Annotated in this window: 54 protein-coding genes and 7 tRNA genes (1 of these 61 only partly in view); 45 read left to right on the plus strand and 16 right to left on the minus strand. The window is 71.1% G+C overall.

The window, feature by feature from the left end:
• Window positions 1-327: 327 nt before the first annotated feature.
• From ACFY1U_RS27060 to ACFY1U_RS27070, 3 genes are all read left to right on the plus strand, one after another.
• Window positions 328-1491, plus strand: a complete 1164-nt coding sequence (locus tag ACFY1U_RS27060) for a glycerophosphodiester phosphodiesterase (RefSeq protein WP_390696717.1) — start codon at window positions 328-330, stop codon at window positions 1489-1491.
• A 74-nt stretch (window positions 1492-1565) separates the two neighbouring features.
• On the plus strand, window positions 1566-2072 hold the full coding sequence (locus ACFY1U_RS27065; RefSeq protein ID WP_390696718.1) for a sigma-70 family RNA polymerase sigma factor: 507 nt from the start codon (window positions 1566-1568) through the stop codon (window positions 2070-2072).
• Window positions 2073-2118: 46 nt separating this feature from the next.
• On the plus strand, window positions 2119-2616 hold the full coding sequence (locus tag ACFY1U_RS27070) for a GNAT family N-acetyltransferase (RefSeq protein WP_390696719.1): 498 nt from the start codon (window positions 2119-2121) through the stop codon (window positions 2614-2616).
• Here the strand turns inward: ACFY1U_RS27070 and ACFY1U_RS27075 are convergent.
• On the minus strand, window positions 2606-3028 hold the full coding sequence (locus ACFY1U_RS27075) for a hypothetical protein (RefSeq protein WP_390696720.1): 423 nt from the start codon (window positions 3026-3028) through the stop codon (window positions 2606-2608). The two genes, ACFY1U_RS27070 and ACFY1U_RS27075, sit on opposite strands and share 11 nt — an antisense overlap.
• A 1-nt stretch (window position 3029) precedes the next feature.
• Window positions 3030-3389, minus strand: coding sequence for a hypothetical protein (locus ACFY1U_RS27080; RefSeq protein ID WP_115909284.1), 360 nt, complete (start codon window positions 3387-3389; stop codon window positions 3030-3032).
• Window positions 3390-3768: 379 nt separating this feature from the next.
• On the opposite strand from ACFY1U_RS27080, the gene ACFY1U_RS27085 reads away from it, so the two are divergent.
• From ACFY1U_RS27085 to ACFY1U_RS27125, 9 genes are all read left to right on the plus strand, one after another.
• The gene (locus ACFY1U_RS27085; protein WP_390696721.1) at window positions 3769-4806 is read left to right on the plus strand and encodes a methionine ABC transporter ATP-binding protein; all 1038 of its coding nucleotides are present in this window, start codon (window positions 3769-3771) and stop codon (window positions 4804-4806) included.
• Entirely contained in the window at window positions 4803-5540 is a 738-nt protein-coding gene (locus ACFY1U_RS27090; RefSeq protein WP_390696722.1) for a methionine ABC transporter permease, read from the plus strand. Before ACFY1U_RS27085 ends, ACFY1U_RS27090 begins: the two co-directional genes overlap by 4 nt.
• Window positions 5541-5605: 65 nt before the next feature.
• Window positions 5606-6442 (plus strand): MetQ/NlpA family ABC transporter substrate-binding protein, encoded by an 837-nt coding sequence (locus tag ACFY1U_RS27095; RefSeq protein WP_390696723.1) that lies wholly within the window; start codon window positions 5606-5608, stop codon window positions 6440-6442.
• A gap of 154 nt (window positions 6443-6596) precedes the next feature.
• Complete coding sequence (locus tag ACFY1U_RS27100; RefSeq protein WP_390696724.1) at window positions 6597-7235, plus strand: GNAT family N-acetyltransferase; 639 nt, start codon at window positions 6597-6599, stop codon at window positions 7233-7235.
• Window positions 7236-7319: 84 nt separating this feature from the next.
• Window positions 7320-8540: a precorrin-6y C5,15-methyltransferase (decarboxylating) subunit CbiE gene (gene cbiE / locus ACFY1U_RS27105; protein ID WP_390696725.1), complete on the plus strand. Its 1221-nt coding sequence runs from the start codon at window positions 7320-7322 to the stop codon at window positions 8538-8540.
• Window positions 8541-8931: 391 nt separating this feature from the next.
• On the plus strand, window positions 8932-13056 hold the full coding sequence (cobT, locus tag ACFY1U_RS27110) for a nicotinate-nucleotide--dimethylbenzimidazole phosphoribosyltransferase (protein WP_390696726.1): 4125 nt from the start codon (window positions 8932-8934) through the stop codon (window positions 13054-13056).
• A gap of 252 nt (window positions 13057-13308) precedes the next feature.
• Window positions 13309-14541 carry a uroporphyrinogen-III C-methyltransferase gene (gene cobA, locus ACFY1U_RS27115; RefSeq protein ID WP_390696727.1) on the plus strand — a complete coding sequence of 411 codons (1233 nt, stop codon included), beginning with the start codon at window positions 13309-13311 and terminating at the stop codon, window positions 14539-14541.
• A 64-nt stretch (window positions 14542-14605) separates the two neighbouring features.
• Window positions 14606-15424: a TrmH family RNA methyltransferase gene (locus tag ACFY1U_RS27120; protein WP_390696728.1), complete on the plus strand. Its 819-nt coding sequence runs from the start codon at window positions 14606-14608 to the stop codon at window positions 15422-15424.
• 4 nt (window positions 15425-15428) lie between these two features.
• Window positions 15429-15821: an NUDIX domain-containing protein gene (locus ACFY1U_RS27125; protein WP_390696729.1), complete on the plus strand. Its 393-nt coding sequence runs from the start codon at window positions 15429-15431 to the stop codon at window positions 15819-15821.
• Between the two features lie 4 nt (window positions 15822-15825).
• Here ACFY1U_RS27125 and ACFY1U_RS27130 read toward each other — a convergent pair whose 3' ends face one another.
• On the minus strand, window positions 15826-17196 hold the full coding sequence (locus ACFY1U_RS27130; protein WP_390696869.1) for a protein kinase: 1371 nt from the start codon (window positions 17194-17196) through the stop codon (window positions 15826-15828).
• Between the two features lie 196 nt (window positions 17197-17392).
• On the opposite strand from ACFY1U_RS27130, the gene ACFY1U_RS27135 reads away from it, so the two are divergent.
• The 4 genes from ACFY1U_RS27135 to ACFY1U_RS27150 all read left to right on the plus strand — a co-directional run bounded on the left by ACFY1U_RS27135 (window position 17393) and on the right by ACFY1U_RS27150 (window position 19821).
• The gene (locus ACFY1U_RS27135) at window positions 17393-17668 is read left to right on the plus strand and encodes a hypothetical protein (protein ID WP_344405710.1); all 276 of its coding nucleotides are present in this window, start codon (window positions 17393-17395) and stop codon (window positions 17666-17668) included.
• A 198-nt stretch (window positions 17669-17866) separates the two neighbouring features.
• A complete protein-coding gene (locus ACFY1U_RS27140; protein ID WP_351466481.1) occupies window positions 17867-18061 on the plus strand; it encodes a hypothetical protein in 195 nt (64 codons plus the stop codon).
• 444 nt (window positions 18062-18505) lie between these two features.
• The gene (locus ACFY1U_RS27145; RefSeq protein ID WP_390696730.1) at window positions 18506-19441 is read left to right on the plus strand and encodes a phosphotransferase; all 936 of its coding nucleotides are present in this window, start codon (window positions 18506-18508) and stop codon (window positions 19439-19441) included.
• A gap of 80 nt (window positions 19442-19521) precedes the next feature.
• Complete coding sequence (locus ACFY1U_RS27150) at window positions 19522-19821, plus strand: zf-TFIIB domain-containing protein (RefSeq protein WP_390696731.1); 300 nt, start codon at window positions 19522-19524, stop codon at window positions 19819-19821.
• 47 nt (window positions 19822-19868) lie between these two features.
• Here ACFY1U_RS27150 and ACFY1U_RS27155 read toward each other — a convergent pair.
• The 5 genes from ACFY1U_RS27155 to ACFY1U_RS27175 form a co-directional block, all read right to left on the minus strand.
• A tRNA-Val gene (locus ACFY1U_RS27155) sits at window positions 19869-19943 on the minus strand.
• Window positions 19944-19972: 29 nt separating this feature from the next.
• Window positions 19973-20044, minus strand: a tRNA-Val gene (locus tag ACFY1U_RS27160).
• A 36-nt stretch (window positions 20045-20080) separates the two neighbouring features.
• A tRNA-Val gene (locus ACFY1U_RS27165) sits at window positions 20081-20152 on the minus strand.
• Between the two features lies 1 nt (window position 20153).
• Window positions 20154-20227, minus strand: a tRNA-Cys gene (locus ACFY1U_RS27170).
• Between the two features lie 39 nt (window positions 20228-20266).
• Window positions 20267-20339, minus strand: a tRNA-Gly gene (locus tag ACFY1U_RS27175).
• Window positions 20340-20517: 178 nt separating this feature from the next.
• Between ACFY1U_RS27175 and ACFY1U_RS27180 the strand changes: the two genes are divergently transcribed.
• Genes ACFY1U_RS27180 through ACFY1U_RS27190 form a run of 3 tightly spaced genes read left to right on the plus strand, consistent with a single transcriptional unit; the run spans window position 20518 to window position 23261 of the window.
• Window positions 20518-21564, plus strand: a complete 1047-nt coding sequence (locus ACFY1U_RS27180) for a chorismate-binding protein (RefSeq protein ID WP_390696732.1) — start codon at window positions 20518-20520, stop codon at window positions 21562-21564.
• Window positions 21561-22382 (plus strand): aminotransferase class IV, encoded by an 822-nt coding sequence (locus ACFY1U_RS27185; protein ID WP_390696733.1) that lies wholly within the window; start codon window positions 21561-21563, stop codon window positions 22380-22382. The genes ACFY1U_RS27180 and ACFY1U_RS27185 overlap by 4 nt, the downstream gene beginning before the upstream one ends.
• A 54-nt stretch (window positions 22383-22436) precedes the next feature.
• On the plus strand, window positions 22437-23261 hold the full coding sequence (locus ACFY1U_RS27190; protein WP_390696734.1) for a GNAT family N-acetyltransferase: 825 nt from the start codon (window positions 22437-22439) through the stop codon (window positions 23259-23261).
• Between the two features lie 164 nt (window positions 23262-23425).
• On the opposite strand, the gene ACFY1U_RS27195 is transcribed toward ACFY1U_RS27190, so the two are convergent.
• Window positions 23426-23950 (minus strand): DsbA family protein, encoded by a 525-nt coding sequence (locus ACFY1U_RS27195; RefSeq protein ID WP_390696735.1) that lies wholly within the window; start codon window positions 23948-23950, stop codon window positions 23426-23428.
• 233 nt (window positions 23951-24183) lie between these two features.
• Between ACFY1U_RS27195 and ACFY1U_RS27200 the strand changes: the two genes are divergently transcribed.
• Together ACFY1U_RS27200 and ACFY1U_RS27205 are read left to right on the plus strand one after the other, a co-directional pair.
• On the plus strand, window positions 24184-24627 hold the full coding sequence (locus tag ACFY1U_RS27200) for a hypothetical protein (RefSeq protein ID WP_390696736.1): 444 nt from the start codon (window positions 24184-24186) through the stop codon (window positions 24625-24627).
• 154 nt (window positions 24628-24781) lie between these two features.
• On the plus strand, window positions 24782-24934 hold the full coding sequence (locus ACFY1U_RS27205) for a hypothetical protein (protein WP_180292031.1): 153 nt from the start codon (window positions 24782-24784) through the stop codon (window positions 24932-24934).
• A gap of 69 nt (window positions 24935-25003) precedes the next feature.
• Here ACFY1U_RS27205 and ACFY1U_RS27210 read toward each other — a convergent pair whose 3' ends face one another.
• Window positions 25004-25564 (minus strand): CGNR zinc finger domain-containing protein, encoded by a 561-nt coding sequence (locus tag ACFY1U_RS27210; RefSeq protein ID WP_115909304.1) that lies wholly within the window; start codon window positions 25562-25564, stop codon window positions 25004-25006.
• Between the two features lie 242 nt (window positions 25565-25806).
• On the minus strand, window positions 25807-26220 hold the full coding sequence (locus ACFY1U_RS27215) for an SsgA family sporulation/cell division regulator (protein ID WP_004002642.1): 414 nt from the start codon (window positions 26218-26220) through the stop codon (window positions 25807-25809).
• 201 nt (window positions 26221-26421) lie between these two features.
• Between ACFY1U_RS27215 and ACFY1U_RS27220 the strand changes: the two genes are divergently transcribed.
• From ACFY1U_RS27220 to ACFY1U_RS27250, 7 genes are all read left to right on the plus strand, one after another.
• A complete protein-coding gene (locus tag ACFY1U_RS27220; RefSeq protein WP_390696737.1) occupies window positions 26422-26886 on the plus strand; it encodes a TIGR02611 family protein in 465 nt (154 codons plus the stop codon).
• Between the two features lie 88 nt (window positions 26887-26974).
• Window positions 26975-27046 (plus strand) — tRNA-Val (locus ACFY1U_RS27225).
• Window positions 27047-27373: 327 nt separating this feature from the next.
• The gene (locus ACFY1U_RS27230) at window positions 27374-28663 is read left to right on the plus strand and encodes an ABC transporter substrate-binding protein (protein ID WP_390696738.1); all 1290 of its coding nucleotides are present in this window, start codon (window positions 27374-27376) and stop codon (window positions 28661-28663) included.
• A 170-nt stretch (window positions 28664-28833) separates the two neighbouring features.
• Window positions 28834-29799, plus strand: coding sequence for a carbohydrate ABC transporter permease (locus ACFY1U_RS27235; RefSeq protein ID WP_390696739.1), 966 nt, complete (start codon window positions 28834-28836; stop codon window positions 29797-29799).
• Window positions 29796-30680 carry a carbohydrate ABC transporter permease gene (locus ACFY1U_RS27240; RefSeq protein WP_390696740.1) on the plus strand — a complete coding sequence of 295 codons (885 nt, stop codon included), beginning with the start codon at window positions 29796-29798 and terminating at the stop codon, window positions 30678-30680. Before ACFY1U_RS27235 ends, ACFY1U_RS27240 begins: the two co-directional genes overlap by 4 nt.
• A gap of 10 nt (window positions 30681-30690) precedes the next feature.
• Window positions 30691-31281: a hypothetical protein gene (locus ACFY1U_RS27245; RefSeq protein WP_390696741.1), complete on the plus strand. Its 591-nt coding sequence runs from the start codon at window positions 30691-30693 to the stop codon at window positions 31279-31281.
• A gap of 109 nt (window positions 31282-31390) precedes the next feature.
• The gene (locus tag ACFY1U_RS27250; protein WP_390696742.1) at window positions 31391-34126 is read left to right on the plus strand and encodes a Tat pathway signal sequence domain protein; all 2736 of its coding nucleotides are present in this window, start codon (window positions 31391-31393) and stop codon (window positions 34124-34126) included.
• Between the two features lie 118 nt (window positions 34127-34244).
• Here ACFY1U_RS27250 and ACFY1U_RS27255 read toward each other — a convergent pair whose 3' ends face one another.
• Window positions 34245-36641 carry an SCO7613 C-terminal domain-containing membrane protein gene (locus tag ACFY1U_RS27255; protein WP_390696743.1) on the minus strand — a complete coding sequence of 799 codons (2397 nt, stop codon included), beginning with the start codon at window positions 36639-36641 and terminating at the stop codon, window positions 34245-34247.
• Between the two features lie 88 nt (window positions 36642-36729).
• On the opposite strand from ACFY1U_RS27255, the gene ACFY1U_RS27260 reads away from it, so the two are divergent.
• Both ACFY1U_RS27260 and ACFY1U_RS27265 read left to right on the plus strand, forming a co-directional pair.
• The gene (locus tag ACFY1U_RS27260) at window positions 36730-37176 is read left to right on the plus strand and encodes an SRPBCC family protein (protein WP_390696744.1); all 447 of its coding nucleotides are present in this window, start codon (window positions 36730-36732) and stop codon (window positions 37174-37176) included.
• Window positions 37177-37215: 39 nt separating this feature from the next.
• Window positions 37216-37287: transfer RNA gene (locus ACFY1U_RS27265), tRNA-Val, on the plus strand.
• 53 nt (window positions 37288-37340) lie between these two features.
• Here the strand turns inward: ACFY1U_RS27265 and ACFY1U_RS27270 are convergent.
• The gene (locus tag ACFY1U_RS27270) at window positions 37341-38066 is read right to left on the minus strand and encodes a 3'-5' exonuclease (RefSeq protein WP_266953552.1); all 726 of its coding nucleotides are present in this window, start codon (window positions 38064-38066) and stop codon (window positions 37341-37343) included.
• A 168-nt stretch (window positions 38067-38234) separates the two neighbouring features.
• On the opposite strand from ACFY1U_RS27270, the gene ACFY1U_RS27275 reads away from it, so the two are divergent.
• The 3 genes from ACFY1U_RS27275 to thrS all read left to right on the plus strand — a co-directional run bounded on the left by ACFY1U_RS27275 (window position 38235) and on the right by thrS (window position 42121).
• Complete coding sequence (locus ACFY1U_RS27275) at window positions 38235-38801, plus strand: DUF4365 domain-containing protein (protein WP_266953551.1); 567 nt, start codon at window positions 38235-38237, stop codon at window positions 38799-38801.
• On the plus strand, window positions 38798-40024 hold the full coding sequence (locus ACFY1U_RS27280; protein ID WP_390696745.1) for a hypothetical protein: 1227 nt from the start codon (window positions 38798-38800) through the stop codon (window positions 40022-40024). Before ACFY1U_RS27275 ends, ACFY1U_RS27280 begins: the two co-directional genes overlap by 4 nt.
• Window positions 40025-40144: 120 nt before the next feature.
• Window positions 40145-42121, plus strand: a complete 1977-nt coding sequence (gene thrS, locus ACFY1U_RS27285) for a threonine--tRNA ligase (protein WP_390696746.1) — start codon at window positions 40145-40147, stop codon at window positions 42119-42121.
• Between the two features lie 52 nt (window positions 42122-42173).
• Here the strand turns inward: thrS and ACFY1U_RS27290 are convergent, their stop codons facing one another.
• The gene (locus ACFY1U_RS27290; protein WP_390696747.1) at window positions 42174-42830 is read right to left on the minus strand and encodes a potassium channel family protein; all 657 of its coding nucleotides are present in this window, start codon (window positions 42828-42830) and stop codon (window positions 42174-42176) included.
• 67 nt (window positions 42831-42897) lie between these two features.
• Between ACFY1U_RS27290 and ACFY1U_RS27295 the strand changes: the two genes are divergently transcribed.
• Window positions 42898-43458: an HIT family protein gene (locus ACFY1U_RS27295; RefSeq protein WP_390696748.1), complete on the plus strand. Its 561-nt coding sequence runs from the start codon at window positions 42898-42900 to the stop codon at window positions 43456-43458.
• A 39-nt stretch (window positions 43459-43497) separates the two neighbouring features.
• Here ACFY1U_RS27295 and ACFY1U_RS27300 read toward each other — a convergent pair whose 3' ends face one another.
• Together ACFY1U_RS27300 and ACFY1U_RS27305 are read right to left on the minus strand one after the other, a co-directional pair.
• Window positions 43498-45159: a hypothetical protein gene (locus ACFY1U_RS27300; protein WP_390696749.1), complete on the minus strand. Its 1662-nt coding sequence runs from the start codon at window positions 45157-45159 to the stop codon at window positions 43498-43500.
• A 214-nt stretch (window positions 45160-45373) separates the two neighbouring features.
• Window positions 45374-47572: an elongation factor G-like protein EF-G2 gene (locus ACFY1U_RS27305; RefSeq protein ID WP_390696750.1), complete on the minus strand. Its 2199-nt coding sequence runs from the start codon at window positions 47570-47572 to the stop codon at window positions 45374-45376.
• Between the two features lie 282 nt (window positions 47573-47854).
• On the opposite strand from ACFY1U_RS27305, the gene pgsA reads away from it, so the two are divergent.
• The 11 genes from pgsA to ruvB form a co-directional block, all read left to right on the plus strand.
• On the plus strand, window positions 47855-48535 hold the full coding sequence (pgsA, locus tag ACFY1U_RS27310; protein ID WP_390696751.1) for a phosphatidylinositol phosphate synthase: 681 nt from the start codon (window positions 47855-47857) through the stop codon (window positions 48533-48535).
• Window positions 48532-49461: a phosphatidylinositol mannoside acyltransferase gene (locus ACFY1U_RS27315; RefSeq protein WP_390696752.1), complete on the plus strand. Its 930-nt coding sequence runs from the start codon at window positions 48532-48534 to the stop codon at window positions 49459-49461. Before pgsA ends, ACFY1U_RS27315 begins: the two co-directional genes overlap by 4 nt.
• Complete coding sequence (locus ACFY1U_RS27320; RefSeq protein ID WP_390696753.1) at window positions 49458-50627, plus strand: glycosyltransferase family 4 protein; 1170 nt, start codon at window positions 49458-49460, stop codon at window positions 50625-50627. Before ACFY1U_RS27315 ends, ACFY1U_RS27320 begins: the two co-directional genes overlap by 4 nt.
• Before the next feature lie 303 nt (window positions 50628-50930).
• A complete protein-coding gene (locus tag ACFY1U_RS27325) occupies window positions 50931-51473 on the plus strand; it encodes a hypothetical protein (protein WP_390696754.1) in 543 nt (180 codons plus the stop codon).
• Window positions 51474-51484: 11 nt separating this feature from the next.
• Window positions 51485-51913 carry a DUF6210 family protein gene (locus ACFY1U_RS27330; RefSeq protein WP_390696755.1) on the plus strand — a complete coding sequence of 143 codons (429 nt, stop codon included), beginning with the start codon at window positions 51485-51487 and terminating at the stop codon, window positions 51911-51913.
• Between the two features lie 129 nt (window positions 51914-52042).
• Entirely contained in the window at window positions 52043-52954 is a 912-nt protein-coding gene (gene pdxS, locus ACFY1U_RS27335; RefSeq protein WP_030949436.1) for a pyridoxal 5'-phosphate synthase lyase subunit PdxS, read from the plus strand.
• Window positions 52955-52967: 13 nt separating this feature from the next.
• Window positions 52968-53567 (plus strand): pyridoxal 5'-phosphate synthase glutaminase subunit PdxT, encoded by a 600-nt coding sequence (gene pdxT, locus ACFY1U_RS27340; protein WP_344405748.1) that lies wholly within the window; start codon window positions 52968-52970, stop codon window positions 53565-53567.
• Window positions 53568-53632: 65 nt separating this feature from the next.
• Window positions 53633-54385, plus strand: coding sequence for a YebC/PmpR family DNA-binding transcriptional regulator (locus ACFY1U_RS27345; protein WP_390696756.1), 753 nt, complete (start codon window positions 53633-53635; stop codon window positions 54383-54385).
• A 123-nt stretch (window positions 54386-54508) separates the two neighbouring features.
• Complete coding sequence (gene ruvC, locus ACFY1U_RS27350) at window positions 54509-55048, plus strand: crossover junction endodeoxyribonuclease RuvC (protein WP_099927474.1); 540 nt, start codon at window positions 54509-54511, stop codon at window positions 55046-55048.
• The gene (ruvA, locus tag ACFY1U_RS27355) at window positions 55045-55650 is read left to right on the plus strand and encodes a Holliday junction branch migration protein RuvA (protein ID WP_115909326.1); all 606 of its coding nucleotides are present in this window, start codon (window positions 55045-55047) and stop codon (window positions 55648-55650) included. Before ruvC ends, ruvA begins: the two co-directional genes overlap by 4 nt.
• A gap of 34 nt (window positions 55651-55684) precedes the next feature.
• On the plus strand, window positions 55685-55837 hold the start of the coding sequence (gene ruvB, locus ACFY1U_RS27360; RefSeq protein ID WP_390696757.1) for a Holliday junction branch migration DNA helicase RuvB. It continues 918 nt past the right edge of the window; 153 of the gene's 1071 nt are visible here — the first part of the coding sequence; its start codon is at window positions 55685-55687; its stop codon lies off the right edge, out of view.

The raw sequence follows: 55837 nt of genomic DNA on the forward strand, positions 1-55837 counted from the left end.
TGTGCAGGTGAGGACGATACTCGCGGTCACCGGGGTCTTGCACATCGGGTTCACCGAGGTCTTACGCAGTGTTGACGCGGGTTTACCTGGGGTGACGCGGCGTTGCCTGCCGGTAACGGGCCGGAACGATGTGACGGACGACTCGCCGCCGAACGGGCGAGCCACGCCCGCCTCTTCACCGCTCGTCGGATCCCGTCACCCGTACGACCCCATACGACATCCCGAGTCACCCGCATGTTCCGGCCAACGCCTCTCTCGCGTCATGTCCACGCCCCTACGATCGGCGCGCTGACAGAACAGATCGAGCCGACGTCAGGGGAGGCGCTCATGGGAACGCAGGAGAACGGGCAGACAGGCGGCACCGGACGACGGGCACTCCTCGGGGCGGCGGTACTCGGCGCGGGCGGAGCCGTCCTCGGCCTGTCGGGCACGGCGAGAGCCGCGGACGCCGGCCACGGGAACGGCGGGCTGAAGAGCCTGCCCAAGCCGACGATCATCGGCCACCGCGGAGCCAGCGGCTACCGGCCCGAGCACACCTTCGGCTCGTACAACCTGGCCCTCGACCTGGGCGCCGACGTCGTCGAGGCCGGCGACCTCGTCCCCACCAAGGACGGCCATCTCGTCTGCCGCCACGAGCCGGAGATCGGCGGGACGACCAACGTCGCCGACCATCCCGAGTTCGCCGACCGCAAGACCACCAAGGTCCTCGACGGCGTCTCCACCACCGGCTGGTTCACCGAGGACTTCACCCTTGCGGAGCTGAAGACGCTGCGCGCGATCGAGCGGATTCCGGCCAACCGCCCGCACAACACCCTCTACAACGGCCGCTGGGAGATCCCCACCTTCGAAGAGGTCCTGAAGTGGCAGGACGAGCAGACCCGCAAGCGCGGCAAGCAGGTGTGGATCTACCCCGAGACCAAGCATCCCACCTACTTCCGCAAGCTGGGCCTCGGCCTGGAGGAGCGGGTCGCCAAGCTGCTGCACAAGTACGGCAAGGACCGGCGGAACTCGCCCGTCATCCTGCAGTCCTTCGAGCCGAGCAGCATCCAGCGTCTGAACAAGCTGGTCGACAACCCGCTGGTGGTGCTCCTGTCCGGCGCGAGCAGCCGCCCCTGGGACTTCGTCGAGGCGGGCGACCCGCGCACCGTCGCCGACCTGATCACCCCGAAGGGCCTCAGGGAGATAGCCGGTTACGCGCAGGGACTCGGCCCGACCCTCGACCTGATCATCACCAAGAAGGCGGACGGCAGCCTCGACAAGCCGACCACCCTCGTCTCCGACGCGCACAAGGTCGGCCTGATCCTGCACCCGTACACCATGCGCAACGAGAACCCGTTCCTGCCGGCGGAGTACCGCAAGGGCACCGCCGCGGACGCGTACGGCGACCCCTTCGGCGCCTTCAAGACCTACTTCGCCACCGGCATCGACGGCGTCTTCACGGACAACGCGGACACCGGCGTGCTGGCCCGCGAGGACTTCGTCAACGGCTGAGCCTCCTACCCCGGTTGGGGTGAACCGTCGGCCGTCCGGGCAACTGGGCCCCGGGCGGCCGCGTCGAACCGCATATGACGCACGACCTGGTTGCCGCTCTGCGCCCGCTGCTCACCGCCGAGGCCTCGGCCGAGGCGCATGCCTCCGGAGCCGAGCCGGGCGACCTGGAACAGGCGGTCTGGCTCCGCCTCCTGGAACATCTCGAAGTGGACGGCCCGCCGTCCGATCCCGAGCGCTGGCTGCGCAGCGCCGTCCGCTCCGAGGTGCGCCGCACCCGCCGTACGACCCGACACGAACGGCCGTACGACATCGAGCCGGCCGACGACGTCGACCGCGACCCCGAACAGCTGGCCCTCGCGGCGGCCCGCGGCCGGGCCCTGCGGGACGCCGTCCGCCGTCTGCCCGGCCGCTGCCCCGGCCTGATGGAGGCCCTGCTGTCCCCGAAGGACCTGACATACCGGGAAATCGCGGGGGAGTTGGGTATCTCACAGGGCAGTCTCGGCCCGGAACGTTCCAGATGCCTGGGTTGTCTCCGGCGTTTGCTCTCGCCGGAGGTTGCGGCCCGCGAACCGCGGGGATAGGAGTGAGGGACAACGTGGCGATCAGGTGAGCGGGAGGCGTGCGCACATGGGCATGAGCGTGACCATCTCGGTGGCGACCGAGCAGGATGCAGAGCAGATCTTCAGGCTCCAGTACCTGTGCTTCCAGAGCGAGGCGGCGCTGTACGGCAACTACCGCATCGACCCGCTCGTCCAGAGCCTGGACTCGGTCCGCCAGGAGGTGGCCGCCGACTGCGTCTACGTGGCCCGGCTCGGCGAGGAGGTCGTCGGCTCAGTCCGCGGCCGCGTCACCGAGGACGGCTCCGCCTCCATCGGCAAGCTCTGCGTCCACCCCCGCCTGCAGGGCCACGGCATCGGCGCGCGGCTGCTGCGCGCGGCCGAGTCGGCGCTGGCGGAGGAGCGCGGCGCCAAGGTGTTCCGCCTGTACACCGGCCACCGCAGCGAGGGCAACCTGCGGCTGTACCGCCGGGTGGGCTACCAGGCCGTGGGCACCTCCCAGGGCAACGACGGGGTGCCGATGATCGTGCTGGAGAAGCCGGCCGAGGCGTACGTGGCTACTGCGTGACGGCGCGGTTCCTGCGCAGCCAGTACAGCGCGGACAGCGGCAGCAGTACGGGGATGAAGACGTACCCCATGCCGTAGTCCGACCACACCGTCGCGTCCGGGAAGGCCGACTTGTCGACCAGAGTCCAGGTACCGACGATCAGCACGCCCGCGAGTTCGGCGGCGCAGCACACCTGTGCCGCCTTGCGGGCCGTTTCGCCGCCGCGGACCAGCGAGTACGTGATGAAGCCGTAGACGACACCCGCCACGGCGGACAGCGAGTACGCGAGGGGCGCCCGGTCGAACTCGGTCGCGATCTGGAACGCGGACCGTGACACGGCCCCGACGACCATCACGCCGTAGAACCAGACCAGCAGCATCCCCGGCCCGCTGATCAGCCGCGTCCTCGTGGGCTTCTCCTGCACCGAGGTCACCTCAGCCTCCCCAGATGTCGTAGAGCCGCACTTCGAGAACGGCCAGGACGATACCGCCGGCGGCCACCGTCACCGAACCCCAACGGGTGCGCTCCGCCAGGGACATGAACCCCGCCGCCGGCACGCACGCGAACGCGCCCAGCAGATACGCCACGAAGATCGTCGTGCCCTGCTCCGGCTTCTCGCCCCGCGCCAGCAGCACGATCCCGATCACCAGCTGCACCACGGCGAGCAGCGACACCACGGCCATGCCGATGAAGTGCCAGTCCTTCGTCGGCTGGTCTCGATAGGCGGCCCACCCGCACCAGGCGGCGAGCAGCAGCGCGGCGACGCCGGTCACCAGCGTCAGGGCATCAAGCATGGAGCGACCTTATTACGGCCCAAAAGGCCTGCCGCGCCCGGCCCGTCCGCGGCCGGTACCCGTCCACGACTGTCCACCATGTGGACAGCGGGTTCTTGGTCGCTCCGATACGTCTGCTTTACTGATCGCATGACCACGACGAGCTGCCGCACCCTTGCGACCGAGGCGACCATGACGCCCGGTGCTCGTTGTATGTGTCGAATGCGCGCCTTCTAGAGGGCCCCTGCACCACCCCTGAGCCTCGCGCCCCGAAGCGAGAGCCGCTGCGGCATGTCCGTACGCCATGAACGCCGTACGTGAACCGAGCCGCCCGCGCATGACTTTCCCTTCCGTACCAGGGCACACCCACGCCCGCGTACTCGACAGTGACGGAACCCCAGTGATCACGACTTCAGGCCTGACCAAGGTCTACCGCTCACGCGGCCGTGAGGTCACCGCCCTGGACGGCGTCGACCTGCACGTCCGCGAAGGCGAGGTGTACGGCGTCATCGGCCAGTCCGGCGCCGGCAAGTCCTCCCTCATCCGCTGCGTCAACCTGCTGGAGAGGCCCACCGCCGGGACGGTGACCGTCGCCGGGCAGGACCTCACCGCCCTCGCGGGGCGCGGCCCCCGCGCCGGCAAGGAGCTCCGCCGGGCGCGCAGCCGTATCGGCATGGTCTTCCAGCACTTCAACCTGCTGTCCACGCGGACGGTCCAGGACAATGTCGAGCTGCCGCTGGAGATCCTCGGCAGGTCCGGCAAGGAGCGCTCCCGCAAGGCACTCGAACTGCTCGACCTGGTCGGCCTCGCGGACAAGGCGAAGGCATATCCCGCCCAGCTCTCCGGTGGCCAGAAGCAGCGCGTCGGCATCGCCCGCGCCCTGGCCGGCGACCCGAAGGTGCTGCTCTCCGACGAGGCGACCAGCGCCCTCGACCCGGAGACCACCCGCTCCATCCTCCAGCTGCTGCGCGACCTGAACCGGCAGCTGGGCCTGACCGTCCTGCTCATCACCCACGAGATGGACGTCGTGAAGTCGATCTGCGACTCGGCCGCCCTGATGGACAAGGGCCGCATCGTCGAGTCCGGAACGGTGAGCGAGCTGCTCGCCACACCAGGCTCCGAGCTGGCCTCCGCCCTCTTCCCGGTGGACGGCGAGGCCACCGGCGAGGACCGCACCGTCGTCGACGTCACCTTCCAGGGCGAGGCCGCCACCCAGCCCGTCATCTCGCAGCTCTCACGCACCTACAACATCGACATCTCGATCCTGGGCGCCGCCATCGACACCGTCGGCGGACTCCAGGTCGGCCGGATGCGCATCGAACTGCCCGGCCGCTACGAGGACAACGTCGTGCCGATCGGCTTCCTGCGCGAACAGGGCCTGCAGATCGAGGTGTTGGGCCAGGAGCCCGTACTGCTGAAGGAAGGTGCCCAGCTGTGACCTGGTCCGAGATGCAGCCGCTGCTGTCGCAGGCGTGTTGGGACACCTTCTACATGGTCGGCTGGTCCACGCTGATCGCCGTCGTCGGCGGACTCCCGCTCGGCATTCTGCTCGTCCTCACGGACCGGGGCGGACTGCTGCAGAACGTCCTCGCCCACAAGGTCATCGGGCAGATCGTGAACGTCGCCCGCTCGATGCCCTTCATCATCCTCATGGTCGCCCTGATGACCTTCACCCGCTGGATCACCGGCACGACCATCGGCCGCGAGGCAGCCATCGTGCCGCTCGCCATCGGGGCGATCCCGTTCTTCGCGCGCCTCGTCGAGACGGCTGTCCGCGAAGTGGACGGCGGGCTGGTCGAGGCCGTGCAGTCGATGGGCGGCAACACCTGGACCGTCGTCCGCAAGGTCCTCGTCCCCGAGTCGCTGCCCTCGCTGATCGCCGGCACGACCACCACGGTCGTCGCCCTCATCGGCTACTCCGCGATGGCCGGCACGGTCGGCGCCGGCGGCCTCGGCGACATCGCCATCCGCTACGGCTACCAGCGCTTCGAGACCGAACTCATGTGGATCACCGTGGCGATCCTGGCCGTCGTGATCTCGGTCATCCAGTTCGCCGGCGACTACGCGGCCCGCTCCCTGCACCGGCGCGGCGGGCACTCCGGAGCGGCACCCAGGCTCCGCCTGCTGCGGCCCAAGGAGCCCGCGACGGCCGACGTCGGCAAGGTCGCATAACCCCCTCACAGACTCCCCGCACACCCATCGCGGGGTCGCTGCACCCATCAGGAAAGGCACTTTTCGTGCGTAACACCGCAAAGCTCACCACCGCTGTCCTCGCCGCCGGAGCCCTCACCTTCGGGCTCACCGCCTGCGGCTCGGGCACCGACTCCACCTCCAGCTCCTCCGACTACAGCGGACCGCTGATCGTCGCCGCGAGCCCGACCCCGCACGCCGAGATCCTGGACTTCGTCAAGAAGAACCTGGCGAAGAAGGCCGGACTCGACCTGCAGGTCAAGGAGTTCCAGGACTACATCGTCCCGAACACCGCGACCGAGGACGGCTCGGTGGACGCCAACTACTTCCAGAACCAGCCGTACCTCGACGACTTCAACAAGAAGCGCGGCACCCACATCGTGCCCGTCGTCACCGTGCATCTGGAGCCGCTCGGCCTCTACTCCCACAAGGTCAAGAAGGCCGACGCGCTCAAGAGCGGCGCCACCGTCGCCGTCCCGAACGACGCCGTGAACGAGGCCCGCGCCCTCAAGCTGCTCGCCGCGAACGGCCTCATCACGCTCAAGGCCGGCGCCGGCAGCGAAGCGACCCCGCAGGACATCGCCAAGAACCCGAAGAACCTCAAGTTCAAGGAGGTCGAGGCGGCCCAGACCGCGCGCTCCCTGGACGACGTGGACGCCGCGGTCGTCAACGGCAACTACGCCATCTCCGCGGGCATCAAGCCCGCCAAGGAGGCCCTCGTCCTGGAGTCCGCGAAGAACAGCCCCTACGGCAACTTCCTCGCGGTGAAGAAGGGCAACGAGAAGGACCCGCGGGTGAAGAAGCTCGCCAAGCTGCTCACCTCGCCCGAGGTGAAGAAGTTCATCGAGGACAAGTACCAGGGCTCGGTCATCCCGTCCTTCTGAACCTTCTCCTGACGGCACGTATACGGCGTATCGCCACGCACGGGGTCCACTCGCTCACCTGGTGTGGGCCCCGTGGTGCGGTTCCGTGCCGACATGCTGCATGCTGGGCAGTTCAGCAGCCCCTGAAGGTTTTCCGAAGGTTACGGAGCGGCGCATGACTAGCACCTTCCCCAACATCTCCATCAGCACGGAGCGGTTGGTGCTGCGGCCCCTCGACGAGGACGACGTGAACGGGCTTGCCGAGATGATGAACGACGAGCAGGTCGGCGCCTGGACCGACGTCCCGCAGCCCTTCACCGAGGACCAGGCTCGCACCTGGATCACCGAGTACGCGCCGACCGAGCGGGCCGCGGGCCGCGGACTCGATCTCGCCGTCACCGAGTTCCTCACCCAGCGTCTGGTCGGCATCGTCCAGCTCGCCAAGACCAACTGGCATGTGCGGTCCACCGAGCTGTCGTACATCGTCGCCCCGTGGGCGCGCGGCGAGGGCTACGCCTCGGAGGCCGCCCTCGCCACCGCCCAATGGCTCTTCAGCGACCAGAAGTTGGAGCGCATCGAGCTGCGTACCGCCGCCGACAACACCGCCTCCCAGCAGGTCGCCCAGAAGATCGGCTGTATCAGCGAGGGCGTCCTGCGCAACGCCTGCATAGCCCACGTCCGCGCCGAGGACGGCACCTGGAGCGATGTACGCACCGACTTCATCGTGTGGAGCCTGCTGCCGGAGGACCTCGACGGCGCGGGCGAGGAACTGGCCGACACCGGCGGTTTCACGACCTTCACCGACTGGAACTGAACCGTGGGGGCTCGAGAGCCCACACCTGACACCAGGTACCCTCACGGAGCCCGACCTGCGTAAAACCCCTGGAGACCGACGACGATGGCCGACCGTGTCACGGTGATCGGCTGGGACGGCTCGCCCCTGACCGCCGCGGCCCGCTCCGCCCTGGGCGCCGCCACGCTGGTGGCCGGTGCCGCCCACCACCTGGCACTCCCCGAAGTGCCGCCCACCGCCGAGCGCATCCGCCTCGGCAGCGTCTCCCTCGCCGCCCGCCGCATCGCCGGCCACCGCGGCACCGCTGTCGTACTGGCCGACGGCGACCCCGGATTCTTCGGCGTCGTACGAACCCTGCGTGCACCCGAGTTCGGCCTCGAGGTCGAGGTCGTCCCCGCCGTCTCCTCGGTGGCCGCGGCCTTCGCCCGCGCCGGTATGCCCTGGGACGACGCCCAAGTGGTCGTCGCACACCGCCGCACGCTGCGACGCGCAGTGAATGTGTGCCGCGCCCACACCAAGGTCGCCGTCCTCACCTCACCCGGTGCGGGCCCCGCCGAACTCGGCCTCCTCCTCGAAGGCGTCCACCGCACCTTCGTCATCTGCGAGGAACTCGGCACCGAACGCGAACAGGTCACCGTGGTCACCTCCGACAAGGCCCCCGACCACACCTGGCGCGACCCGAACGTCGTCATCGTCATCGGCGGACCCGCCGGACCGGGCGTCCCCGGTGAGGGCGGTGGCTGGCTCGCCGGACGCGACCCGGGAGCCGGTCCGCGCGGCTGGACCCAGCCCGCCGAGGCCTACGACGGCCCGCTCGGCGAGGGCGAGACGGATCTGCTGCGCGCCGCCCAACTCGCCCGGCTCGGCCCGCGCGTAGGGGACCTCGTCTGGGACATCGGCTGCGGCAGCGGCGCCTTCGCCACCGAGGCCGCACGCGCCGGAGCCGCCGTCATCGCCGTCGACCGTGCGCTGGACGCCTGCGCCCGCACCGACGCCGCCGCCCGGCACTTCGGCGTCCAGCTGCAGATCGTGCAGGGAACGGCCCCGCACGTCCTGGAGAACCTCCCCGAGCCGGACGTCGTCCGCGTCGGCGGCGGGGGAGCGGCCGTGGTCTCCGCGGTCGCCGACCGCCGCCCGCAGCGCATCGTCACCCACGCCGCCACCCGCGACGCGGCCGAACTCGTCGGCCGGGACCTCACCGAGCACGGCTACCAGGTCGAGTGCGCCCTGATCCAGTCCGTCGAACTCGACACCAGGGCCTGGACGGAGACGGAGCGGAGCGTCGCGTTCCTGCTCAGCGGAGTACTCCCGGGGCGCGCATCGTGACTCTGGCGCCGTCCCAGTGATCCTGGTTTCTGCCGTCCCGGTGATCCTGTAGTCGTACCGCTCGCGGTAGGCTGGCCGACCGTTGTACCGCACCAGGTGGCCCGGCGCTTCGTTCGTCAATGTCCGGAAAACGCACCCCTTTTGGGGTGGGTGCGGTACGCCGGAACCGGAGGACGCGCAACGTGGCGCAGTCCACAGCGGGTCGTCACGGATCAACCTGTCGTGACGGAGGAACGGCCGGGACAATGCCACTGAATGGCTTTGTCGCCTTTTACGGGCGGGTCGTTCGTGCCGCTGGGCAGGCACGCTCGTTCTTCACTGCGGGGGCGGTCGGTGCGCCGCTCCCGGTGGGCTGTACGTGGAAGCACTAACCGATGGGCGAGGGGTACGCATGACCGACACCGGCCAGGTCCCGGGCGAGGGGCTGCCGGAGAGCGCAGGCATGGTGGAACAGCCGGGCGTCCACGCGCACGGTGCGTACACCTACCTCTCCGAGACCACCGCCGAGGACGAAGACCTGTTGCTGCTGCCGGGGGCCCAGAGCCCGTGGGGCAACGAGGTCGCCCCGCCCGCGCCCGAGCCGGTCGTCGAGGCCGTCCACGAGCCGGGCCCGCACGAGACGGCGGGCCGCGACAGCGGCTCGGTCGACCTCGGCGGCGTCCGTCTCCCCAACCCTCCCGCCCCGGCGCCGGTGGCGCCGCGTCGCCCGCTGCACCTCGGCCCGCCGATCCCGGACACCTCGGCGAGCCCGGTCCGCTCCCTCGCCGACCGCGGCCCCGCGGGCGCACCGGTACGCCAGCCCGCCACGCCGGCCACCGGCCCCGAGTACTTCGAAGCCCCCCAGCTGCACGAGATGCCCCCGCAGGGCGCGGTCCCGTGGGGCGCCCAGGCGCAGGCCGCGGTGCAGGCGGGGGCACCGGTGAACGCCGAGGCACCGGCTGCGGAAACGGTTGTTCCGGCGGCCGAACCGAGCCCGGAGCCGGTGGGTGCCGCGCAGCCCGTCATGGCCCACATCGCCACGGAGACCGCTCCGGCGGCGCGGAACGGTGACGTCGGCGTGGCCCACGTCCCGGAAGGCGGGCACGTTCCCGTGGGGGTGTCCGCCGTGGAGGGCGGGCACGCCGCCGGGGCCGCTGCGGGCGCGCCGGTGGCTGCCGGTGGACCGGTTGCCGGGGACGGGCATGCCGTTCCCGGCGGGTTCGCCGCCTCGGAGAGCGGGCACGGGGTTCCGGGCGAGTTCGCCACGGACGGCGTGCAGGCGGCTCCTGCGGAAGCCACGGAAGACGTGGAGCCGGGCGCGGTTCCCCCGGTGGCTTCGGGCGCCGGGCAGCAGGAACCGGTCGGTTCCGCACCGGAGGCCGCGCGGACGCCCGGCGCCGGAGTCGCCCCCGAAGGCGGGCACCCCGATGCAGCCGTGCCTGGTGGGGAGGCCGTACCCGCTTCCGGTCCTGCGCCCGAGGCCGTGCCGACGCCCGGAGCGGCGCATGCTCCGGAGGCCGGCCAGGTCCCGGAGGCGACCCACGCGCCGGAAGGGGCGCCGATGGTCGAAGGTGCACCCGATGGCGTTACGCCTGGGGCTGGTCCGCTCGCCGAAGGGCCTGCGTCAGCCGGCGCACCGATCATCGACCCGGTTGCGTCACCGGTCGCCGAGGCTCTGACGCCGGGGGGCGCAGGCGTCACCGAGGCCGCCGCGGCCGGCAGCGAGCAGCCCGCCACGGCCGTGGCGCCCGAAGCACCGCAGGTCACGCAGGCGGTCGCCCCCGAGGGCGAGCAGGCGGTCGCGGCAGGGGCCGGGCAGTTCGCCGAGGCGGTCGCCCACGAGGCCGCGCCGTTCCCGGAGGCAGTGGCCGCCGAGGCCGGTCAGCTCCCCGAGACGATCGCACCGGAAGCCGCACAACACCCTGAGACGGCCGCACCGCACACCGAACAGGCGCCTGAGGCAGTCGCCCCCGAGGCCGCACAGGCACCCGAGACCGTGGCGCCGGATGCCGGCCACGCCGCCCACACCGCCGACCCGGCGGCGCCCCGGCCCATCGTCCTCGAACCGGCTCAGGCCGTCGCCGCCGAACCCGCCCGGGCCATCGCCGTCGAGCCCGCGCAGACCGCCGAGGCGCCCGCGCCCGGGGCCGCGGAGGGCGCCGTAGCCACCTCCTTCCCGGCAGCCCCGGACGCGGCGCACCCCGCGCAGCCCGTGGCACCGGGCGGAGACGCGACCCCCGCCCCCGCCGAGCCCTCACCCCACCTCGTGGCGGCGGAGCACCAGAGCAGTCCCGCCCAGGCGGCGCCGCACGCTCCGACGCCCGCGCCGGAGGCCGAAGTGCGGCCCGAGGCCGCTGCCATCGCCGAACCGGCCGACGCGGGTTCCCCGACGGACCAGGCACACCCCGCGGAGCCCCTCGCGCCCGAGCCGGCCGTGGTCTCCGCCGAGGCCCCACCCGCACTCCCGGCCGACGAGGCTGCGGACCCGGCCGGTCCGGGCCCCGCCACGGACACCCCCCAGCCGCTCGCCGCGGAGCCCGCGGACCCGCAACCGGACGCGTCCCTCGGCCAGTTCGTCCTCGTGGACGGCTCCGTGCCGACCACCCCGCATCTCGCGCCGACCCCGCCGCACGCACTCACCCTCCCGCCGGAGGCAGCGCAGGCGCCGGAGCCGATCGTCAAGGTCCCCGCCCCGCGGGAGGCCGACCCCGACCTCGTACAGCACGCGGAGGACCTGGACACCAGGGCCGCCGACCAGGAAGAAGAGAGCACGGCCGCAGTGGAAGAAGTACGACAGTCCACCGGCCCGGCCGCGCCCGCGTACGACGACGCGGAGCGCGAGGCGGTCATGAAGGTCATGCGCGACCGCCGCGACATCCGCAACGGCTTCCGCAGCGACCCCATCCCGCACGAGGTGCTGCTCCGCGTCCTGGAGGCCGCGCACACGGCCCCGTCCGTCGGCCACTCGCAGCCGTGGGACTTCGTCGTCATCCGCTCCGCCGACACCCGGCGCAGCATGCACGAACTGGCCATGCGCCAGCGCGACGCGTACGCGAAGTCGCTGCCCAAGGGCCGGGCGAAGCAGTTCAAGGAACTGAAGATCGAGGCCATCCTCGACACCCCGGTGAACATCGTCGTCACCGCCGACCCGACCCGCGGCGGCCGTCACACGCTCGGCCGCCACACGCAGCCCCAGATGGCGCCGTACTCCGCCGCGCTCGCTGTCGAGAACCTCTGGCTCGCCGCCCGCGCCGAGGGCCTCGGTGTCGGCTGGGTCAGCTTCTTCGACGAGCGCGAGATGGTCCGCGCCCTCGGCCTGCCCGAGCACCTCGAAGTCATCGCCTACCTGTGCGTCGGGTACGTCGACGAGTTCCCGGACGAGCCCGAGCTGGTGCAGGCCGGCTGGTCCAAGCGCCGCCCGCTGTCGTGGGTCGTGCACGAGGAGACGTACGGCCGTCGCGCGCTGCCCGGCGAGGAGCCGCACGACCTGCTCGCCGAGACCGTCGCGCAGATCCGCCCGCTGGACGCCAAGGCGCTCGGCGAGGCCTGGGAGCGGCAGAAGCGCATGACCAAGCCGGCCGGTGCGCTCGGCATGCTGGAGATCATCTCGGCCCAGCTGTCCGGCCTGTCCCGGCAGTGCCCGCCGCCGATTCCGGAGCCCGCAGCCGTCGCGATCTTCGCCGGCGACCACGGCGTGCACGCCCAGGGCGTCACTCCGTGGCCGCAGGAGGTCACCGCCCAGATGGTGGCCAACTTCCTCGGCGGCGGCGCGGTCTGCAACGCCTTCGCCGGCCAGGTCGGCGCCGAGGTGTGCGTGGTGGACGTCGGCGTCGCGGCCGACCTGCCCGCCACCCCTGGCCTGCTGCCCCGCAAGGTCCGCGCGGGCACCTCCGACATGACGACCGGCCCCGCGATGACCCGCGAGGAGGCCAAGCAGGCCATCGAGGTCGGCATCGAGACGGCCCGCGACCTGGTGGCGGCCGGCAACAAGGCGCTGCTGACGGGCGAGATGGGCATCGCCAACACCACGGCGTCCGCCGCGCTCATCTCCGTCTTCACGGACACCGACCCGGCCGAGGTGACGGGCCGCGGCACCGGCATCAACGACGAGACCCTGGCCCGCAAGACCGAGGTCGTCCGCCGCGCCATCGAGGTCCACCAGCCGGACCCGGCCGACCCCATCGGGGTCCTCGCCGCGATCGGCGGCTTCGAACACGCGGCGATGGTGGGCCTCCTGCTGGGCGGCGCGTCCCTGCGTACCCCGGTGATCCTGGACGGCGTCAGCGCCGGCGCCGCGGCCCTGGTCGCCCGCGCGATCGCCCCCGAGGTCCTCGCGGCCTGCATCGCCGGCCACCGCAGCGCCGAGCCGGGCCACGTGGCGGCGCTGAACAAGCTGGGCCTGCGCCCCCTGGTCGACCTCGACCTCCGCCTCGGCGAGGGCACGGGTGCCCTCCTGGCCCTCCCGCTCGTTCAGAGCACGGCGCGGGCCATGCACGAGGTGGCGACCTTCGACTCCGCAGGGGTAACCGAAAAGTAGGACAGGAGTGAGAGGGCTCGGGGGGATCCCTTCCGAGCCCTCTTGCCCGTGGGTCGGCGGGCAGTCGTTCCACAGGGCGATGGGGGTCCCCCGCTCGAGCGAAGCCGGGAGTGGGGGAGGGTGGGCACCGACCCACGCACCCTCGCCCGGCAACGACGCCCAGCCACCGGACACCTGAGCCGCCAAGACCGCCCGACCCTTAAAATCTGCACGTCAGGGCCCCCGCCAAGCCCCCAGAGGAGCCGCACCCTCATGGCCGAAAACCCCGCCTACCCCGTAGGCCTCCGCCTCACCGGCCGCAAAGTGGTCGTCCTCGGCGGAGGCCAGGTCGCCCAGCGCCGCCTCCCGGCTCTCATCGCGGCAGGCGCGGACATCCTCCTCGTGTCCCCCGAGGCGACCCCCTCCGTCGAGGCCATGGCCGACGCGGGCGAGATCACCTGGCACAGGCGCCCGTACGCCGAAGGCGACCTCGCGGACGCCTGGTACGCCCTGATCGCCACCGGCGACACGGAAGCGAACACCCGGGCCTCCGCCGAGGCGGAACGCCACCGCGTGTGGTGCGTCCGCTCCGACGACGCCGACGCCGCCACGGCCTGGACCCCGGCCACCGGCCACAGCGAGGGCGTCACGGTCGCCGTCCTCACCACCGAGGCCCGCGGTCGCGACCCCCGCCACACCGCCGCCATCCGCGACGCGGTCGTCGAGGGGCTGCGCGACGGCACCCTGGTGGCGCCGCACCACCGCACCCGCACCCCAGGCGTCGCCCTCGTCGGCGGCGGTCCCGGCGACCCGGACCTCATCACGGTCCGCGGCCGCCGCCTGCTCGCCGAGGCCGACGTCGTCATCGCCGACCGCCTCGGCCCCCGCGACCTCCTCGCCGAACTCCCGCCGCACGTCGAGGTGATCGACGCGGCGAAGATCCCGTACGGCCGTTTCATGGCCCAGGAGGCCATCAACAACGCCCTGATCGAGCACGCCAAGCAGGGCAAGTCGGTCGTACGGCTGAAGGGCGGCGACCCCTACGTCTTCGGCCGGGGCATGGAGGAGCTGAACGCCCTCGCCGAGGCCGGCATCCCCTGCACCGTCGTCCCCGGCATCTCCAGCTCGATCTCCGTCCCGGGCGCGGCCGGCATCCCGGTCACCCACCGGGGCGTCGCGCACGAGTTCACGGTGGTCAGCGGCCATGTCGCCCCCGACGACGAGCGCTCCCTGGTCGACTGGGCGTCCCTGGCGAAGCTCACCGGCACGCTCGTGATCCTCATGGGCGTCGACAAGATCGGGCAGATCGCCGAGACCCTCGTCGCTCACGGCAAGCCGGCCGACACCCCCGTCGCCCTGGTCCAGGAGGGCACCACGGCCGCCCAGCGCCGCGTCGACGCCACCCTGGCGACGGTCGGCGAGACCGTGCGTACGCAGGAGGTCAAGCCGCCCGCGGTCATCGTCATCGGCGAGGTCGTCGGCGTAGGCCCGCGAACATCCGCGTAACCGCGGGTAACCCAACTCGTACACAGCCGTTGGCACCACACCCAGGACAAGGCAGTATCACCCTGTGGCCGATCTCATCACCGTTGAGGATCCCGACGACCCGCGCCTGCGCGACTACACAGGCCTGACCGACGTGGAGCTGCGCCGCAAGCGCGAACCGGCCGAGGGCCTGTTCATCGCCGAGGGCGAGAAGGTCATCCGCCGGGCGAAGGACGCCGGGTACGAGATGCGCTCGATGCTGCTGTCCGCGAAGTGGGTCGACGTCATGCGCGACGTCATCGACGAGCTCCCGGCCCCGGTGTACGCGGTCAGCCCGGACCTGGCCGAACAGGTCACCGGCTACCACGTGCACCGCGGCGCGCTCGCCTCCATGCAGCGCAAACCGCTGCCGACCGCGGCCGACCTCCTCCAGACCACCCGCCGGGTCGTCGTCATGGAGTCCGTCAACGACCACACCAACATCGGCGCGATCTTCCGCTCGGCGGCCGCCCTCGGCATGGACGCGGTCCTGCTCTCCCCGGACTGCGCCGACCCTCTGTACCGCCGCAGCGTCAAGGTCTCGATGGGTGCGGTCTTCTCCGTCCCCTACGCCCGACTCGACACCTGGCCCAAGAGCCTGGAGTCGGTCCGCGAGGCAGGCTTCACGCTCCTCGCGCTCACCCCCGACGAGAAGGCCAGGTCCCTCGACGAGGCCGCCCCGCACAAGATGGACCGCGTGGCCCTGATGCTCGGCGCCGAGGGCGACGGCCTGTCCACCCAGGCCCTGGTCGCCGCCGACGAATGGGTCCGCATCCCCATGTCCCACGGCGTCGACTCCCTCAACGTGGGCGCGGCGGCCGCGGTCGCCTTCTACGCGGTGGCCACGGGCCGCCCGGCGGGATAGTCCGGTGCCCAAGCGGGAGGCGATCGTCGCGGTGCTGCGCCGGAGCGGCCGAGTACTGGCGATCCGCCGCGGCCCGGGCGTCCCCCGCCCCGGCTACTGGCAGCCCCTCAGCGGCAAGGTCGAACCGGGGGAGACCCAGGAGCAGGCCGTGGTCCGCGAGGTCCGGGAGGAGGTCGGCCTCACCGTCCGCCCCCTCGCCAAGGTCTGGGAGTCGGACACCGACGACGGTCTCTTCCGCCTCCACTGGTGGACGGCGGACGCGACCACTGGCGAGATCGTCCCCGACCCCGTCGAGGTCGCCGAGACCCGCTGGGTCACCCCCGAGGAGTTCCTGGCGCTGGCCCCGCTCTTCGACGGCGACCGGGAGTTCTTCGAACGGATCCTGCCGGGGCTTTGACCCCTCAGTCCACGTGGGCGCGCCCCGGCTCCACGTGCTGTTGCCGCTGCGGTACGACGCCGTCGCCACCGCCCAGTCCCCGCGACGGCCCCTGGCACCCCTGTGCCGCGGCGATGCCGAGCGCCACCAGCAGCGTCACGACGACGAACACGAACAGCCGCTGCCGCAGCAACCGCGGATTGGCAGGCCGCCGTCCCGTCCCCGTGGGCCTGGGCGCCGGACGACCGGTGGCGCTGCGCGGCGCGGGCCGGGCCCCCGTGCCCTGGCGGGTCGTGTTCCGCGACCCCGGAGCGGGCCGGGACCCGGAACGCTGGGGCGGCGGGGGGCCACCGCGGGAGACGTTGCCGCCCCGCGAGGGAGCAGCCCCGCCCCGCACCGGAGGGACCCCGCGTGACCCGGCGGAAGCACCCCGCGAAGGAGGAGCCCCCTGCGGGCCCGGGGGACGACGGTGCTCGCGCTGCTGCTCCGGATAGGTCTCGACGAGCCGCCCGGTGGGCCGGTCCGCCTCCCCGGACCGCGGCGCGGGCGGACGCGGGTCGGCGAGCCCCTGCGCCTCACGGGCGGCGATCTCCTTGAGCCGCAGCGAGAGCTGAAGCGTGCTGGGCCGCTCCTCGGGATCCTTCGCCAGACAGGCCCGTACGAGCGGAGCCAGCGCGTCCGGAACGCCGTGCAGCTGCGCCTCCTCGTGCACGACCCGGTACAGCATCACCTCGGAACTGCCGTGCCCGAAGGGCGAGTCACCCATCGACGCGTACGCCAGGGTCGCCCCCAGCGAGAACACGTCCGTGGCCGGGGTGACGGCGGCACCGCGCACCTGCTCCGGCGCGAGAAAGCCGGGGGAGCCGACGGCCGTACCGACATGCGTCAGCGTGGACGCCCCGGTCGCCCAGGCGATACCGAAGTCGATGATCCGCGGGCCCTTCGGGGACAGCAGGATGTTCGACGGCTTGAGATCCCGGTGAACGACGCCGGCCTCGTGCACGGCGACGAGCCCCTCGGACAGGGCGGCTCCCACCGCCGCGACATCGGCGGCACCCAGCGGCCCCCCGTCGGCGACCTTGTCGTGCAGCGACGGCCCGGGCACGTACTGAGTGGCGAACCAGGGCCGTTCGGCGTCGAGATCGGCGGCGACGAGCCGAGCCGTGCACCCGCCCCGGATCCGCCGCGCGGCGGAGACCTCCCGCGCGAACCGGGACCGGAACTCCTGGTCCTCCGCCAGATCCGGCCGGATGACCTTCAGTGCGACCCGCTGCCCCTTCTTGTCGGAGCCCAGGTACACGACGCCCATCCCGCCCGCGCCGAGGCGTCTGTGAAGCCTGAACGAGCCGACGACGCGCGGGTCCTCGCGCCTCAGGCGCATCATCGCCATGTTCATCCCCGCTGCCCGGTCCGTGTGACGTGGCACAGCTTACGTTTCCACGGCCGCCCGCGCGCAGAGGCCGCGCCCTCTCGCCCAGATCGATTGTCAGTGCCGGATGCGAGACTTGAAGGGTGGTCAGGGGCCCGTTGAGCAGGCGGACTTCGGCGGTCCCGCGACCTCAACCACCCATCGACGAAGGGGGATTGGACACGTGAAGGGTGATCGCGTGGAAATAGTCGTGGACGCGGGGGACACGACCCGCACCTACGAGGTGGTGGCCAGCAGAGCGGGCCGCCGGGTGGAGACTGCGGTACGCCGAGGTGTCGTGGAAGTGAGCGAAGTCACCCGCAACGGGTCCGTGGTCCGCACGGCCCGCTTCATGGCGAACCGGGTGCTGGCCCTGGTCGAGCAGCCGATCCCGAGGGAGGACGGCTCGGAGAAGGCCGGGCACACCGGGCGTCCCCTCCGGGAAGACCCTGAGACCTAGGACCTCGTCTCCACCCAGGGGAGTACGCCCCAGCTCACGGCTCATCCTCCGGGAGGCCCGGCAATCGGTACGAGGGCATGACGTGCGGCGAGCGCCGGACGCCTAGATTTGAGGTCAAGCGGCGGGTGCAGCACTCGTCCCCCGAGGTCAGACACCCGCCGCTGCCAACGACAACTGAGAACGGTCAGGAGAGGGACCATGGCCCTAACGGCACCGCGGACACTGATCCGCACCCAGGAGCGCACCGCACTCCGCCGCCGCACGGGCCGCCGCCACCCCCTGGTGGCGACGCTCATGGTCCTCCCCCTGGCGGCCCTGCTCTTCTTCGTCTTCGACGGCTGGGAGACAGTGGCCACACAGGCGTCGTCCGTGGGCGTGATGCTGGGGCGCTGAGCGGCGACCCCAGGCCCGGAAGAGCGGTCCGGGCGGGGACATCCACCCATGAAACCCCGTGGGGACGGGGGTGCGGCGGACGGCAAAAATGCCGGCGCAGCTGGGGAGCTGCGCCGGCATTGCTTTTCCCGGGCCGGGGGCCGAAGACGCACTTCAGCCGGTCCGGCGTTTGAGGACGAGGCCGTTCAGGCCGATCGGGGTCCGGGACGGAGCCCCGAGAGGGTGCAGGGGACGCAGTCCCCGCCGGGGTACAGGGGCGGCAGCCCCTGGCGGGGTCGAAGGGGCGGCAGCCCCTGGGGACGGGACGGGTAGGGGCGGCGGGGGCGCATCCCTCGGCGGCTCCCACCGCGGGCGCCCCAAGACCTGCACCACCGCCGAGTGCCCTGCCCACCCCACCACCCCCGCCCGTACCCTCGCGAGAGACCCGCCGCCCCAGGGAGCCCCGTGACCACCCCCTTGCTCACCGAACTGACCACCCGAGCCAAGGCCAAGGCCCACTCCCGCACGGACACCTGCCCCTGCGGCGCAGCCACCCTCGCCGACCGCCCCGACGCCACAGTCGTCCGCCACGCCGACACGGTCGCCAAGGCCCACGCCCCCACCACCTCCCGCACCGACCTCACCCCCCGCCTCACCGCCGCCACCCGCCTCCCCGGCATCCTCCTGCCCCCACTCGTTTCGACCCCCGTCGACCTGCACGGCCGTCTCGTCACGTTCTGGCCCTACGGCACCCCCGTGGACCCGGACACCCCCGAGGCCGCCCCCTGGGAGCCCGCGGCCACCCTCCTCGCCCGCCTCCACCGCACCCCCGCCCCGACCTCCCTCCCGCCCATGCGAGGCCCCGCCAAGGCCGCCCGAGCCATCGCCCGGCTCAGGGCAACAGCCGCCGCCCACCCCGCCACCCGCCCGGTCCTGCAGGCCTGGAACACCCTCCCGCCCTGGGCCAGGGCCGAAGCCCCCATGCCGGACACCACCACCCTGTGCCACGGCGACCTCCACCTCGGCCAGCTCGTCCGCCACCCCGCCCCCGACGGCCCCTGGCTGCTCATCGACGTCGACGACCTGGGCACCGGCGTCCCCGCCTGGGACCTGGCCCGCCCGGCGGCCTGGTACGCGTGCGGCCTCCTCCCACCGGACGAGTGGACCCGCTTCCTCACCGCCTACCGGACGGCCGGCGGCCCGGCCGTCCCCGCCGACGGCGACCCCTGGCCCGCCCTGGACGTCCCGGCCCGCGCCCTCACGGTGCAGACGGCCGCCCGCGCCACAGCAAAGGCAGCAGCGGAGGACCGCCCCCTGGACGAGGTCGAACTGTCCATGATCGACGCATGTGCCCGAATGGCTTCCCTCCTGCCGGAGTTGACCCCGGAATGCGCGACGTAGGGTGCAACCGACCGCACCCTGACAGAGTCTGTCCTGGCGAAACGCGAAGCAGGACCGACCGGCGAGGAGTTGAGCCGACCATGCAGTGTCCGAAGTGCCATGCGCCGATGCACACGTACAACCGCAACGGTGTCCAGATCGAGCAGTGCAGCGGCTGCCGCGGGATCTTCCTCGACTACGGCGAGCTGGAGGCGCTGACCCGCCTGGAGTCCCAGTGGTCCCAGCCCGCGCCGCCGCCCCCGCCCGCCCCGCAGGCGTACCCGGCCCCGCCCGCGCCCGTCTGGGGCGCCCAGCACGGCGGCCACGGAGGTCACTACGGCGGCCACCACGGCGGTCACCACCGTCACAAGAGCTTCGGCCACATGCTGTTCTCCAGCTGACGGCATACGACGAAACCCCGGCCGTACGAGACGGCCGGGGTTTCGGCTGGTGCGCGATACTGGGATTGAACCAGTGACCTCTTCCGTGTCAGGGAAGCGCTCTCCCGCTGAGCTAATCGCGCAGGTGAACCTGCATGTGGTGCGTACTGCGTGCGCGATACTGGGATTGAACCAGTGACCTCTTCCGTGTCAGGGAAGCGCTCTCCCGCTGAGCTAATCGCGCGGGTGTGGATCTCACCGTACGTGCTGGAAGATCCAGTGGACGATACTGGGATTGAACCAGTGACCTCTTCCGTGTCAGGGAAGCGCTCTCCCGCTGAGCTAATCGTCCTTGGAGGTGGAGACGGGATTTGAACCCGTGTAGACGGCTTTGCAGGCCGTTGCCTCGCCTCTCGGCCACTCCACCAGGAGTGCAGGGGTTCGGGAAGATCCCCTGTTTCCATCGAGCGGACGACGAGGCTCGAACTCGCGACCTCAACCTTGGCAAGGTTGCGCTCTACCAACTGAGCTACGTCCGCTTGTCGTTTCGGTCCGCTCTCACGGCCCGGCGACGAGTTGAACTCTAGCGGATTCCCGGGCCAGCACAAAAACGCGTTTGCGCAGCGTGCTGCGCTGCACCTGCTCGCGTACGTGGTCAGGGCCCCCGAAGGGACACGGCAGGGCCACCTTCACGACACCCGCCCTAGACTCGACTGCGTGCTCGACCTCCCTCCTCTCGCCCGCTTCGGTGACCGCGTCGCCACCGGACTCCTCGACGTCACCAGTGATCCCGCGGCCCTCGACTCCACCGGTTTCTGGGCCGTCGTGGCGGACTTCGAGGGCAGGTTGACCTGCGCCCGCTTCAGGGACGTACGAGTGGAGCCCGTGCCCGCGCCGGTGCCGGGGGAGTGGCGGGGACCGGCAGCCGGTGACTGGACGTCCTCCCTCGACCACGGGGCGTACACGGCGGGTGTGCGCCGGATCCGCGAGCACATAGCGGCCGGCGAGGTCTATCAGGCGAACCTCTGCCGGGTGCTCTCCGCGCCCGTCGCGCCCGACGCCGACGTGGACGCCCTGACCGCGCTGCTGGCCCGCGGCAACCCCGCACCGTATGCAGGAACGATCCGGCTGCCCGGTCACGGGGTCGAGATAGCCACCGCCTCGCCGGAGCTCTTTCTGCGGCGCGGCGGCCGTGTCGTGGAGTCCGGGCCGATCAAGGGCACCGGGCGCACCGAGGCTGACCTGCTGGAGAAGGACTACGCCGAGAACGTGATGATCGTGGACCTGGTCCGCAACGACATCGGACGTGTCTGCGCCACCGGCAGCGTGAGCGTCCCCGATCTGTGCGCCGTCGAGAAGCACCCGGGGCTCGTCCATCTCGTGTCGACGGTCCGCGGCGAGCTGCGGGCCGACGCCGGCTGGCCCGAACTGCTCGACGCGGCCTTCCCGCCCGGATCGGTCACCGGCGCACCCAAGTCCAGCGCCCTGCGGATCATCGAAGCCCTGGAGACCGCGCCCCGCGGCCCGTACTGCGGCGGCATCGGCTGGGTCGACGCGGACCGGGCGGCCGGCGAGCTGGCGGTCGGCATCCGCACCTTCTGGATCGACCGCGCCGAGGGCGTCCTGCGCTTCGGGACGGGCGCGGGCATCACCTGGGGCTCCGACCCGGAGGCGGAGTGGCGGGAGACCGAGCTGAAGGCGGCCCGACTGCTCGCGGTAGCGTCGGGGACGTACGAGGTGAGTGGAGAGGGACTACAGACGTGAAGATCTGGCTCGACGGCGGGCTGCAGGACATCGAGTCCGCCCGCGTCTCCGTCTTCGACCACGGGCTGACCGTGGGCGACGGCATCTTCGAGACCGTGAAGGCGACGGGCGGGAAGACGTTCGCGCTCACCCGGCACCTCGACCGGCTGACCCGCTCCGCGCGCGGCCTCGGCCTGCCCGACCCCGACCAGGCCGAGATCCGCCGCGCCTGCGCCGCCGTCCTCGAGGCCAACCCGATGCCGCTCGGCCGGCTGCGCATCACCTACACCGGCGGCCACGGCCCGCTCGGCTCCGACCGCGGTGAGCACGGCCCGACCCTCGTCGTCGCCCTGGGCGAGACCACCCGCCGCCCCGACTCCACGGCCGTGATCACCGTGCCGTGGACCCGCAACGAACGCGGCGCCCTCACCGGCCTGAAGACGACCTCGTACGCCGAGAACGTCGTCGCCCTCGCCCGGGCGCACCAACACGGCGCGTCGGAAGCCCTGTTCGCGAACACCGTCGGGCAACTCTGCGAGGGCACCGGCTCGAACGTCTTCGTCGTCCTCGACGGCGAGATCCACACCCCGCCGGTCGCCTCGGGCTGCCTCGCGGGCATCACGCGCGCGTTGGCCGTCGAGTGGACCGGTGCCAAGGAAACCGACCTGCCGCTCGACGTCCTGGAGCGCGCGGACGAGGTGTTCCTCACCTCCACCCTGCGCGACGTCCAGGCCGTGCACCGCGTCGACGACCGCGAACTGCCGGGCGCACCGGGCCCGGTGACCGCCAAGGCCATGCGGATCTTCGACGAGCGGTCCGGGGACGATCTGGATCCGTAGGAGCCCGGGAAAACAGGCTGCCAAGGAGCGGGTCAGGCGGGTAGAACACCCCTGATGACCACGACTCTGCGGCCGACCGAGCCGCTTCAGCACAACGCCGACGGGACGCGTTCGCGCCGATTCCAGGTGTGCGTGAACAGCCGGCCCGTCGGCACCCTGCATCTCGGCACCTCGCCGGGCTTCGGCGACAGTGTGGCCCGCATCGACGACCTGCGGATCGAGGAGCCGGACCGGCGTCGCGGGCGGGGCACGGTGGCCGCGCTGGCCGCGGAGGAGGTGGCGCGCGGCTGGGGATGCCGGCAGATCGAGGCGGTCGTGCCCGGTGACGCGGAGCCGGCGCTGCGGCTCGTCGAGGCGCTCGGCTACGTGCTGCGCAACCGCGGCATGGAGAAGCCGCTCGGCGGCACTGCGCCCGCACTGCCGGAAGGCAGCCGGGGCCGGCCCATGACCGAGGCCGACTACGAGGCGTGGTTCGCGCACGAGACCGAGCACTACGCCCGCGTGTGGATCGAGCGGGGCGTGCCCGAGGCCGACGCGTACGAGAGATCCAGGCGCGACCACGAGAGGCTGCTGCCGCAAGGGCTGGACACACGGGACATGCAGTTCAGCGTCCTCGAACACGAGGGGACGCGCGTCGGCACCCTCTGGGTGGCCCTGCTGGAGGACAAGGCCTACGTCTACGACGTCGCGGCCGACGCCGCCCACCGCGGACACGGACACGGCCGCACCCTCATGCTCCTGGCGGAGACCCAGGCGATCACCGCGGGCCGACGCGTCCTCGGCCTCAACGTCTTCGCCGGCAACACCCCGGCCGAGCGGCTCTACGAGTCACTCGGCTACCGGACGACGCAGTACGCCCTGTACAAGCCGCTGCTCTGAGCGGACCCGCGCCCCGAGGGGCGCGGGGCTGTGCCGATCAGCGGCTCCGCCGCGATGGGGATCCCCCCGCTCGAGCGAAGCCGAGAGCGGGTGAGCGACCATCCACGACGGCGCCGCAGACGACAACCCGTGGCCGCACATTCCGCGGAGCGCCGAGCAGCCGGTCAGGCCCCCGCCTCGGCCAGCAGCCGGTCCGCGATCTCCTCGATCCGCTCCCGCAGCCCCTCCTGGCTCTTGCCGCCGTCCAGGCGCTGACCGTCGATGACGTACGTCGGGGTGCCGGTCACGCCGATCGCCTTGCCCTCGGCCTGGTCGGCGTCGACGATCAGGATGTGCCGGCCGTCGATCAGCGCGGTGTCGAACTCCTCGGCGTCCAGGCCGAGTTCGGCGGCCACCTCGACCAGGAGGGGTTCTCCCTTACGGTCCAGCTCCTCGACCCGCGCCAGCACCGCCTCGACGTACGCCCAGCCCTTGCCCTGCTCGAGGGCCTCCTCGGCGGCCTGTGCGGCGGCGAAGGCGTGCTTGTGCTTCTCCAGCGGGAAGTGCCGCAGCCGCAGCTCCAGCCGGTCGCCGTAGCGGGCACGCAGGGCACGCAGATCGGCGAGGGCGCTACGGCAGTCGGGGCACTGGAGTTCGCACCAGACGTCGAGGACGGGTGCGGCGGGAGGCACGGGGGAGGAGTCGCTCATGCCGTCAGTCTCCCAGTCCGGACGCGGTCGACCCAATCGAAGCCCGGCCTCGGGGACCCGCGCCCGGGACCCTGATCCACATCCGGGGGACTGCCCGGGACCGGCACCTTCGGAGGAGCCGACCCGGAGATGTCCCTGATGTCCGCCCGGACCATGGCCGCGCGGGGGCCGGGCGGTGCAGGATGGAAGGGACGAAGTGCCCCTGCCCGACCGAGCCCTGCCTGGAGGACCGGATGATTGCCGAGACCGTCTGTTCCGCCGTGTCCGCGGCTGGCCTGGGCATCGCGGTGGTCACGGCCTACCGTAAGCGCTTCCTCGCGGCCGCCCGCATCGCCGCCTACTCACTCGTCCCCATCGGCCTGGTGATGACCGGCACCGTGCAGTGGCTGGCGGACACCGCCTTCAGTCCGACGGCCTGGGCGGGCTTCGGCGTGCTCGGCGCCGCCTGGCTGCTGTTCTCCACCACGCGCGCGGTGGAGCGCCGCCGGGGCGGCACCCGCAAGGAGCGCAGGGAAGCCAGGGCCGCGGGGCGGCGCGAAGCCGTCGCTCCGTCGGCGTCCGCGCCTTCCCTGGGCCCGGGAGCCCGTCCGGCGACCCGGCCCGCGAGCGCGCCCCGTACCGAGTCGGCGGACGACTTCAGCGACATCGAGGCCATCCTCAAGAAGCACGGCATATGACCCGCGCATGACGACTGAAACGACACAGTGGATCAAGGCTGTGGCGTGAAATGATCACGACCTGAACCGGACTTCACGGAATCCGGCGAACTGCCGGTCAATCCGGGCGTGTTGAGCGCACCGGACATGCGGATTGCGCCATCATCGCCGCGAGATGCTGGACACGGAACACGGCGATACCGCGCCGCCGAAGGACGAGCCGCGCGGATGCCTCTTCGCCCTTTCCCAGCCACCGCTGATGATCTTCCTTGCGGTGATCGGGTGTCTGCTGCTCATGGCCTCGTTGCACGACCTGCTGATGCTGTGAGCCGTACCCGTGGTCCCCGGCGCCACCCGCGGGGGACCACGTCGACATCCTTGTCCGGACGCTCGGGCGTCAGCCCGCCGCCTCCTTGCGCCGTGCCCGGTACGCGGCCACGTGCAGGCGGTTTCCGCAGGTGCGGCTGTCGCAGTAGCGGCGCGACCGGTTGCGGGAGAGGTCGACGAAGGCGCGCCGGCAGTCGGGGGCCTCACAGCGGCGCAGCCGCTCCTGCTCACCGGCCACCACGAAGAAGGCCAGAGCCATCCCGCAGTCGGCCGCAAGATGGTCGGCGACGGAGGCGCCGGGCGCGAAGTAGTGCACATGCCAGTCGTAGCCGTCGTGGTCCGTGAGGCGCGGAGTCGTACCCGCGGCGGCGACCAGCTCGTTGATCACACCGGCGGCGGTCCGGGCGTCGTGCGCCGCGAACACCGAGGCGAACCGGCCGCGGATCTTGCGCACGGCCGAGAGGTCGAACTCCGAGAGCGCCCCCACATCGCTGATTTCGTGGTTTCGTACGAAATCCTCGAGAGCCGCGACGTCGGGCAGTCCGTCCGGCGCCGCGTGGTCCTCCGGTGCGGTGTTCACCAGATCCACCACGGTGTCGAGCGCGCACCGGGTGTCGTGGGTGATCAGCACGTTTCGCTCCCTGGCCTGGGGGTCGGGCGGACGCCCGCCTCATGCTGGCCGATGGTAGTGGCTTGCCGCCCCGCTGCGGGCGGTCCTGCCACCGGGGCACCTTCCCCCTGCCCCGTCGCACACACCGGCGCCGCCCCACGACTCGATCGCGGCGGCGGCGCTGATGCGTACCGTATGCAGTTGTTCTGGCCCGAGCCGTCTCCCCGAGTCGACGGCGCCGGGCGGCTTCGTGGTGCCTCGCCCTAGCTCTCCGCCAGGATGTGCGAGAGCTCCTGGTCGAGATCGAAATGCCGGTGTTCCGTGCCGGGAGGCACAGCGGCGTCGGTTCGCTTCAGGAAGGATTCCAGCGCCCGCGCCGGGGCTTCCAACAGGGCCTCGCCCTCCGGAGAGCTCAGGGCGATGCACACGACCCCCTGACCGTGACTGCGCGACGGCCAGACACGGACGTCGCCGGTGCCGGTGGGCCGGTGCAGGCCTTCCGCGAGGAGGTCGCGGGCGAACACCCACTCGACGGTTTCCTCGGCTCCGGTGTGGAAGGTGGCGTGCACGGCGTAGGGGTCGGCCGTGTCGTACCGCAGGCCTGCGGGGACAGGCAGGGAGGACTCGCTCGACACAACGAGGCGCAGGTGCAGCTCGCAGCTGACCGTGGTGTTCATAAGCGCCAGGGCCTTTCGCTCAGTGTGCGCTCGGGGATTCGCACGTCGGCGAAATCGACATGCCACCTACGGTGCCGTTGTAAACCCCTCTGAGTGTTTTGCGTGCCTTTACGTAACTCTTCCGGCCGATGGGTCGTTCGCGCGGTACGGCCATTCCGGTGACCGGTTTCCGCTCAGTAAAGTAAGGTAAAGTTTGGCCGTATGAATACGGGGAGTAGCCGGACCGAGGGAGTGCCGGACGAGGCTGCCGTGGCATCGGACGAGACCAGGCCGGACGGAGCGCAGGGCGAGCAAGGGCTCGGCTCCAAGGCTCCGGCGTTCATCAAGAGGCGTCGCGCCCTGCATCTGAGCTGGCAGGTCGGGGTCTTCGTCGTCGGCCTCGCGGTCGTGGTCGCCGGCATCGTCATGCTGCCGCTGCCCGGCCCCGGCTGGGTGGTGATCTTCGGCGGCATGGCCATCTGGGCGACCGAGTTCGTCTGGGCCCAGCTGGTGCTCCGCTGGACGAAACGCAAGGTCACCGAGGCGGCCCAGCGAGCCCTCGATCCCAAGGTGCGGCGCCGCAACATCACGCTGACGGTGATCGGTCTCGTGATCGTGGGCGTGCTGGCCGGGATCTACCTCTGGAAGTTCGGCGTCGTGATGCCCTGGAAGATCAAGGATCAGTGATCCGCGCGGCAGGCGCGGGTGCCGGTGTGCGCTGGTTCGTGCTGGTCACAGGCACCCCCTGACATGGGGTAATGTTCTTCCTGCGTCCGGGCGATTAGCTCAGTGGGAGAGCGCTTCGTTCACACCGAAGAGGTCACTGGTTCGAACCCAGTATCGCCCACCCGGATCGGCGGCCCGTCTGTGAGAGCAGGCGGGCCGTGGTCGTGTGAACCCCGGTTCCGTGCTCCGGTGAGTTCCGGCCGAGCCGCATCCGTGTGCGGATGGCCAGTTGATGTTCGGTCCGTCGATCGCAGGCGTCTCACCTGCGATATCGCCCCCTCTCGCCGCACGCTCTGGCGCTGATGCGCCGTCAACGCGTCCGAGCGCCCGGTAAGAAATTCCTGTCCGAATCATTGACGCACCCCGGGGCCCTCCGTAACTTGTGGCAGCAAGCGCTTACTTGAAACGATTCATGCAGGCGGCAATGATGCCGGGGAGGGGCCCGACTGTGGGAACCAGCAGGAATGTTGAGAGGCGTGCGATCCTCAAGGTCGCCGGGGCGTCGGCGGCAGCGCTGGGGCTGGCCGCGACGACGGGCTGCGGCGGCGACAGCGGCACCTCCGCCGACGGGACGGTGACGATCCGTTACTCCTGGTGGGGTGCCGACGAGCGGGCCAAGAAGATCAACCAGACCATCAAGCTCTTCGAGAAGAAGTACCCGAAGATCAAGGTGAAGACGGACTTCCAGGACTACGTCTCATTCTGGGAGAAGTTCCAGACGCAAGCAGCCGGCGGAAATCCACCGGACGTTTTCCAAAACGCCGTCACTTTCCTTCGGAAGTACGACAAGAGAAGCGTCCTGCTCGACCTCAAGTCCCAGATCGACGCGGGGAATCTGAGCCTCGGCGACTTCCGTGCGGGCGTCACCAAGGTCGGCGAGGTCGACGGCAAGCAACTCGGCATCCCCGTCGGCTCCAACACGATGGCGCTGGTCATCGACAAGAAGGTCTTCCAGAAGGCGGGCGTCGAGCCGGCCACGGGCTGGACCTGGGACGACTACTTCAAGGCCCTCAAGACCATCCACGACAGGACCAAGGTGCCGGGCGACACGGGCTACTTCAGCATCATGTACCTGTACGACCTGTATCTGCGGCAGAACGGAAAGGCGTTCTACACCAAGGACGGGCTCGGTTTCGACAAGGCCGATCTGACGGAGTGGTGGCAGGACGGCTACGGCCGCGTGAGAGCCGGCATCATCACCGACCCCAAGACCGTCGAGCAGGACCGGCCCAAGTCCTCCCTCTCCGCCGGCCACGGGGCCTCGGAATTCACCTGGGACAACTTCACCGTTCGCTACACGGCCGAGGGCAGCAGCGAGTACGGCCTCGCGCCGATCCCCACCATGGACGGCAAGCACACCGGGCAGTACCTGGCCTCCCTGATGCTGAGTGCCTCCGCACGCACCCGGCATCCGAAGCAAGTCGCCCAGTTCATCGACTTCATGGTCCACGACCCGGAAGTCGGCAAGATCATGGGCTACGACCGGGGCATTCTCGCCTCGACCCAGCAGTACGACGCGTTCAAGCCGACCGACCCGGTCAACAAGGAGATCGCGCAGTACGAGGCGGACACCGCCAAGGCCGGCGTCCTCGGCACGATCACTCCGCACCCCTCCGGCGCCGACACCATCGAGGCGGCCTTCCTGCGCATCGGCGGCGACCTGGCCCAGGGCAAGACGAAGCCCTCCGCCGCGGTGAAGCAGTTCTTCGACGAGTCGCAGGCCGCCTTCCAGGCATAGCGCTCCGCTAGGGGTGCGGTTTGTTGGTTTTTGTCTGCTGTGCCGTCGTGGCTGGTCGCTCCCCCACTCTCGGCTTCGCTCGAGCGGGGGGATCCCCATCGCGGCGGAGCCGCATATCGGGCACAGCCCCGTGCCCCTTTGGGGCGCTCCGGAACCGATTGGGAAGCACCGTGACACTCCTCAAGGAATCACCGCCCGCCGCCCGGAAGGTCCGTTCCGCCGCCCCCGCCGCCGTCAAGCAGCGGGGGCGGCGGGAGAACCTCGCCGGCTATCTCTTCATGTCACCGTGGATCGCGGGCTTCTTGCTCCTGACCGCGGGCCCCATGGTCGCCTCGCTCTACTTCGCGTTCACCGACTACAACCTCTTCAACACCCCGAAGTGGGTCGGTCTCGACAACTTCACCAAGATGTTCGACGACCCCCGCTGGCAGAAGTCGGTGGAGGTGACGGCCAAGTACGTGATCATCGGCACCCCGCTGAAACTGCTGCTCGCCCTCGGGGTCGCCCTGCTGCTCGCGCAGAGCCGCCGCGGACAGGCCTTCTACCGGACCGCGTTCTACGCGCCCTCGCTCATCGGGGCGAGCGTCTCGGTCGCCTTCGTCTGGCGGTCGATCTTCTCCGACAACGCCATCGTCGACCGTACGATGTCGGTCCTCGGCTTCCATGTCGGCGGCTGGGTCGGCAACCCCGACTGGATCCTCTACTGCCTGGTCGCCCTCACCGTCTGGCAGTTCGGCGCGCCCATGGTCATCTTCCTCGCCGGGCTCAAGCAGGTGCCCAAGGAGTTGTACGAGGCCGCAGAGCTGGACGGCGCCGGGGCCTTCCGCACGTTCTGGAGCATCACGCTCCCGATGATTTCCCCGGTGCTGTTCTTCAACGTCCTGCTGGAGACGATCCACTCGTTCCAGATCTTCGGCTCGGCCTATGTCGTCTCCAACACCTACTGCGGCCCGGCCGACGCGACGCTCGTCTACACCTGCTACCTCTACCAGCAGGGCTTCAAGAACGCCCAGATGGGCTTCGCCTCCGCGATGGCCTGGATGCTGCTGCTCGCCGTGGCCCTGGTGACCGCCGTCCTGTTCTGGTCGCAGAAGAAATGGGTGCATTACGAGAACGACACGGAGGACGCCCGATGAGCGCCACCACCCCCGCCACCCCGAAGCCGCTCGGCGGTCTCGGCCGCAGGCGCGCCGGCTCGCTCGCGTGGCACATCGGCTCGCTGCTGGTCCTCGCGGTCGTCCTCTATCCCGTCGTCTGGGTGATCGGCGCGTCCTTCAAGCCGAGCAAGGACATCATCAACGGTCTTCAGCTGTTCCCCGCCCATCCCATCCTGGAGAACTTCAAGGGCCTGGCCGACGGTATCGCCGACATCTCGATCTGGACGTTCTTCCAGAACTCCCTTCTGTACGCGGGCGGCGCCGTCGTCGGCATCCTGATCTCCTGCTCGCTGACGGCGTACGCCTTCGCCAAGATCAGGTTCGCGGGCCGGAACCTGCTGTTCTCGCTGATGATCGGCACACTCCTGCTGCCGTATCACGTGCTGCTGATCCCGCAGTACGTGATGTTCCAGAAGCTGGAGCTGATCAACACCTATGTTCCGCTGCTGCTCGGCAAGTACCTGGCCACGGAGGCCTTCTTCGTCTTCCTGATGGTGCAGTTCATGCGCAACCTGCCGAGGGAGCTGGACGAGGCCGCCCGGATCGACGGCTGCGGGCATCTGCGGATCTACTGGTCGATCGTGCTGCCGCTGTGCCGGCCCGCGCTCATCACCAGCGCCATCTTCACCTTCATCAACGCCTGGAACGACTTCATGGGCCCGTTGATCTACCTCAACGAGCCCGGCAAGTACACCGTCTCCCTCGGCATGATGATGTTCCGCGACTCCGACGGCGTCGCCGCCAACTACGGCGGTCTCATCGCGATGTCGCTGGTGGCGCTGCTGCCGGTGCTGCTGTTCTTCCTCGCCTTCCAGCGCTATCTGATCGACGGTATGGCCACCTCCGGACTGAAGGGCTGAGGCGGTCACCATGGCCGAAGCGCGGGTCAAAGCACGCAAGGAGTCGGTGTTCGCGGAGCGGTTCGGGGTCTTCGCCGAGTGTCTGCTCACCGGGGTGTGGATCGCGGTGGCCTCGCTGGGCGTGGTGACCTTTCCGGCCGCCTTCGCCGCCGGGTCGCGGCATCTGCGCCGTCGCATGGGCCATGCGGGCGGCGGCTGGCGGGAGTTCGTCGGCGACTTCCGTACGGCCGTGCGCGGCGGGTGGGCCGCCGGGCTCGCCGGGTGGGTCGCGGCGCTCCTGGTCTGGGTCGACGTCCAGGCCGCTCGCGCCGGGCTGCCCGGGGGGCCGTTCGTGGGGGCCGTCGGCCTGTTCGCGCTGATCGGACTCGTCGTGGCCGGGCTGCGGGCGGCGGCGCTCTGGGAGCCGGGGGCGGCCTGGCGGTCGCTGCTCGCCGACGCCGGCCGCCGCACCGTCCTCGACCCCGCCGGATCCTTCCTCCTCGTCGGCGGAGCGGTCCTCGTCGTCTGTTCCGCCCTGCTGATCGCGCCGCTGGCGGTCCCCGTCCTCGGGGCCGTCGCGGCCGCGGCCGTCGCCGTGGAGGAGCGGTACCGGCGCCGCTGACGGACGGTGCCCTCGTCCGAGGCCGGCGCCCGGGCGCCGTATGTCTCTGTCATGCCCCTGACTGGCTGCACGGAAGAAACGTCCCGCACGGAAAGGAAAGGCTGAACTCATGTCTCCCATCCCCCGCAGATCCCTCCTCAAGGCGGCCGCCGTCGCCGGAGCCGCCGCGCAGTTCAGCTGGGCCCCAGGAGCCGAGGACGCCCAGGCCGCGCCCAGAGCCGAGGCCGCGGCCGGCGATCCCGTGACCCTGGACTGGCTGGAGGACGGCGGCCTGGGGGCCGCACCCGGCTCCACCGTCGGCGTCCCCTGGCCGAAGGGCGCCTACCAGCCCGACCAGGCCTTCGCGCTCACGGACGCGGACGGCAAGGCCGTGCCCGTGCAGTCCTGGCCGATCGCGTACTGGCCGGACGGCTCCCTCAAGTGGTCGGCGCACGCGGTGAGTTCGGGCTCCGGCAAGCTCACCCTCGCCGCCGGTGACGCGGCGGCCCCCGACCACAAGGTCACCGTCGACAAGAGCGGCGGCACCATCGACGTCTCGACCGGTGTCATCACCGCCAAGATCGGCAAGAACGGCTCCACCCTCATCAAGTCGGTGATCCGCGGATCGACGGAGATCGCCAGGAACGGACGGCTCGTCCTGATCCGCCAGCCGGAGATCGAGGACGAGGACCAGGGCACGGTGAAGACCGAGCGCTTCGACGGTGCCGTCGGCGAGGTCACCGTCGAACAGGAGGGCCCGGTCCGGGCCGTCGTCCGCATCGACGGCAAGCACCGCAGGGGCGACCGGAGCTGGCTGCCGTTCTCCGTCCGGCTGTACTTCTACGCCGGCGCCGACTCCTTCCGGATGGTGCACACCATCACCTACGACGGCACCCAGGAGCCCGGCAAGGCCGGCGGCGACTTCATCCGCGGGCTCGGGGTGCGCTTCGGCGTCCCGATGCGGGACGCGTCGTACGACCGGCACATCCGCGTCGGCGGCGAGGGCACCGGACTGCTGCGGGAGGCGGTCAAGGGCATCACCGGCCTGCGCCGCGACCCCGGCGCGGCCGTGCAGGCGGCCCAGTACGCGGGCCAGAAGCTGCCCGACCCGTCCACCTGGGACCAGCGGGTGACGACCCGGCTGCAGTACATCCCGGAGTGGGGTGACTACACCCTCTCCCAGCTCTCCGCCGACGGCTTCACCCTGCGCAAGCGCACCAAGAAGGGCTACGGCTGGATCGCCGCCGGCGGCGGCAGGCGCGCCTCCGGCTTCGGCTATGTCGGTGGCGCGAGCGGCGGATTCTCCTTCGGCCTCAGGGACTTCTGGGAGAAGCACCCCGCCCAGCTCGACATCCGCGACGCCCACACCGACGAGGCGGAGGTCACCCTCTGGCTCTGGTCGCCCGAGGCCCAGCCCATGGACCTGCGCTTCTACCACGACGGCATGGGCCAGGACACCTACGCCAAGCAGCTCGAAGGCCTCAACATCACCTACGAGGACTACGAGCCGAAGTTCGGCACCCCCTACGGCATCGCCCGCACCTCCGAACTCCTCTTCTGGGCCAACGAGTCGACCCCGGCCGCCGAGAAGCTCGCCGAGCAGGTCGAGGCCGTACGCGTGCTGCCGCAGCTCGCCGCCCCGCCGGGGCAGCTCATCAAGGCCAAGGTCTTCGGCCCGGGCCTGTACTCCGAGCCGGACCGCTCCACACCGGCCAAGGCGAAGATCGAGGACCACCTCGACTTCCTCTTCACCTACTACAAGGACCAGGTGGAGCAGCGCCGTTGGTACGGCTTCTGGGACTACGGCGACTTCATGCACACCTACGACACCGTGCGCCACCAGTGGCGGTACGACGTCGGCGGCTACGCCTGGGACAACTCCGAGCTCTCGCCGGACATCTGGCTCTGGATGGCCTACCTCCGCTCCGGCCGCGCGGACATCTTCCGCTTCGCCGAGGCCCTCACCCGGCACACGGGTGAGGTCGACGTCTACCACCTGGGCGACTGGGCGGGCCTCGGCACCCGGCACGGCGTCCAGCACTATGCCGACAGCGCCAAGCAGCAGCGCATCGCCAACACCACCTACCGGCGCTACTACTACTTCCTCACCGCCGACGAACGCGTCGGCGACCTCATGCACGCCAACGTCGACTCCGACGAGACCTTCCTGGTGCTGGACCCGCAGCGCAAGGTCCGCACCGATCCGTACACACCCGACCGGCACGCCCTGTCGATCGGCTTCGGCACCGACTGGAGTGGTCTGGTGTCCGCGTGGCTGACCGAGTGGGAGCGCAAGGGCCCCAAGTGGGAGAAGGCCAAGGCGCGGGTGCTGTCGACGATGGAGGGCATCGCCGCCCAGCCCAACGGGTTCGTCCAGGGCAGCGGGCTGTACGACCTCGACACCGGCAAGTTCGCCGTCGCCTCGGCGCCCGTGGTCTCCGTCTCGCACCTGTCGGCCGTCTTCGGCCTGGGCGAACTGTGCGCCGAGCTCATCGACCTCGTGGACATGCCCGAGTTCAATCAGGCGTACTTCGACTACTGTCGCTACTTCAACGCCACCAAGGCCGAGCAGAAGGCCCGCTACGGCTCCGACTTCGGCACCCTGCTGCTGTTCCAGGGGCATTCGCGCCTCGACGCGTACGCCGCCGTACAGACCGGTGACGCTGCGCTGGCCAAGCGGGCGTGGGCGAAGTTCTACAGCTCGGACGGGTATACGGAGGCTTCGCCCTGGAAGACGGAGGCTTTGAGCGGGCCCGTGACGTTGGTTGCGGGGAGCGAGGCGGCCTGGGTTTCGTCGAATGACACGGCGCTGTACGGGCTTGCGGCCATTGAGAATCTGGCGCTGCTCGGCGACAAGATGCCGTAACGCTCCGCTGGGGGCCGGGGAACTGCGCTTGCTTTTCGTCTGCGGGCCGTATGTGGCTGGTCGCGCCCACGCGGCGGAGCCGCAAATCGGCAGAGCCCCGCGCCCCTTTGGGGGCGCTTCAGTTCATGGTCGTCAAGATGTCCCGTACTCGGCGGACATCCCTGAGGCGGCGCTCGTAGGTTGCGCCCAGTGCCAGCAGGAGCAGGCCGGCGAGGGCGAATGGCACCCAGCGGGGGACGGCGCCGGTCAGCTGGACCAGGTAGGGGGCCAGTTCGTGCAGGGCGTCCAGGGTCAGCACCGAGCCGCCCAGGACGAGCGGCGCCTGGAGGCGGTGGCGGGCGCCCAGGAGGGTGGTCAGCAGGGCCGCCGCGCCGAGCAGCAGCGGGCGCGTCCAGTGCGGGTCGTGCCAGGCCGCGACGAGGCTCGGCAGCAGGGTGGCGGCGAGTCCGGCGCCGTACGCCGTCCACGACGACGCCTGCGGATCGCGGGACCTGCGCCAGGCGCCGACACACAGCGCCGGCACGGTGACCGGGAGCGTGTACGCCTCGACGGTGCCGACGTCCCAGGCGGCCAGCCGGACCCAGCCGGCCAGCAGGAACAGGGCGGCGGCCGCACAGCCTGCGGGGCGGCGGTCGGGGCGTACCGCCGTGCCCGCCGCGATCACTCCGCACAGGGACAGCACCAGGGCGAGCATCGGCGGGGCGGTGATCGCGAGGCCGACGGCCAGCAGCCCGGCGGCGGCTCCGGTCACTTCGACCGGCACGCGCGCGTGGCTCTCACTCAGGCGCGCGGCGAGCAGGGCCGCGGCCGCCGGGACCACCAGGACCAGCAGCGCCGTGTGCTGCGGCCGCCAGTCGGCCGCCAGACCCGTCGCGCACGCCAGCGCGGTGGCGTACACAAGCGCGGCCGGGGCCGTGAAGGGTGCGAGGTGCGGCCGCAGCGAGGCAGCGGCGAACAGTGCCGCCAGGAGGGACAGCACGGTGAGGGTGGCCGGCTGCGAGGCCAGCGAGAGGAAGGCGAGGGAGACCGAACCGCCCAGGGCGAGCGCGGTGCCGGTCACGGGCAGAAGCCGGAAGGCCGCCGCCGCGAGGGCCGCTCCGGTCACCACGACCTGCAGCAACAGGGCGGCGGAGTAGGGGAGTTGGAGGACCGCAGGCAGCGTCATGACGGTGGCCCAGACGAGGAGCGTCGCGCCGGTCAGCGCCTGGGGCCGCCGGGTCTCACCGCGGACCAGCAGGGCCAGCACGGCCGCGACGACCACCGGGCCGAGGAGCAGCTGACCGGGATACGACGGCCACGGCATGTGGACGGCCGCAGCGACCCGCGCGTCCGAGGGCGCACCGGTCCACCAGCGCTCCGCCCAGCCCAGCGGGCCCAGCAGCGAAACCACCAGCAGCGGCAGCGCACAGGCCACGGCGAGCGTCTGCACCGCCGCGGAGGCCTGGACCAGCCCCCGCCGCACCGGCTCGGGCAGCCGCACCCGCAAGGCCGCCAACAGGGCGATGCCACAGGCCAGGTACCCCGGTACGGTCCATCCGTCCGGCAGCGTCACCCGCAGCACGCCACCGACCGCGGCGACCAGGAGCAGACCGCCCGGCACGGCGTTGCCCGTCGCCACGGCCGGCCTCGGCAGCCGCCAGGCGGCGACCAGCGCGATCGCCGCCGCAAGGGTGAGGAGCGCCGCCGCACGGGCGGCGGCGCCCGGACCGGCTGCATCCCACGAGAGCCAGCCGGCCGTCAGTGCACCCAGGGCGCCCGTTCCGTATGCGCCGACCGCGGCGAGGACACGTACGGACCGGGCGGTCACCCGGAGCGCCACACCTGTGTCGAACCCGGCCGTCACCAGCAGCGCGGCCGCGATCCCGGACGCCCCCGCGCCGGCCGAGATCGCCCAGAACAGCAGCGGGAGCTGGGCCGCGGCCAGCGCGGCGGGCAGCGGCAGCCGCAGCCCGGCCGCACGCGGCAGCAGACCGTACGCCGCCCAGAGCCCCGCCAGCAGCGCCGACGCGATGGCCGTGTACCCCGCCCCGTCCGTCCCCATGAAGGCGACCTGCCGCAGTGCGTACGCGTCCAGCACCGTCAGCGCCAGTCCCAGACCGGCCACCGACTCGGCCGTCGAACGCAGCCCGCGCCGCAGCAGGACGAACGGTGCGCCGAACGCGGCCACCGTGACCGCGCCGAGCACGAGGGCCCGCGCCGCGATCCCCAGTTCTCCCCAGCTGACCAGTGTGAACACCATCGCGGCGACGGTGAGCAGAACCCCGCCGAGCAGCAGCAGAAGGTTCTGCACACCGGGTGCGGTGGCCTCCCGACGAGACGTCTTTACGGGCGCCTGCGGCGGGTGCACCGGGCGCGCCGCCTGGAGCGCGGCGACCAGCCAGGCACGGCGATGGAGCAACTGGGCCCGGCGGGCGTCCAGTTGCCAGAGCTCGGCGTCGAGGAGCCGCAACTCCTCGGCCGGGGGCGGAACATGCGTCATGACTCGGAGTGTGGTCCGCGTCACGTCGTACGGCATGAGTGCGGGTACTCAGCCATGTACTCAGTTCCGCCACCACGTGGCTCGGATCCGGGGGCGAACGCCCGGGCAGGGGCAGACTCTCCCCATGGACTGGACGCACTACCGCTTCCGCAGCCGCTGGGTCCTGCCCGCCTCGCCCGCCACCGTCTACGACGTGCTGGAGCGGGCCGAGGAGTACCCCCGCTGGTGGCCCCAGGTGCGGGAGGTGACCCGGCTCGACGACACCACCGGCGTCATCCGGATCCGCTCCCTCCTCCCGTACGACCTGCGCTTCACCGCCCGCGAGGCGCGCCGCGACCCCGGCGCGGGCGTCCTGGAGATCGTCATGTCCGGCGACATCGAGGGCTGGGCGCGCTGGACGATCACCGCCCAGGGTGCGGACGCTCTCGCCCGCTTCGAGCAGGCCGTCCACGTGCACAAGGCGCTGCTGAGGCGGTTCGCCGTGCCGGGCCGGCCGGTGTTCCGCGCCAACCACCGGCTGATGATGCGGGCCGGGCGGCGAGGCCTGGTCACGTACCTGGAAGCGGTTTGAAGGAAACCCGCGAAGACCTGTATGGTTCAGTGCGTTCCCGGGCGATTAGCTCAGTGGGAGAGCGCTTCGTTCACACCGAAGAGGTCACTGGTTCGAACCCAGTATCGCCCACCGGGAAAGGCCGGTCCGCAGCAGCGGACCGGCCTTCTGCATGTCGGCGTGCTTCATGCCGCCGCCGGAAGATCCGGCCGCAGTGGCCACGCCGGGTTCACTATCTCCTCCGTGCCGCTCTTCGCGAACCACGCCTGCAGACCGCGCGCCTGGGCCGCGTGCCAGGTGGTCTGCAGGGCGTGCAGCTCGGCGGGGGACAGGCGCTCCAGCCGGGCGGCGAAGCGACGCCCGAGGGCCCGTACGACGTCCAGCGCGGCCAGGGCGTCCGCCGCCGCGTCGTGCGCGCCCTCCAGCGTGACGCCGTAGTGCGCGCACAGATCGGTCAGGGTGCGGCGGCCCTTGCGGTAGCGGTCCAGGTGCTTGTCGAGGACCCGGGGGTCGAGCACCCGCAGCGTCGACGCCTCGAACCAGCGGTCCAGCGACGAGGCGCGATGGCGGCGCAACTCACGGTCCAGGAGCGTCAGATCGAACGGCGCGTTCATCACCACGAGCGGACGGGCCATCGCCGCCTGCTCGGCCAGTTCCTCGGCTATCTCGTACATCACCGGCGCCGGCCAGCGGCCGTTGCGCTGCAGGTGTTCGTCCGTCAGCCCGTGCACCGCCGTCGCCGCCTCCGGCACCGGCACACCCGGGTTGACCAGCCAACGGGTCATCCGGGGCCGGCTGCCCGGGGCGTCCTGGACGACGACGGCGGCCGACACGATCCGGTCGGTCTCGACGTCGACACCCGTGGTCTCCGTGTCGAAGGCGGCCAGGGGCCCCTCGTACCAGGTCGTCATGCCTATACAACTCCTCGTTCACCCACGGCAGCTGACGTCCCGTCTTCTGCCTGTTTGGTGATACCCGGGCTGTTTGCGCCGTACGCCGGAAGGACACAACAGGAGTACGGGTCTTTGCAGTTCAGCGGCCCGCAGCGGGGAAACTCTTGGCGTGGAAGGCTGTTGGTCATGGCGATAGCGCAGCCCGAGCGGGGCGGGCTGCTGCCCGAACGTGCGGGCCCCCTTCGCGGCACACTCGCCACCACCGCCTGCATGGAGACACTGCAGGTGGGTTATCTGCACGCCGTCGCCGCGGCGGCCGGCTGCTCGCTGTCGCAGCCGTTTCCGGACAACGGCATCGACTGGCACGTCAGTCACGGCTCGCCCGGGCACACCGTCGACGACGAGGTGACCATCAAGGTGCAGCTGAAGTGCACGTACCAGGTCGCGCCTAACCCGCCAGGACGTTTCTTCTCCTTCACGCTCGACAACGACCATCTGCGCAAGCTCGCGCGCACGCCCGTCTCGGTGCACAAGATCCTGGTCGTGATGCTCGTCCCGAGATCCCAGGACGACTGGCTGCGCGCCAGCCACGACCGTCTCGACCTGCGGCACTGCTGCTACTGGGTCAACCTGGCCGGCCAGCCGGTCACCGGGCGGACCCGGACCACCGTGCGGATACCGACCTCACGCATCTTCGACGACCGGGCGCTGTGCGAGATCATGACGCGGGTCGGGGCCGGAGGCAGACCATGACGCACCGCCCGCTGGAGGAGCCGCTGCGGCCCGTCAGGCCGCACCCGGTCGAGGCCTCCTGGCACCGTCCCCCCGAGCCCGACGAGGTCGACCCCGCCGTGCTCAGCGCCCTGCTGCACCGGCACGGCTGGGAGCGGCGCGGTGGAGCCGCCGGACGCTACGGCCGCTGGACCCCGCCCGGCCCGGGCGGCGGCGGGACGAGCCTGCTCGTGCCCGAGAGCCGCGCCTTCCCCGACAGCGACGACCTGCTCGGCGAGGCGCTCGTCGCGCTGACCCGCAGCGGCACGCCCTCCGCGCGCGAAGTACTGGTCGGGCTCGCCGTGCCCAGCGACGAGATCCGCTGGTGGCGGGATGTGCCGAGCGGTCCCGCCGGCTCCGCGCCCTGGGTGGTCGAGGAGCAGCTGCGCGCTTCGGCCCGCCAGATGCTGCTCGCCGGAGCGCTCGCCACGCGCGCGCGTGCGGGCTATTACGGCGCCCGGCACCGCCGCGCCGCCGCCGCGCTGCTGGAGAGCGTCCTCGTCGGCTCCGCGGCCGGGGGCGGCCGGCTGACCGCCTTCGTGCCCGTCGTCACCGGGCGGCAGCTCCCCGTACGCCTCCACCAGGCCCTGTACGCCGCTCGCGAGGCCATCGACTACCAGCGGGCCACCGGCGGCATGGACGCCTTCGACGGCGCCGTCGAGGCGGGCGTGAGCCGTGAGCTCACCGAGGCGCTGATCGCCCTGGTGCGCGGCACCGAGGGCGCCCGGATCGCCGTCGAGTGGGCACCGGCCGCCGGGGTGCCCGAGGACTGCGTGGCGGGCGTCGAGCCGGTGGAGTTCTCACCGGGCGACCTGCCCGTGCTGCGCGAGGCCGGGGCCCGCTATCTGCGCGAGGAGCCGTCCGTGCCCGTGCGGATCACCGGCACCGTGGTGCGGATGCGCAGGTCGGGGCCGCGCGGGGAGGGCAGCGTACGGCTGCGGGTGATCGCGGGGGCCGAGGTGCCGCACGTCCGGATCACGCTGGACGAGGAGGACTACCGCATCGCCGGGCACGCCCACCTCGTAGGGCTGCCCGTGCGGCTGCACGGGCGGCTGGAGAGCCGGGGCGGCTTCCGGCGGCTGACGGGAGCCTCTGGCGTCGCACCGGTGCAGGTGGAGGAAGCGGAGCGGGACCGGCTGATGAAGTCGCTGCAGGAGAACCTCGACTTCTTCGAAGAGGCCTGCAGCGGAGAGGATGACGACTGAGCGCGGGCCTGCCTGCACGAAGGGCGGCCGTTTCGCGGTCGGAGGGTCGGGGTCGGTACGATCCCCTATTGCGCGCGCTCCTGGTATGGCGCCGCAACCACCTTCAGTCAGGAGAGACCGGTGTCAGACGTCCGTGTGATCATCCAACGCGATTCCGAGCGGGAAGAGCGCGTGGTGACGACGGGCACTACGGCCGCCGAGCTCTTCGCCGGCGAGCGCTCGATCGTCGCCGCGCGCGTGGGCGGCGAGCTCAAGGACCTCGCCTACGCGCCCGCCGAGGGCGAGGTCGTGGAGCCGGTGGAGATCTCCTCCGAGGACGGCCTGAACATCCTGCGCCACTCCACCGCGCATGTGATGGCACAGGCCGTGCAGGAGCTGTTCCCCGAGGCCAAGCTGGGCATCGGCCCGCCGGTCAAGGACGGCTTCTACTACGACTTCGACGTCGAGAAGCCGTTCACGCCCGAGGATCTCAAGGCCATCGAGAAGAAGATGCAGGAGATCCAGAAGCGCGGGCAGAAATTCGCCCGTCGTGTGGTGACCGACGAGGCGGCCCGCGAGGAGCTGGCCGACGAGCCGTACAAGCTGGAGCTGATCGGCCTCAAGGGCTCGGCGTCGAGTGACGACGGTGCGGACGTCGAGGTCGGCGCGGGTGAGCTGACGATCTACGACAACCTGGACGCCAAGACCGGTGAGCTGTGCTGGAAGGACCTCTGCCGCGGTCCCCACCTGCCCTCGACCCGCAACATCCCGGCGTTCAAGCTGATGCGCAACGCGGCCGCCTACTGGCGCGGCAGCGAGAAGAACCCGATGCTCCAGCGCATCTACGGCACCGCCTGGCCGTCCAAGGACGAGCTCAAGGGCTACCTCGACTTCCTCGCCGAGGCCGAGAAGCGCGACCACCGCAAGCTCGGCAGCGAGCTCGACCTGTTCTCCATCCCGGAGCAGATCGGTTCCGGCCTCGCCGTCTTCCACCCCAAGGGCGGCATCGTCCGCCGGGTGATGGAGGACTACTCGCGCCGTCGGCACGAGGAGGAGGGCTACGAGTTCGTCTACACCCCGCATGCGACGAAGGGGAAGCTCTTCGAGACGTCCGGGCACCTGGACTGGTACGCCGAGGGCATGTACCCGCCCATGCAGCTCGACGAGGGCGTGGACTACTACCTCAAGCCCATGAACTGCCCGATGCACAACCTGATCTTCGACGCGCGCGGCCGCTCCTACCGTGAACTGCCGCTGCGCCTCTTCGAGTTCGGGACCGTGTACCGGTACGAGAAGTCGGGCGTCGTGCACGGCCTGACCCGTGCCCGCGGCTTCACCCAGGACGACGCGCACATCTACTGCACCCGCGAGCAGATGTCGGACGAGCTCGACAAGACGCTCACCTTCGTCCTCGGCCTGCTGCGCGACTACGGTCTGACCGACTTCTACCTGGAACTCTCCACCAAGGACCCGGAGAAGTTCGTCGGCTCGGACGAGGTCTGGGAAGAAGCGACCGAGACGCTGCGTCAGGTCGCCGAGAAGCAGGGCCTGCCCCTGGTTCCCGACCCGGGCGGCGCCGCCTTCTACGGGCCGAAGATCTCCGTCCAGACCAAGGACGCCATCGGCCGGACCTGGCAGATGTCGACGATCCAGCTCGACTTCAACCTGCCGGAGCGCTTCGACCTGGAGTACACGGGTCCGGACGGCTCCAAGCAGCGCCCGGTCATGATCCACCGCGCGCTGTTCGGCTCGATCGAGCGGTTCTTCGCGGTGCTCCTGGAGCACTACGCGGGCGCCTTCCCGGCCTGGCTGGCCCCGGTCCAGGCGGTCGGCATCCCGATCGGCGACGGGCACGTGGAGTACCTGGAGAAGTTCGCCGCGGCCGCGAAGAAGCAGGGCCTGCGGGTCGAGGTCGACTCCTCCTCCGACCGCATGCAGAAGAAGATCCGAAACGCCCAGAAGCAGAAGGTGCCCTTCATGGTCATCGCGGGCGACGAGGACATGTCGGCCGGTTCGGTCTCCTTCCGCTACCGCGACGGCTCGCAGGAGAACGGCATCCCGTTCGACGAGGCCATCGCCAAGATCGCGAAGGTCGTGGAGGACCGGGCGCAGGTCTGACCGTCCGGTCCGGCCGGCCTGGTCCGCCGGTGTCCGAGGGCCCTCGGGAGGTTCAGCCTCCCGGGGGCCTCTCGTCGTCCTCGCGGGCGAAGACCTGCAGCACCCAGGAGGCGAAGGTACCGGTCACCGCGCCGAGCAGGGCCAGCCCGACGACCATCATCCCGACCGCGATCAGCCGTCCCAGCGGCGTCACCGGCACGATGTCGCCGTAGCCGACGGTCGTCAGGGTCGCACAGGCCAACCAGACGGCGTCCCCGAAGGTCCGCACCGACGTGCCCGCAGCCCCGCGTTCCTGCTGGTAGAGGGCGAGAGCCCCGGCGAAGCCGAGCAGGACCGTCGCCAGCCCGGAGTACGCGATGACGCGCGCGTGCAGCGCGAGCCGGGGCTTGCCGTGCCGCCGCTGCACGGCTTCGTAGACCTTGACAATCCGAAGGGGCCGCAGCAGCGGCAGAATCAGCACCACCGTGTCCAGCAAGTGCCTCCGCACGAACCTGTGCCCCTGCCCGCTCAGTCGCCACAGCACCGCGTAGTTGAAGGCGAACAACGCCCAGGAGAGCAGCAGCACCGCGAGCGCCAGCTCCTGCACGGGGGCCGCCAGACCGGGTGCCAGGACGCGGATCGCGTACGAGGCGAGGAAGGCCAGCGATGCGACGGCGAGCGGCAGCTCGGTCCGCTGCTCCCAGAGGGCTGCGCGAGTGTCATCGTCCACCGGCCCAGCTTGGCCCGGAGCGCTTTTCGCACAACCCCGCCGACACGCCGCGAACGGGCGACGCCATATGCTGCATGGCATGACGAGTGAGCCGGAGCAGCAGTTGGGAGTGGGGGTCCAGGACGCGTTCCAGCGCCTGTGGACGCCCCACCGGATGGCCTACATCCAGGGCGAGAACAAGCCGACCGGCCCCGGCGCCGACGACGGCTGCCCCTTCTGCTCCATCCCGGCCAAGTCCGACGAGGACGGGCTGATCGTCCGGCGCGGTGAGCAGGTCTACGCCGTGCTCAACCTGTACCCGTACAACGGCGGCCACCTCATGGTCGTCCCCTACCGTCATGTCGCCGACTACACCGACCTCACGGACCCCGAGACCGTCGAGCTCGCCGCGCTCACCAAGCAGGCGATGACGGCCCTGCGGACCGCCTCCGGTGCCCACGGCTTCAACATCGGCATGAACCAGGGCACGGTCGCCGGTGCCGGCATCGCGGCCCACCTCCACCAGCACATCGTCCCGCGCTGGGGCGGCGACACGAACTTCATGCCGGTCGTCGGCCACACGAGGGTGCTGCCGCAGCTGCTGGCGGACACCCGGAAGATGCTGGCGGAGGCCTGGCCTTCGGCGTAAAGCCTCCGCGTCGTACCCGTCCTGCGCGTCGTAGACGTCCTATGCCTCGTACACGTCCGCTTTCTTGGGCGTGGGGTCCTGGACCTGCGTGCTCAGGAACGCCGACCTGGTGCCGAACTTCTCCGTGTCCACGCCGTTCTCCTCGAGGACCCGTATCGCCGCCGCGTGCACCACCCGCAGCACCGGCGTGGCGGCGCGCAGCGCGTCGTCGGCCATGAAGCGGTGGCGCCAGGGCTGGTCGGCCCAGGCGTGCCGGAGGCCGAAGGGCTCGGGCAGGGCTATCGTGCCGCCCAGCCAGTTCAGCAGCGGCGGGTACCAGGAGAGCGGGGCGCGGACGGCCAGCCGTACGACTTCGTCGGTGGTGACCAGCGGGAGGGACACCTTCCGGGTCTCCCACGGCTTGAACGACTTCTGGACCTCCTTCGTCGGCGCCTCGGGCTTGCTGGTGAACAGGGAGTTCACCGGACCGAGCGCGTGCCCGGTGACCTCGATGCGCAGTGTCTCGTGCAGCACGGTCACCGTGATCATCATGGTGATGACCAGCTGTCCGTCCCACAGGGTCCACTGCACGCCCAGGTAGTGCCGGTCGCCCGCGCCGAACTGCTGCTTGTTGCAGATGTCCTGTATCGCGTGCGACTTGACCTGGTAGGCGTCCACGTCCGTGCCCTCGGGCCGGGAGACCTCCTTCGCGCCCTCGCCGATCGGTGTGACGATCCAGTGCCGCACGGAAGGGGTCGGGAAGCCGCCGGTGTTGAGCGTGTTCCGCTCCAGCATGCGCAGCTGGTCGTGGATCGAGCGGATGACGTCCCAGCTGCGGAAGGGGTGGATCTCCCGGGTCGGGTCGGCGGGCACCAGGTCCTCCGCGAGCTGCCAGCTGCCCCAGCGGGTGCCCATCCCGAGGATGCCCTTCGGGCCGGCGTAGAACACGGAGTTGGACTGCTGCTCGGCGCTCAGCTTGGCCAGGGACTGGCGCAGTGCGTCCGCCTTCGTCTCGCCCGGGCTGGTCGGCACCGCCTCGGGCACCTTGGCCCCGATGCTGCTGCCCGCCAGCAGGCTGTCCCAGCGCTCACGCAGGTCCTTCGCCGTCCGCTCGCAGATCTGCCGGGCCCAGAACCAGCCGATGACCGGCATGATCACCGAGGCTCGCGCATACCAGGCCCAGAAGCCCGTGAACGGCATGCGGATCAGGAAGATCACGGCGAGGGCGCCCACCGCCACCAGCAGGGTGGTGGCCAGCGCGCCGGCCCGCTTGTCGTCGCGCTTGGCGACGGTGGTGCGGATCGAGAAGACCAGCAGCCAGACGAGGAGGCCGGGCAGGAACAGCAGGCCGCACAGCACCATCACGATGCTCAGCAGATTGTCCCGGTCCTTGCGGATGTTGTTCGCCGCCAGACAGTGCTCGACGACGACCGGGGGCTCGGCGCCGAAGGACTGGATGAGCGGCTTGCGGCCGGCGCCCACCATGCGGTCCACCACCGCCCGCGAGTAGGCCTCACCCAGGTTGGGCCGGAATATCCTCGCCCATTTCAGGCCGGGTTTGACGGTGGTCTCATGCCACTCGTTGTCCGCCTTCTTGATGTCCGCGACCGGATTGTCCCGGTAGGCCGCGGAGGCCAGCGCGAACGTGGCTGTCTGGCCCTCGTTGCCCGTCCGGGGCACCTGGGGGCCGAAGATGTCCCCGTAGCCGCTCTCAACGGTCATTCCCGCCCCCGATCGCCGCCGACGTCGCTTCTGCGGCTTTCCCGACTTCCTTGCTTCGCACACCTGTTGATCAGGTCGTCACGGTACTCGCCTGACAACTTGATCAGGTCATCAGCGTATCCGCAGGCACTGACATTCGTCGGCGGACGGCCGAAGCCGCCCGCCGACGGAGGGGAGCGTTCCACAAAAGCGACTTGGAAGCGCCCGGCGCCAACTACGAGGCGTCGCGCGCCTCTTCACGGATCCTTTCTGCGATCTGCGGAGGCATCGGCTCGTGCCGTGCGTAGGAGCGGTTGAAGCGCGCGGTGCCGTGCGAGAGGGAGCGCAGGTCCACGGCGTACCGTCCGATCTCGATCTCGGGCACCTCGGCTCGTATGAGTGTGCGGTTTCCGGTGGTCTGTTCCGTGCCGAGCACCCGGCCGCGCCGTCCGGACAGGTCGCTCATCACGGCGCCCACGTAGTCGTCGCCGACCAGGACGGTCACCTCGGCCACCGGTTCCAGCAGATGGATCTTCACGTCGGCCGCCGCCTCCCGCAGCGCCAGCGCGCCGGCCGTCTGGAAGGCCGCGTCCGAGGAGTCCACGGAGTGCGCCTTGCCGTCCAGCAGGGTCACCCGGACGTCGATGAGCGGATAGCCCGCCGCGACTCCCTTGGCCGCCTGGGCCCTTACGCCCTTCTCGACCGAGGGGATGAACTGCCGCGGCACCGCACCGCCGACGACCTTGTCCACGAACTCGATGCCCGAGCCGCCGGGCAGCGGCTCCACCTCGATCTCGCAGATCGCGTACTGCCCGTGCCCGCCGGACTGCTTCACATGGCGGCCGCGGCCCGCCGACTTGCCCGCGAACGTCTCCCGCAGGGAGACCTTGTGCGGGATCACGTCGACCTGGACGCCGTAGCGGCTGCGCAGCCGTTCCAGCGCCACGTCCGCGTGCGCCTCGCCCAGGCACCACAGCACCACCTGGTGGGTGTCCTGATTCTGCTCGAGCCGCATGGTCGGATCCTCGGCGACCAGCCGGGAGAGACCCTGCGAGAGCTTGTCCTCGTCCGCCTTGCTGTGCGCCTGGATGGCGAGCGGCAGCAGCGGGTCGGGCATCTGCCACGGCTCCATGAGCAGCGGGTCGTCCTTGGCGGAGAGGGTGTCGCCGGTCTCCGCCCGGTTCAGCTTCGCCACGCACACCAGGTCGCCCGCGATGGCGTGCGTCACGGTGCGCTGCTGCTTGCCGAAGGGGGTGGACAGCGCCCCGATGCGCTCGTCGACGTCGTGGTCCTCGTGCCCGCGGTCCGCGAGCCCGTGCCCGGACACATGCACCGTCTCGTCGGGGCGCAGCGTGCCGGAGAAGACGCGGACCAGGGAGACCCGGCCGACGTAGGGGTCCGAGGCCGTCCGCACGACCTCGGCGACCAGCGGGCCGTCCGTGTCGCAGGCCTTCACCTCGCGCGGCTTGCCGTCGATCGTGGTGACCCCGGGTGTGGGGTGCTCGAACGGGGTCGGGAAGCCGCCCGTGACCAGTTCCAGGAGCTCGACGGTGCCGAGGCCCTGCTTGGCGCCCTCGGCCGCGGGGGCGGCGGCCAGGACCGGGAAGAAGACCCCGCGTGCGACGGCCCGCTCCAGGTCCTCGACGAGCGTCTTGAAGTCGATCTGCTCACCGCCCAGATAGCGGTCCATGAGGGTCTCGTCCTCGCTCTCCGAGATGATCCCCTCGATCAGCCGGTTGCGGGCCTCCTCGATCCGGGGCAGCTGGTCCTCGCCCGGCTCCGACTCCTTGCGCTCGCCGGAGGAGTAGTCGAAGACCTTCTGCGACAGCAGCCCGGTCAGCCCCGTCACGGGCGCGTGCCCGTCCGGGCCCTGCGGGCCGTGCAGCGGCAGGTAGAGCGGCAGCACGGCGTCGGGGTCGTCCCCGCCGAAGGCCTCCGCGCAGGTCCGCGTCATCTCCTCGAAGTCCGCCCGGGCGGCCTCCAGGTGGGTGATCACGATCGCCCGTGGCATGCCGACGGCCGCGCACTCCTCCCACACCATGCGGGTCGAGCCGTCCACGCCGTCGGAGGCCGAGACGACGAAAAGGGCCGCGTCCGCCGCTCGCAGACCGGCCCGCAGCTCCCCGACGAAGTCGGCGTATCCGGGGGTGTCGAGGAGATTGACCTTGATGCCGTCCCATTCGACCGGCACCAGGGAGAGCTGCACCGAGCGTTGCTGCCGGTGCTCGATCTCGTCGTAGTCGGAGACGGTGCCGCCGTCCTCCACGCGGCCCGCCCGGTTCACTGCTCCCGCGGTGAGTGCGAGAGCTTCCACCAGTGTCGTCTTGCCCGATCCGCTGTGGCCGACCAGCACCACATTCCGTACGGACGCGGGGTGGTCGGCCGCTGTAGCCCTGCCGGCGGCTCCGGGGTGTGCGCTTGCCTTGTCGCCCATGGCCTTGCCTCCCGTGCACGGTGAGGTCACTGTGGGCGCGGGCATGCCGGGCCGCGTGCGGTGGCGGCTCCGATGACGCCCGCGGTTCTTCGAGCTTTCCACTCCCGTCACGGTGCGTCCATACGAAGGACGTGATCGCACCACCCGCCCCCGCCCCGGGCCGTCCGCCCGATCTCCCCGCAGACGTCCGGGTGCCCGGCAGTCGCACACGCGCGCGCGTGGCTACGATGGGCCAGCCGGAGGCCAGCAGGGGCCGCGGCCACACCGACCGTCGGGAAGGCCATGCTGAACAAGTACGCGCGTGCATTCTTCACGCGTGTCCTCACGCCGTTCGCCGCGTTTCTCATCCGCCGGGGCGTCAGCCCCGACACGGTCACGCTCCTCGGCACCGCCGGCGTTGTCGCGGGCGCACTGGTCTTCTACCCCCGGGGTGAGTTCTTCTGGGGCACGGTCGTGATCACGCTGTTCGTGTTCTCCGACCTCGTCGACGGCAACATGGCCCGCCAGCTGGGCCGCACCAGCCGCTGGGGCGCCTTCCTGGACTCCACCCTCGACCGGGTCGCCGACGGCGCGATCTTCGGCGGATTCGCCCTCTGGTACGCGGGAAGCGGCAACGACAACGTCCTGTGCGCCGTCTCGATCTTCTGCCTGGCCAGCGGCCAGGTGGTCTCGTACACCAAGGCCCGCGGCGAGTCGATCGGACTGCCGGTCGCCGTCAACGGACTCGTGGAGCGCGCCGAACGCCTGGTCATCTCGCTGGTCGCGGCCGGGCTCGCCGGACTGCACAAGTTCGGAGTGCCGGGCATCCAGTACCTGCTGCCGATCGCCCTGTGGATCGTCGCCGTCGGCAGCCTGGTCACGCTCGTCCAGCGGGTGGTCACCGTCCGTCGCGAGTCGGCGGAGGCGGAGGCCGCGGCGGCCTCCCCCGACAACGCCTCACAGGGGAGCGAGGCGGCGAAGTGAGCCTGCGCGATCAGCTGACGGACGCGCTGTACGGCCTCGGCTGGGGCACCGTCAAGAAGCTCCCGGAGCCCGTCGCCGTACGGCTCGGCCGCTCCATCGCCGACCTCGCCTGGAAACAGCGCGGCAAGGGCGTGCAGCGCCTGGAGAGCAACTACGCGCGCGTGGTGCCCGATGCGAGCCCCGAGCGTCTCGCCGAACTCTCGCGCGCGGGCATGCGCTCGTACCTGCGCTACTGGATGGAGTCCTTCCGGCTCCCGGCGTGGAGCGCCGAGCGGATCAAGGGCGCCTTCGACCCCAAGGACGTGCACTACCTGACCGACGGGATCGCCTCCGACCAGGGCGTCATCCTGGCGCTCCCGCACATGGCCAACTGGGACCTCGCGGGCGCCTGGGTCACCACCAAGCTCGAGACGCCGTTCACGACCGTCGCCGAGCGCCTCAAGCCGGAGACCCTCTACGACCGCTTCGTCGCCTACCGCGAGGGCCTCGGCATGGAGGTCCTGCCGCACAGCGGCGGCACCGCCTTCGGCACGCTCGCCCGGCGGCTGCGCGACGGCGGCCTGGTCTGCCTGGTCGCCGAGCGCGACCTGTCGTCCTCGGGCGTAGAGGTCGAGTTCTTCGGCGAGCCCACCCGGATGCCGGCCGGCCCCGCGCTCCTCGCCCAGCAGACCGGCGCACTGCTCCTGCCGGTCACGCTCTGGTACGACGACTCGCCCGTCATGCGGGGGCGTGTGCACCCGCCGGTCGAGGTACCCGAGACAGGTAGCCGCGCCGAAAAGACGTCTGTCATGACACAGGCGCTGGCCGATGCCTTCGCCACCGGGATCGCCGACCATCCGGAGGACTGGCACATGCTCCAGCGCTTGTGGCTCAAGGACCTCGATCCTGCGAAGAAACCCCCGGCTCCCGAGAAGGGCGTGTCGTGAGGATCGGCATCGTCTGCCCGTACTCCTGGGACGTGCCGGGCGGCGTCCAGTTCCACATCCGCGACCTCGCCGAGTACTTCATCCGCCTGGGCCACGAGGTGTCGGTCCTGGCTCCCGCTGACGACGACACGCCCCTGCCGCCGTACGTCGTCTCGGCCGGACGGGCGGTCCCGGTGCCGTACAACGGCTCGGTGGCCCGGCTGAACTTCGGCTTCCTGAGCGCCGCCCGGGTCCGGCGCTGGCTGCACGACGGCGAGTTCGACGTCGTCCACATCCACGAGCCGACCTCGCCCTCCCTCGGCCTGCTGACCTGCTGGGCGGCCTCCGGCCCGATCGTGGCCACCTTCCACACCTCCAACCCGCGCTCGCGGGCGATGATCGCCGCCTACTCGATCCTCCAGGCGGCCCTGGAGAAGATCAGCGCCCGCATCGCGGTGAGCGAGTACGCCCGGCGCACGCTGGTGGAACACCTCGGCGGCGACGCGGTCGTCATCCCGAACGGCGTCGACGTCGACTTCTTCGCCCGGGCCAAGCCCAAGGCTCAGTGGCAGGGCGACACCATCGGCTTCATCGGCCGCATCGACGAGCCCCGCAAGGGCCTTCCGGTGCTCATGAAGGCGCTGCCCAGGATCCTCGCCGAGCGCCCGCAGGCCCGGCTGCTGGTCGCCGGGCGCGGGGACGAGGAGGAGGCGGTCGAGTCGCTGCCCGCCGAACTGCGCCCGCGCGTGCAGTTCCTCGGCATGATCAGCGACGAGGACAAGGCCCGCTTCCTGCGCAGCGTCGACCTGTACGTCGCGCCGAACACCGGCGGCGAGAGCTTCGGCATCATCCTCGTCGAGGCCATGTCCGCCGGCGCCCCCGTCCTCGCCTCCGACCTGGACGCCTTCGCCCAGGTCCTGGACCAGGGCGCGGCGGGCGAGCTGTTCGCCAACGAGGACTCCGGCGCGCTGGCCGAGGCGGCCGTGCGGCTGCTGGGCGACCCGGAGCGCCGGGCCGAGCTGCGCGAGCGGGGGAGCGCCCACGTACGGCGTTTCGACTGGTCGACGGTCGGCGCGGACATCCTGTCGGTGTACGAGACGGTGACGGCGGGAGCGGCCGCGGTCGCGGCGGCGGAGGACGAGCGGGGACCGGGCCTGCGGGGGCGGTTCGGTCTGGCACGGGACTGAGCACGCCGGCCGGGCGGGTCCGGGCGGGCGGCGCGTCGACCATCCGGCTCTCGACGAGCCCTGGCACCACTTCGACGAGGCCGCCCTATTCCATCGCAGCGTCCTCGGCCTGTTCGCCCACGCGCGCGTGGACGTCGCCGGACGTGTATGGCCTGTTGCGCGGCCATGCCGCCACCGGGCCGACGGCCGCGTGCGCATCGCCCCTGTCCGTCGGCCGCGGCGCGCCGCCTCCGCGGGGAGCGACCGGGCCCGGCCGACAGCTGATCGCAGCGGCGCCTCGGCGCACCGCTAACCTTGCCGCCCGTGACCGCAACCCTCATCTGGATCCTCGTCGCCCTCCTGGCGATCGGCCTGTACCTGAGCTGGACGGCGGGCCGTCTGGACCGGCTGCATGCCCGCATCGACGCCGCGCGGGCCGCCCTCGACGCACAGCTGCTGCGCAGGGCCTCCGTGGCCCAGGAACTCGCCACCTCCGGGGTCCTCGACCCGGCGGCGTCGATCGTCCTGTACGAGGCGGCGCACGCCGCCCGGCAGGCCGAGGAGGACCTGCGGGAGGTCGCCGAGAGCGAGTTGAGCCAGGCGCTGCGGGCCGTCTTCGCCGAGGCGCCCCAGGTGGAGGCGGTCCGCGAGGCGCCCGGCGGGGAAGCGGCCGCCCACGAGCTCACCGAGGCCGTACGCCGGGTCCCGATGGCCCGCCGCTTCCACAACGACGCCGTGGGCGCGGCCCGCCGCCTGCGCGAGCACCGCAAGGTCCGCTGGTTCCGCCTGGCCGGCCACGCCCCCTTCCCGATGGCCTTCGAGATGGACGACGAGCCACCGGCGGCGCTGGTCGACCGCGCGGCCTAGGGGCCCCGGCCATGAGCGACGGGAGACGCCGCGTCTTCCTCGACCTGGAGGGCAACGACAACGGCACGGTCTTCGTCATCGTGGCGGCGCGGACCGGAGTGGTCTACGAGGTCCAGGGCGGCGGCCACGGCTGCGTACCGTACGAGCTGGAGGGCTATGTGCTGCCGGTGCCGGGAAGCGGCCTCGACGACGAGCTGAAGGACATCTTCGCGGGCGAGCTGCGGGGGGCCGGCGCCCAAGGCCTGACCTGGCCTCCGCCGCTGCTGGAGCGGCTGCGGGCCGCGGTCGCGCTGCATGTCTACGGCTCCGCCAACCGGGACGACCTGTATCCCACGCCCCTCGTGCTGGACGAGTCGCGGCTGGCCGAGGCGGACGAGGCGTGGGTGCCGGTTCTGACGCCGGACGGGCCGGGCGTCCTGGTCTGGGAGAACTCCGACTGAGGCGCCCGCCGAGGGACGCCTGAGGAGAAAAGGATCCACCGACTTCTCATTGGCCCTTGCTGTGGACTGGCCCACTCACGTTTCCTCGGTGCTTGCAGAAACCCTCTTTCACTTCAGTGAGGTCAACCCGTGTCCAGCACGCTCTCCGAAAACCAGGCCCCCGAGACCGGCACCGCGCGCGTGAAGCGCGGAATGGCCGAGCAGCTCAAGGGTGGCGTGATCATGGACGTCGTCACGCCGGAGCAGGCGAAGATCGCCGAGGACGCGGGCGCCGTCGCCGTCATGGCCCTGGAGCGGGTCCCGGCCGACATCCGCAAGGACGGCGGCGTGGCCCGGATGTCCGACCCGGACATGATCGAGGGCATCATCGAGGCCGTCTCCATCCCGGTCATGGCCAAGTCCCGCATCGGCCACTTCGTCGAGGCCCAGGTGCTGCAGTCCCTCGGCGTCGACTACATCGACGAGTCCGAGGTCCTCACCCCGGCCGACGAGGTCAACCACTCCGACAAGTGGGCCTTCACCACCCCCTTCGTCTGCGGTGCCACCAACCTGGGCGAGGCCCTGCGCCGCATCGCCGAGGGCGCGGCCATGATCCGCTCCAAGGGCGAGGCCGGCACCGGCAACGTCGTCGAGGCCGTCCGCCACCTGCGCCAGATCAAGAACGAGATCGCCCGTCTGCGCGGCTTCGACAACAACGAGCTGTACGCCGCCGCCAAGGACCTGCGGGCCCCGTACGAGCTGGTCAAGGAGGTCGCCGAGCTGGGCAAGCTCCCGGTGGTGCTGTTCTCCGCCGGTGGCGTCGCCACCCCCGCCGACGCCGCGCTGATGCGCCAGCTCGGCGCCGAGGGCGTCTTCGTCGGCTCCGGCATCTTCAAGTCCGGCGACCCGGCCAAGCGCGCCGCCGCCATCGTCAAGGCGACCACCTTCTACGACGACCCCAAGATCATCGCGGACGCGTCCCGCAACCTCGGCGAGGCCATGGTCGGCATCAACTGCGACACCCTCCCCGAGGCCGAGCGCTACGCCAACCGCGGCTGGTAAGGCACCGGATCACATGAACACCCCCGTCATAGGCGTCCTGGCCCTCCAGGGCGACGTACGGGAGCACCTCATCGCCCTGGCCGCGGCAGACGCCGTGGCCAGGCCGGTCAGGCGCCCCGAGGAACTCGCCGAGGTGGACGGCCTCGTCATCCCCGGCGGCGAGTCCACCACCATCTCCAAGCTGGCCGTACTCTTCGGCGTGATGGAGCCCCTACGCGCGCGCGTGCGTGACGGAATGCCCGTCTACGGCACCTGCGCGGGCATGATCATGCTCGCCGACAAGATCCTCGACCCGCGCTCGGGCCAGGAGACCATCGGCGGCATCGACATGATCGTGCGCCGCAACGCCTTCGGACGGCAGAACGAGTCCTTCGAAGCGGCGGTCGACGTCCGGGGCGTCGAGGGCGATCCTGTAGAGGGCGTCTTCATCCGCGCCCCCTGGGTGGAGTCCGTCGGCGCCGAGACCGAGGTGCTCGCCGAGCACGACGGCCACATCGTCGCGGTCCGCCAGGGCAACGCGCTGGCCACGTCGTTCCATCCGGAACTGACCGGCGACCACCGCGTGCACTCCCTGTTCGTCGACATGGTGCGCGCGAACCGGACAGCGGAGTAACACCGGAGTCCTTGTAGGATCTCTGGCGTTCGTTCATAGATGGGTTACGCGAAGGAGACAGGCAGATGTCCGGCCACTCTAAATGGGCCACGACGAAGCACAAGAAGGCCGTGATCGACGCCAAGCGCGGCAAGCTCTTCGCGAAGCTGATCAAGAACATCGAGGTCGCGGCGCGCATGGGCGGCGTCGACCTCGACGGCAACCCGACGCTCTACGACGCCGTCCAGAAGGCCAAGAAGCAGTCGGTGCCGAACAAGAACATCGACTCCGCGATCAAGCGCGGCGGTGGTCTCGAGGCCGGTGGCGCCGACTACGAGACGATCATGTACGAGGGCTACGGCCCGAACGGCGTCGCGGTGCTCATCGAGTGCCTCACCGACAACCGCAACCGCGCCGCCTCCGATGTCCGCGTCGCCATGACCCGCAACGGCGGCAACATGGCCGACCCGGGCTCCGTGTCGTACATGTTCAGCCGCAAGGGCGTCATCATCGTCCCCAAGGGCGAGCTGACCGAGGACGACGTCCTGGGTGCCGTCCTGGACGCGGGTGCCGAGGAGGTCAACGACCTCGGTGAGTCCTTCGAGGTCATCAGCGAGGCCACCGACCTGGTCGCGGTCCGCACCGCCCTCCAGGACGCCGGGATCGACTACGACTCCGCCGACTCCAGCTTCGTGCCGTCCGTCCAGGTCGAACTGGACGAGGAGGGCGCCAAGAAGATCTTCAAGCTGATCGACGCGCTCGAGGACAGCGACGACGTGCAGAACGTCTTCGCCAACTTCGACGTCAGCGACGAGGTCATGGAGAAGGTCGACGCGTAACGCTGCCGCGAACGAAGCGGTTTCGGCGGGCCGGTGGGACAACACGTCCCACCGGCCCGCCGCCGTTGTCGGTGGCAGCGGCTAGCCTGGCGTGAAGTCAAAGATCACTGAGGGGAGGGGCGCGTGCGGGTGTTGGGGGTGGACCCTGGGCTCACGCGATGCGGTGTCGGCGTGGTCGAGGGGGTCGCGGGCCGGCCGCTCACCATGGTGGGCGTCGGTGTCGTACGGACGCCCGTGGACGCCGAGTTGGGGCAGCGCCTCGTCGCCATCGAGCAGGGCATCGAGCAGTGGCTGGACGAGCACCGGCCCGAAGTCGTCGCCGTGGAACGCGTGTTCAGCCAGCACAACGTACGGACCGTGATGGGCACCGCCCAGGCCAGCGCCGTCGCCATGCTGTGCGCCGCGCGCCGCGGTCTCCCCGTCGCCCTGCACACCCCCAGCGAGGTCAAGGCCGCCGTCACCGGCAGCGGCCGCGCCGAGAAGGCCCAGGTCGGCGCCATGGTGACCCGTCTGCTCCGGCTCGACGCACCCCCGAAACCGGCCGACGCGGCCGACGCCCTCGCGCTCGCCATCTGCCACATCTGGCGCGCACCCGCCCAGAACCGGCTCCAGCAGGCGGTCGCCCTGCACGCAGCCAACGCAACGAAAGGCCGTACGGCATGATCGCCTTCGTGAGCGGCACGGTCGCCGCACTCGCCCCCGACGCCGCCGTGGTCGAGGTCGGCGGTGTCGGCATGGCCGTGCAGTGCACCCCGAACACGCTCTCCACGCTCCGTCTCGGCCAGCCGGCCAAGCTCGCCACCTCCCTCGTCGTACGGGAGGACTCGCTGACGCTCTACGGCTTCGTGGACGACGACGAGCGCCAGGTGTTCGAGCTGCTGCAGACCGCGAGCGGCGTCGGCCCGCGGCTGGCGCAGGCGATGCTGGCCGTGCACACCCCGGACGCCCTGCGCCGGGCGGTGTCCACAAGCGACGAGAAGGCTCTCATCGCCGTCCCCGGCATCGGCAAGAAGGGCGCCCAGAAGCTGCTGCTGGAGCTCAAGGACCGGCTCGGCGAGCCGATCGGCGCCCCAGCCGTCGGTACGGCGGTCACCTCCGGCTGGCGCGACCAGCTGCACGCAGCGCTGATCGGCCTCGGGTACGCCACCCGCGAGGCCGACGAGGCAGTGTCCGCCGTGGCACCGCAGGCCGAGGCGGCCGGGGGCACGCCCCAGGTCGGTCAGCTGCTGAAGGCGGCCCTGCAGACCCTCAACCGCGCCCGCTGACCCACCTGCGCCACCCCAGTGAGGAGAGATCTCAGTGAACTGGGACGACCCGACCGACGCCCCCGGACCCGAGCGGCTGGTGGGCTCTGTCGCCGACCGTGAGGACCAGGCCGTCGAGGCCGCCCTGCGCCCCAAGGACCTGGACGAGTTCATCGGCCAGGAGAAGGTCCGCGAGCAGCTCGACCTG

The sequence above is a fragment of the Streptomyces sp. NPDC001351 genome, assembly GCF_042896045.1.
In the GTDB taxonomy this organism is placed as follows: domain Bacteria; phylum Actinomycetota; class Actinomycetes; order Streptomycetales; family Streptomycetaceae; genus Streptomyces.

Bases quoted from the DNA above. Each gene is read 5' to 3' on its own strand.
- ACFY1U_RS27100 (WP_390696724.1), top strand. From the start codon at position 6,597: ATGACTAGCACCTTCCCCAACATCTCCATCAGCACGGAGCGGTTGGTG.
- ACFY1U_RS27345 (WP_390696756.1), top strand. From the start codon at position 53,633: ATGTCCGGCCACTCTAAATGGGCCACGACGAAGCACAAGAAGGCCGTG.
- ACFY1U_RS27260 (WP_390696744.1), top strand. From the start codon at position 36,730: ATGGACTGGACGCACTACCGCTTCCGCAGCCGCTGGGTCCTGCCCGCC.
- ACFY1U_RS27300 (WP_390696749.1), bottom strand. From the start codon at position 45,159: ATGACCGTTGAGAGCGGCTACGGGGACATCTTCGGCCCCCAGGTGCCC.
- ACFY1U_RS27245 (WP_390696741.1), top strand. From the start codon at position 30,691: ATGGCCGAAGCGCGGGTCAAAGCACGCAAGGAGTCGGTGTTCGCGGAG.
- cobA (WP_390696727.1), top strand. From the start codon at position 13,309: ATGGCCGAAAACCCCGCCTACCCCGTAGGCCTCCGCCTCACCGGCCGC.
- ACFY1U_RS27280 (WP_390696745.1), top strand. From the start codon at position 38,798: ATGACGCACCGCCCGCTGGAGGAGCCGCTGCGGCCCGTCAGGCCGCAC.
- ACFY1U_RS27140 (WP_351466481.1), top strand. From the start codon at position 17,867: ATGGCCCTAACGGCACCGCGGACACTGATCCGCACCCAGGAGCGCACC.
- ruvA (WP_115909326.1), top strand. From the start codon at position 55,045: ATGATCGCCTTCGTGAGCGGCACGGTCGCCGCACTCGCCCCCGACGCC.
- ACFY1U_RS27215 (WP_004002642.1), bottom strand. From the start codon at position 26,220: ATGAACACCACGGTCAGCTGCGAGCTGCACCTGCGCCTCGTTGTGTCG.
- ACFY1U_RS27305 (WP_390696750.1), bottom strand. From the start codon at position 47,572: ATGGGCGACAAGGCAAGCGCACACCCCGGAGCCGCCGGCAGGGCTACA.
- ACFY1U_RS27275 (WP_266953551.1), top strand. From the start codon at position 38,235: ATGGCGATAGCGCAGCCCGAGCGGGGCGGGCTGCTGCCCGAACGTGCG.
- ACFY1U_RS27150 (WP_390696731.1), top strand. From the start codon at position 19,522: ATGCAGTGTCCGAAGTGCCATGCGCCGATGCACACGTACAACCGCAAC.
- ACFY1U_RS27200 (WP_390696736.1), top strand. From the start codon at position 24,184: ATGATTGCCGAGACCGTCTGTTCCGCCGTGTCCGCGGCTGGCCTGGGC.
- ACFY1U_RS27250 (WP_390696742.1), top strand. From the start codon at position 31,391: ATGTCTCCCATCCCCCGCAGATCCCTCCTCAAGGCGGCCGCCGTCGCC.
- ACFY1U_RS27205 (WP_180292031.1), top strand. From the start codon at position 24,782: ATGCTGGACACGGAACACGGCGATACCGCGCCGCCGAAGGACGAGCCG.
- ACFY1U_RS27255 (WP_390696743.1), bottom strand. From the start codon at position 36,641: ATGCCGTACGACGTGACGCGGACCACACTCCGAGTCATGACGCATGTT.
- ACFY1U_RS27330 (WP_390696755.1), top strand. From the start codon at position 51,485: ATGAGCGACGGGAGACGCCGCGTCTTCCTCGACCTGGAGGGCAACGAC.
- ACFY1U_RS27240 (WP_390696740.1), top strand. From the start codon at position 29,796: ATGAGCGCCACCACCCCCGCCACCCCGAAGCCGCTCGGCGGTCTCGGC.
- cobT (WP_390696726.1), top strand. From the start codon at position 8,932: ATGACCGACACCGGCCAGGTCCCGGGCGAGGGGCTGCCGGAGAGCGCA.
- cbiE (WP_390696725.1), top strand. From the start codon at position 7,320: ATGGCCGACCGTGTCACGGTGATCGGCTGGGACGGCTCGCCCCTGACC.
- ACFY1U_RS27080 (WP_115909284.1), bottom strand. From the start codon at position 3,389: ATGCTTGATGCCCTGACGCTGGTGACCGGCGTCGCCGCGCTGCTGCTC.
- ACFY1U_RS27220 (WP_390696737.1), top strand. From the start codon at position 26,422: ATGAATACGGGGAGTAGCCGGACCGAGGGAGTGCCGGACGAGGCTGCC.
- pdxT (WP_344405748.1), top strand. From the start codon at position 52,968: ATGAACACCCCCGTCATAGGCGTCCTGGCCCTCCAGGGCGACGTACGG.
- ACFY1U_RS27190 (WP_390696734.1), top strand. From the start codon at position 22,437: ATGACCACGACTCTGCGGCCGACCGAGCCGCTTCAGCACAACGCCGAC.
- ACFY1U_RS27130 (WP_390696869.1), bottom strand. From the start codon at position 17,196: ATGAACATGGCGATGATGCGCCTGAGGCGCGAGGACCCGCGCGTCGTC.
- ACFY1U_RS27060 (WP_390696717.1), top strand. From the start codon at position 328: ATGGGAACGCAGGAGAACGGGCAGACAGGCGGCACCGGACGACGGGCA.
- ACFY1U_RS27070 (WP_390696719.1), top strand. From the start codon at position 2,119: ATGGGCATGAGCGTGACCATCTCGGTGGCGACCGAGCAGGATGCAGAG.
- ACFY1U_RS27295 (WP_390696748.1), top strand. From the start codon at position 42,898: ATGCTGCATGGCATGACGAGTGAGCCGGAGCAGCAGTTGGGAGTGGGG.
- pgsA (WP_390696751.1), top strand. From the start codon at position 47,855: ATGCTGAACAAGTACGCGCGTGCATTCTTCACGCGTGTCCTCACGCCG.
- ACFY1U_RS27065 (WP_390696718.1), top strand. From the start codon at position 1,566: ATGACGCACGACCTGGTTGCCGCTCTGCGCCCGCTGCTCACCGCCGAG.
- ACFY1U_RS27195 (WP_390696735.1), bottom strand. From the start codon at position 23,950: ATGAGCGACTCCTCCCCCGTGCCTCCCGCCGCACCCGTCCTCGACGTC.
- ACFY1U_RS27270 (WP_266953552.1), bottom strand. From the start codon at position 38,066: ATGACGACCTGGTACGAGGGGCCCCTGGCCGCCTTCGACACGGAGACC.